At 68.0% G+C, this 53,541-nt stretch carries 63 protein-coding genes and 1 tRNA gene (1 of these 64 cut by a window edge); 29 read left to right on the forward strand and 35 right to left on the reverse strand.

Annotated features, from left to right (window positions below):
- Positions 1–167 precede the first annotated feature (167 nt).
- Positions 168–950, forward strand: a complete 783-nt coding sequence (locus ABY42_RS13485; RefSeq protein ID WP_050459749.1) for an alpha/beta fold hydrolase — start codon at positions 168–170, stop codon at positions 948–950.
- 27 nt (positions 951–977) lie between these two features.
- Here the strand turns inward: ABY42_RS13485 and panB are convergent, their stop codons facing one another.
- Positions 978–1,787, reverse strand: coding sequence for a 3-methyl-2-oxobutanoate hydroxymethyltransferase (panB, locus tag ABY42_RS13490; protein ID WP_004974657.1), 810 nt, complete (start codon positions 1,785–1,787; stop codon positions 978–980).
- Between the two features lie 142 nt (positions 1,788–1,929).
- Between panB and ABY42_RS13495 the strand changes: the two genes are divergently transcribed.
- The 3 genes from ABY42_RS13495 to ABY42_RS13505 all read left to right on the forward strand — a co-directional run bounded on the left by ABY42_RS13495 (position 1,930) and on the right by ABY42_RS13505 (position 3,746).
- On the forward strand, positions 1,930–2,436 hold the full coding sequence (locus ABY42_RS13495; protein WP_050459750.1) for a type IV pilin: 507 nt from the start codon (positions 1,930–1,932) through the stop codon (positions 2,434–2,436).
- Positions 2,437–2,569: 133 nt separating this feature from the next.
- Complete coding sequence (locus tag ABY42_RS13500; RefSeq protein WP_004974655.1) at positions 2,570–2,806, forward strand: DUF5822 domain-containing protein; 237 nt, start codon at positions 2,570–2,572, stop codon at positions 2,804–2,806.
- Positions 2,807–2,897: 91 nt separating this feature from the next.
- Entirely contained in the window at positions 2,898–3,746 is an 849-nt protein-coding gene (locus ABY42_RS13505; RefSeq protein WP_004974654.1) for a translation initiation factor eIF-2B, read from the forward strand.
- 243 nt (positions 3,747–3,989) lie between these two features.
- Here the strand turns inward: ABY42_RS13505 and ABY42_RS13510 are convergent, their stop codons facing one another.
- The 3 genes from ABY42_RS13510 to ABY42_RS13520 form a co-directional block, all read right to left on the reverse strand.
- The gene (locus tag ABY42_RS13510) at positions 3,990–5,108 is read right to left on the reverse strand and encodes a Gfo/Idh/MocA family protein (protein WP_050459751.1); all 1,119 of its coding nucleotides are present in this window, start codon (positions 5,106–5,108) and stop codon (positions 3,990–3,992) included.
- Between the two features lie 173 nt (positions 5,109–5,281).
- Positions 5,282–6,250 carry a sugar phosphate isomerase/epimerase family protein gene (locus ABY42_RS13515; protein ID WP_050459752.1) on the reverse strand — a complete coding sequence of 323 codons (969 nt, stop codon included), beginning with the start codon at positions 6,248–6,250 and terminating at the stop codon, positions 5,282–5,284.
- A 109-nt stretch (positions 6,251–6,359) separates the two neighbouring features.
- Positions 6,360–6,836, reverse strand: coding sequence for a GNAT family N-acetyltransferase (locus ABY42_RS13520; RefSeq protein ID WP_004974645.1), 477 nt, complete (start codon positions 6,834–6,836; stop codon positions 6,360–6,362).
- 176 nt (positions 6,837–7,012) lie between these two features.
- Between ABY42_RS13520 and ABY42_RS13525 the strand changes: the two genes are divergently transcribed.
- The 3 genes from ABY42_RS13525 (at position 7,013) to ABY42_RS13535 (ending at position 10,125) form a co-directional block, all read left to right on the forward strand.
- A complete protein-coding gene (locus tag ABY42_RS13525) occupies positions 7,013–7,423 on the forward strand; it encodes an archease (protein WP_050459753.1) in 411 nt (136 codons plus the stop codon).
- Between the two features lie 91 nt (positions 7,424–7,514).
- Complete coding sequence (locus tag ABY42_RS13530; RefSeq protein ID WP_050459754.1) at positions 7,515–8,627, forward strand: DoxX family protein; 1,113 nt, start codon at positions 7,515–7,517, stop codon at positions 8,625–8,627.
- Between the two features lie 37 nt (positions 8,628–8,664).
- Positions 8,665–10,125: an RtcB family protein gene (locus ABY42_RS13535; RefSeq protein WP_004974639.1), complete on the forward strand. Its 1,461-nt coding sequence runs from the start codon at positions 8,665–8,667 to the stop codon at positions 10,123–10,125.
- Between the two features lie 22 nt (positions 10,126–10,147).
- Here ABY42_RS13535 and ABY42_RS13540 read toward each other — a convergent pair whose 3' ends face one another.
- The 3 genes from ABY42_RS13540 to ABY42_RS13550 all read right to left on the reverse strand — a co-directional run bounded on the left by ABY42_RS13540 (position 10,148) and on the right by ABY42_RS13550 (position 11,750).
- Positions 10,148–10,495 (reverse strand): hypothetical protein, encoded by a 348-nt coding sequence (locus ABY42_RS13540; protein ID WP_004974636.1) that lies wholly within the window; start codon positions 10,493–10,495, stop codon positions 10,148–10,150.
- Positions 10,496–10,587: 92 nt separating this feature from the next.
- Positions 10,588–11,001 (reverse strand): hypothetical protein, encoded by a 414-nt coding sequence (locus ABY42_RS13545; protein ID WP_004974634.1) that lies wholly within the window; start codon positions 10,999–11,001, stop codon positions 10,588–10,590.
- A gap of 194 nt (positions 11,002–11,195) precedes the next feature.
- Entirely contained in the window at positions 11,196–11,750 is a 555-nt protein-coding gene (locus ABY42_RS13550; protein ID WP_004974632.1) for an HAD family hydrolase, read from the reverse strand.
- Positions 11,751–11,825: 75 nt separating this feature from the next.
- On the opposite strand from ABY42_RS13550, the gene ABY42_RS13555 reads away from it, so the two are divergent.
- Complete coding sequence (locus ABY42_RS13555; RefSeq protein WP_004974630.1) at positions 11,826–12,239, forward strand: hypothetical protein; 414 nt, start codon at positions 11,826–11,828, stop codon at positions 12,237–12,239.
- Between the two features lie 39 nt (positions 12,240–12,278).
- On the opposite strand, the gene ABY42_RS13560 is transcribed toward ABY42_RS13555, so the two are convergent.
- From ABY42_RS13560 to ABY42_RS13575, 4 genes are all read right to left on the reverse strand, one after another.
- Positions 12,279–13,424: an acyl-CoA dehydrogenase family protein gene (locus ABY42_RS13560; RefSeq protein ID WP_004974628.1), complete on the reverse strand. Its 1,146-nt coding sequence runs from the start codon at positions 13,422–13,424 to the stop codon at positions 12,279–12,281.
- Positions 13,425–13,518: 94 nt separating this feature from the next.
- Positions 13,519–14,709, reverse strand: a complete 1,191-nt coding sequence (locus tag ABY42_RS13565) for a serine-tRNA(Ala) deacylase AlaX (RefSeq protein WP_050459755.1) — start codon at positions 14,707–14,709, stop codon at positions 13,519–13,521.
- Between the two features lie 35 nt (positions 14,710–14,744).
- Positions 14,745–15,266 (reverse strand): helix-turn-helix domain-containing protein, encoded by a 522-nt coding sequence (locus tag ABY42_RS13570; RefSeq protein ID WP_050459756.1) that lies wholly within the window; start codon positions 15,264–15,266, stop codon positions 14,745–14,747.
- Positions 15,267–15,762: 496 nt separating this feature from the next.
- Positions 15,763–15,847 (reverse strand) — tRNA-Leu (locus ABY42_RS13575).
- A 143-nt stretch (positions 15,848–15,990) separates the two neighbouring features.
- On the opposite strand from ABY42_RS13575, the gene ABY42_RS13580 reads away from it, so the two are divergent.
- Positions 15,991–16,551 carry a DUF420 domain-containing protein gene (locus ABY42_RS13580; protein WP_050459757.1) on the forward strand — a complete coding sequence of 187 codons (561 nt, stop codon included), beginning with the start codon at positions 15,991–15,993 and terminating at the stop codon, positions 16,549–16,551.
- Positions 16,552–16,917: 366 nt separating this feature from the next.
- Here ABY42_RS13580 and purF read toward each other — a convergent pair whose 3' ends face one another.
- The 3 genes from purF to ABY42_RS13590 all read right to left on the reverse strand — a co-directional run bounded on the left by purF (position 16,918) and on the right by ABY42_RS13590 (position 19,207).
- Positions 16,918–18,399 carry an amidophosphoribosyltransferase gene (purF, locus tag ABY42_RS13585; RefSeq protein ID WP_050459758.1) on the reverse strand — a complete coding sequence of 494 codons (1,482 nt, stop codon included), beginning with the start codon at positions 18,397–18,399 and terminating at the stop codon, positions 16,918–16,920.
- A gap of 404 nt (positions 18,400–18,803) precedes the next feature.
- Positions 18,804–18,980, reverse strand: a complete 177-nt coding sequence (locus ABY42_RS19085) for a 50S ribosomal protein L37e (RefSeq protein ID WP_004042936.1) — start codon at positions 18,978–18,980, stop codon at positions 18,804–18,806.
- Positions 18,977–19,207, reverse strand: a complete 231-nt coding sequence (locus ABY42_RS13590) for an LSM domain-containing protein (protein WP_004042938.1) — start codon at positions 19,205–19,207, stop codon at positions 18,977–18,979. Before ABY42_RS13590 ends, ABY42_RS19085 begins: the two co-directional genes overlap by 4 nt.
- A 380-nt stretch (positions 19,208–19,587) precedes the next feature.
- Between ABY42_RS13590 and ABY42_RS13595 the strand changes: the two genes are divergently transcribed.
- From ABY42_RS13595 to ABY42_RS13610, 4 genes are all read left to right on the forward strand, one after another.
- Positions 19,588–20,940: a ribonuclease J gene (locus tag ABY42_RS13595; RefSeq protein WP_004974618.1), complete on the forward strand. Its 1,353-nt coding sequence runs from the start codon at positions 19,588–19,590 to the stop codon at positions 20,938–20,940.
- Entirely contained in the window at positions 20,940–21,986 is a 1,047-nt protein-coding gene (gene idsA3, locus ABY42_RS13600; protein WP_004974617.1) for a geranylfarnesyl diphosphate synthase, read from the forward strand. The genes ABY42_RS13595 and idsA3 overlap by 1 nt, the downstream gene beginning before the upstream one ends.
- A gap of 183 nt (positions 21,987–22,169) precedes the next feature.
- A complete protein-coding gene (locus tag ABY42_RS13605; RefSeq protein ID WP_050459759.1) occupies positions 22,170–23,882 on the forward strand; it encodes a glutamate--tRNA ligase in 1,713 nt (570 codons plus the stop codon).
- A gap of 66 nt (positions 23,883–23,948) precedes the next feature.
- Complete coding sequence (locus tag ABY42_RS13610; RefSeq protein ID WP_050459760.1) at positions 23,949–24,608, forward strand: cyclase family protein; 660 nt, start codon at positions 23,949–23,951, stop codon at positions 24,606–24,608.
- Positions 24,609–24,636: 28 nt separating this feature from the next.
- Here ABY42_RS13610 and ABY42_RS13615 read toward each other — a convergent pair whose 3' ends face one another.
- Entirely contained in the window at positions 24,637–25,116 is a 480-nt protein-coding gene (locus ABY42_RS13615; protein ID WP_004974612.1) for a DUF456 domain-containing protein, read from the reverse strand.
- A gap of 169 nt (positions 25,117–25,285) precedes the next feature.
- Here ABY42_RS13615 and ABY42_RS13620 point away from each other — a divergent pair, with 169 nt between their 5' ends.
- From ABY42_RS13620 to ABY42_RS13645, 6 genes are all read left to right on the forward strand, one after another.
- Complete coding sequence (locus ABY42_RS13620) at positions 25,286–25,615, forward strand: 4Fe-4S dicluster domain-containing protein (RefSeq protein ID WP_004974610.1); 330 nt, start codon at positions 25,286–25,288, stop codon at positions 25,613–25,615.
- A 130-nt stretch (positions 25,616–25,745) separates the two neighbouring features.
- Positions 25,746–26,627, forward strand: a complete 882-nt coding sequence (locus ABY42_RS13625; protein ID WP_049905054.1) for an electron transfer flavoprotein subunit beta/FixA family protein — start codon at positions 25,746–25,748, stop codon at positions 26,625–26,627.
- Positions 26,628–26,629: 2 nt separating this feature from the next.
- Positions 26,630–28,357: an electron transfer flavoprotein subunit alpha/FixB family protein gene (locus ABY42_RS13630; RefSeq protein ID WP_050459761.1), complete on the forward strand. Its 1,728-nt coding sequence runs from the start codon at positions 26,630–26,632 to the stop codon at positions 28,355–28,357.
- On the forward strand, positions 28,354–30,018 hold the full coding sequence (locus ABY42_RS13635; RefSeq protein WP_050459762.1) for an FAD-dependent monooxygenase: 1,665 nt from the start codon (positions 28,354–28,356) through the stop codon (positions 30,016–30,018). The genes ABY42_RS13630 and ABY42_RS13635 overlap by 4 nt, the downstream gene beginning before the upstream one ends.
- A gap of 13 nt (positions 30,019–30,031) precedes the next feature.
- A complete protein-coding gene (locus tag ABY42_RS13640; protein ID WP_050459763.1) occupies positions 30,032–30,472 on the forward strand; it encodes a hypothetical protein in 441 nt (146 codons plus the stop codon).
- 97 nt (positions 30,473–30,569) lie between these two features.
- Entirely contained in the window at positions 30,570–31,304 is a 735-nt protein-coding gene (locus ABY42_RS13645) for a GNAT family N-acetyltransferase (protein ID WP_004974597.1), read from the forward strand.
- A 100-nt stretch (positions 31,305–31,404) separates the two neighbouring features.
- On the opposite strand, the gene ABY42_RS19885 is transcribed toward ABY42_RS13645, so the two are convergent.
- Both ABY42_RS19885 and tmcA read right to left on the reverse strand, forming a co-directional pair.
- On the reverse strand, positions 31,405–31,569 hold the full coding sequence (locus ABY42_RS19885) for a hypothetical protein (RefSeq protein WP_004974596.1): 165 nt from the start codon (positions 31,567–31,569) through the stop codon (positions 31,405–31,407).
- A 98-nt stretch (positions 31,570–31,667) separates the two neighbouring features.
- Positions 31,668–33,956, reverse strand: coding sequence for a tRNA(Met) cytidine acetyltransferase TmcA (gene tmcA / locus ABY42_RS13650; protein WP_050459764.1), 2,289 nt, complete (start codon positions 33,954–33,956; stop codon positions 31,668–31,670).
- A 374-nt stretch (positions 33,957–34,330) separates the two neighbouring features.
- Between tmcA and rpl7ae the strand changes: the two genes are divergently transcribed.
- The 5 genes from rpl7ae to ABY42_RS13675 all read left to right on the forward strand — a co-directional run bounded on the left by rpl7ae (position 34,331) and on the right by ABY42_RS13675 (position 36,384).
- Positions 34,331–34,693 (forward strand): 50S ribosomal protein L7Ae, encoded by a 363-nt coding sequence (gene rpl7ae / locus ABY42_RS13655; protein ID WP_004042964.1) that lies wholly within the window; start codon positions 34,331–34,333, stop codon positions 34,691–34,693.
- 6 nt (positions 34,694–34,699) lie between these two features.
- On the forward strand, positions 34,700–34,924 hold the full coding sequence (locus ABY42_RS13660; RefSeq protein WP_004042966.1) for a 30S ribosomal protein S28e: 225 nt from the start codon (positions 34,700–34,702) through the stop codon (positions 34,922–34,924).
- A gap of 2 nt (positions 34,925–34,926) precedes the next feature.
- A complete protein-coding gene (locus ABY42_RS13665; protein ID WP_004974594.1) occupies positions 34,927–35,127 on the forward strand; it encodes a 50S ribosomal protein L24e in 201 nt (66 codons plus the stop codon).
- Entirely contained in the window at positions 35,127–35,591 is a 465-nt protein-coding gene (gene ndk, locus ABY42_RS13670; protein ID WP_004974592.1) for a nucleoside-diphosphate kinase, read from the forward strand. The genes ABY42_RS13665 and ndk overlap by 1 nt, the downstream gene beginning before the upstream one ends.
- A 220-nt stretch (positions 35,592–35,811) precedes the next feature.
- Positions 35,812–36,384, forward strand: coding sequence for a hypothetical protein (locus ABY42_RS13675; RefSeq protein WP_004974590.1), 573 nt, complete (start codon positions 35,812–35,814; stop codon positions 36,382–36,384).
- Between the two features lie 23 nt (positions 36,385–36,407).
- On the opposite strand, the gene ABY42_RS13680 is transcribed toward ABY42_RS13675, so the two are convergent.
- The 9 genes from ABY42_RS13680 to ABY42_RS13720 all read right to left on the reverse strand — a co-directional run bounded on the left by ABY42_RS13680 (position 36,408) and on the right by ABY42_RS13720 (position 43,244).
- Complete coding sequence (locus ABY42_RS13680) at positions 36,408–36,908, reverse strand: ester cyclase (RefSeq protein ID WP_050459765.1); 501 nt, start codon at positions 36,906–36,908, stop codon at positions 36,408–36,410.
- A 160-nt stretch (positions 36,909–37,068) separates the two neighbouring features.
- A complete protein-coding gene (locus tag ABY42_RS13685; protein ID WP_004974588.1) occupies positions 37,069–38,142 on the reverse strand; it encodes a methionine synthase in 1,074 nt (357 codons plus the stop codon).
- On the reverse strand, positions 38,139–39,146 hold the full coding sequence (locus ABY42_RS13690) for a vitamin-B12 independent methionine synthase (RefSeq protein ID WP_004974587.1): 1,008 nt from the start codon (positions 39,144–39,146) through the stop codon (positions 38,139–38,141). Before ABY42_RS13690 ends, ABY42_RS13685 begins: the two co-directional genes overlap by 4 nt.
- Before the next feature lie 59 nt (positions 39,147–39,205).
- Positions 39,206–39,802, reverse strand: coding sequence for a HemK2/MTQ2 family protein methyltransferase (locus tag ABY42_RS13695; protein WP_004974586.1), 597 nt, complete (start codon positions 39,800–39,802; stop codon positions 39,206–39,208).
- Positions 39,799–41,031: a mechanosensitive ion channel family protein gene (locus ABY42_RS13700; RefSeq protein WP_004974585.1), complete on the reverse strand. Its 1,233-nt coding sequence runs from the start codon at positions 41,029–41,031 to the stop codon at positions 39,799–39,801. Before ABY42_RS13700 ends, ABY42_RS13695 begins: the two co-directional genes overlap by 4 nt.
- Positions 41,032–41,040: 9 nt before the next feature.
- Positions 41,041–41,904, reverse strand: coding sequence for a 16S ribosomal RNA methyltransferase A (locus ABY42_RS13705; protein WP_050459766.1), 864 nt, complete (start codon positions 41,902–41,904; stop codon positions 41,041–41,043).
- A 42-nt stretch (positions 41,905–41,946) separates the two neighbouring features.
- Positions 41,947–42,540, reverse strand: a complete 594-nt coding sequence (locus ABY42_RS13710; RefSeq protein ID WP_004974581.1) for a DUF655 domain-containing protein — start codon at positions 42,538–42,540, stop codon at positions 41,947–41,949.
- Positions 42,541–42,593: 53 nt separating this feature from the next.
- Positions 42,594–42,950: an RNA polymerase Rpb4 family protein gene (locus ABY42_RS13715; protein ID WP_004042989.1), complete on the reverse strand. Its 357-nt coding sequence runs from the start codon at positions 42,948–42,950 to the stop codon at positions 42,594–42,596.
- Between the two features lie 3 nt (positions 42,951–42,953).
- Entirely contained in the window at positions 42,954–43,244 is a 291-nt protein-coding gene (locus ABY42_RS13720) for a 50S ribosomal protein L21e (RefSeq protein ID WP_004974579.1), read from the reverse strand.
- 123 nt (positions 43,245–43,367) lie between these two features.
- Between ABY42_RS13720 and ABY42_RS13725 the strand changes: the two genes are divergently transcribed.
- On the forward strand, positions 43,368–44,528 hold the full coding sequence (locus ABY42_RS13725; protein WP_050459767.1) for a cystathionine gamma-synthase: 1,161 nt from the start codon (positions 43,368–43,370) through the stop codon (positions 44,526–44,528).
- Positions 44,529–44,644: 116 nt separating this feature from the next.
- Positions 44,645–44,902, forward strand: coding sequence for a hypothetical protein (locus ABY42_RS13730; protein ID WP_004974577.1), 258 nt, complete (start codon positions 44,645–44,647; stop codon positions 44,900–44,902).
- A 57-nt stretch (positions 44,903–44,959) separates the two neighbouring features.
- Here the strand turns inward: ABY42_RS13730 and ABY42_RS13735 are convergent, their stop codons facing one another.
- From ABY42_RS13735 to ABY42_RS13770, 8 genes are all read right to left on the reverse strand, one after another.
- Positions 44,960–45,226 (reverse strand): elongation factor 1-beta, encoded by a 267-nt coding sequence (locus ABY42_RS13735; RefSeq protein WP_004969379.1) that lies wholly within the window; start codon positions 45,224–45,226, stop codon positions 44,960–44,962.
- Between the two features lie 2 nt (positions 45,227–45,228).
- A complete protein-coding gene (locus ABY42_RS13740; protein WP_004042997.1) occupies positions 45,229–45,408 on the reverse strand; it encodes an HVO_2753 family zinc finger protein in 180 nt (59 codons plus the stop codon).
- Between the two features lie 83 nt (positions 45,409–45,491).
- Positions 45,492–46,775 (reverse strand): tripartite tricarboxylate transporter permease, encoded by a 1,284-nt coding sequence (locus ABY42_RS13745; protein WP_050459768.1) that lies wholly within the window; start codon positions 46,773–46,775, stop codon positions 45,492–45,494.
- 181 nt (positions 46,776–46,956) lie between these two features.
- Positions 46,957–47,292: a 50S ribosomal protein P1 gene (rpl12p, locus tag ABY42_RS13750; RefSeq protein ID WP_050459769.1), complete on the reverse strand. Its 336-nt coding sequence runs from the start codon at positions 47,290–47,292 to the stop codon at positions 46,957–46,959.
- A gap of 21 nt (positions 47,293–47,313) precedes the next feature.
- Positions 47,314–48,363 carry a 50S ribosomal protein L10 gene (locus ABY42_RS13755; protein ID WP_004974571.1) on the reverse strand — a complete coding sequence of 350 codons (1,050 nt, stop codon included), beginning with the start codon at positions 48,361–48,363 and terminating at the stop codon, positions 47,314–47,316.
- Complete coding sequence (locus ABY42_RS13760; protein ID WP_004969375.1) at positions 48,360–48,998, reverse strand: 50S ribosomal protein L1; 639 nt, start codon at positions 48,996–48,998, stop codon at positions 48,360–48,362. Before ABY42_RS13760 ends, ABY42_RS13755 begins: the two co-directional genes overlap by 4 nt.
- 305 nt (positions 48,999–49,303) lie before the next feature.
- The gene (locus ABY42_RS13765; protein WP_050459770.1) at positions 49,304–49,783 is read right to left on the reverse strand and encodes a 50S ribosomal protein L11; all 480 of its coding nucleotides are present in this window, start codon (positions 49,781–49,783) and stop codon (positions 49,304–49,306) included.
- 94 nt (positions 49,784–49,877) lie between these two features.
- A complete protein-coding gene (locus tag ABY42_RS13770) occupies positions 49,878–50,942 on the reverse strand; it encodes a zinc-binding metallopeptidase family protein (protein ID WP_004974569.1) in 1,065 nt (354 codons plus the stop codon).
- A gap of 150 nt (positions 50,943–51,092) precedes the next feature.
- Between ABY42_RS13770 and ABY42_RS13775 the strand changes: the two genes are divergently transcribed.
- The 3 genes from ABY42_RS13775 to ABY42_RS13785 all read left to right on the forward strand — a co-directional run bounded on the left by ABY42_RS13775 (position 51,093) and on the right by ABY42_RS13785 (position 53,377).
- Complete coding sequence (locus ABY42_RS13775) at positions 51,093–51,437, forward strand: hypothetical protein (RefSeq protein ID WP_050459771.1); 345 nt, start codon at positions 51,093–51,095, stop codon at positions 51,435–51,437.
- Between the two features lie 108 nt (positions 51,438–51,545).
- The gene (mvk, locus tag ABY42_RS13780) at positions 51,546–52,634 is read left to right on the forward strand and encodes a mevalonate kinase (RefSeq protein WP_050459772.1); all 1,089 of its coding nucleotides are present in this window, start codon (positions 51,546–51,548) and stop codon (positions 52,632–52,634) included.
- The gene (locus ABY42_RS13785; RefSeq protein WP_050459773.1) at positions 52,631–53,377 is read left to right on the forward strand and encodes an isopentenyl phosphate kinase; all 747 of its coding nucleotides are present in this window, start codon (positions 52,631–52,633) and stop codon (positions 53,375–53,377) included. Before mvk ends, ABY42_RS13785 begins: the two co-directional genes overlap by 4 nt.
- A 12-nt stretch (positions 53,378–53,389) precedes the next feature.
- Here the strand turns inward: ABY42_RS13785 and ABY42_RS13790 are convergent, their stop codons facing one another.
- A protein-coding gene (locus ABY42_RS13790; protein ID WP_050459774.1) for an MBL fold metallo-hydrolase crosses the window boundary here: on the reverse strand, positions 53,390–53,541 show its 3' end. 595 nt of this gene lie beyond the right edge of the window; the window shows 152 of its 747 coding nt (coding positions 596–747); its start codon lies beyond the right edge, outside the window — the gene reads right to left on this strand; its stop codon occupies positions 53,390–53,392.

Raw genomic sequence — 53,541 nt, forward strand, 5'->3', positions numbered from 1 at the left:
GGTTGAATTGCGGTTCACAGTCGTCACGCCTCACCGTGCTATTCGCGGCGGAGTAACGTCAAACTAGTGGCCACGGCAGTCGCCCACACGGTCGAGAGGGGACGACCACCCCCGAAACTCGGTGCCGGCGTGGGGGTTTATTGGTTCGCGGCGACCAGTTTCGAGGTATGGAGACGGCCTCGGCGGACCACCACGGACGGGAGACAGCCTATCGATACCGCGACGCGGGCGGAGAGGGACCGACGGTCCTCTGTGTCCACGGGAGCGGCGGCGCACACGGCGTCTGGCGCGGTCAGTTCCGCCTCGCGAGCGACTACCCGGTCGCCGCGCTGGACCTGAGCGGCCACGGCGACAGCGACGACGTGAACGCCGACGTCGGCTACGAGACGCTCTCGGCCTACGTCGACGACGTGGTCGCCGTGGCCGAGGAGACCGACGCGAGCGTCCTCGTCGGCAACTCGCTCGGCGGCGCGGTCGTCCTGACGCTCGCGCTCGAACGCGACCTCGACCTCGACGCGCTGGTCCTGGCCGGCACGGGCGCGAAACTCGCCGTGCTCTCGGACCTGCTGAACTGGCTCGACGACGACTTCGACCGCGCCGTCTCCTTTCTCCACGGCGAGGACAAACTGTTCCACACCGACGACGAGCGACTCGTCGAGGGCTCCAAAGAAGCGATGTACGACGCGGGACAGGCCGTCACCCGCCGCGACTTCCGGTCGTGTCACACCTTCGACGTGCGCGACGAAATCGAGGGGATTTCGGTTCCGACGCTCGCGCTCGTCGGCGAGTACGACCGACTGACGCCGCCGTCGTACCACGAGTACCTCGCCGAGACGATGCCCGACTGCGAACTCGGGACAATCGAAGACGCCGCGCACCTGGCGATGCTCGAACGGCCGGCGGCGTTCAACGAGGCCGTGAAAGCGTTCCTCGACAGCCGCGTCGCGTGAGTTGAAGCCGCGCGGACGCGAACCTCCTCAGTACAGTTCGTCGAGGTCGTCTTCGACGTGGCTGTGTTCGTCGGCCGGGAACTCGCCGGCCTCGACGGCGTCCCTGTACGCGCCGACCGCCTTCTCCATCTCCGATTTCACGTCGCCGAACTGGGCCGCAAACGGCGGCGTGCGGTCGCTCATCCCGACCACGTCGTCGACGACGAGCACCTGCCCGTCGCAGTCGGGGCCCGCACCGATGCCGATAGTCGGGATGTCGATGGCCGCCGTGACCTGTTTCGCGAGGTTCGCCGGGACGTGTTCGAGGACGAGCGAGAACGCGCCCGCGTCGGCGTGGGCCTTCGCGAGGTCGAGAATCACCTGTGCGTCGTCGCGGTCCGTCCCCTGTCTGCCGTAGCCGACTTCCTTGACGCGCTGGGGGGTCAAACCGAGGTGGGCCATCACGGGGATACCGAGCCGGACGAGGTGTTCTGTCAGCTCGACGGTGTGGGGGCCGCACTCCAGTTTGACCGCGTCGGCGTCGGCCTCCTTGAGCATCCGACCGCAGTGTTCGACGCTCGACGCCTCGTCCACGCCGAACGAGAGGAATGGCATGTCGGCGACGACGAGGGCGTCGTCGGCCGCGCGCGCCACCGCGGCGGTCCGGCTCGCCACGTCCTCGACGGTCACCGGCAGCGTCGAGTCGTAACCGAGCGCCGTGTTGCCCATGCTGTCGCCGACGAGGATGATGTCGATTCCCGCCTCGTCGACGACGCTCGCGGTCGGCGCGTCGTACGCCGTGAGCATCGTGATGGGCTCGCTACCAGCCTTCGCTCGAATGGACCGTACCGTGACCATGCGTGCCGTTCGCGCGTCCGGGTTATCAGCCTTATCAGCCACCCCCAGCGCGCCGCGCGAGGTTCGCTCGTTGCGCCCGCTCACCCGAACCTGCGGCCGAGGGAACACTTTACTCGGCGGAACGCGCCTGTGCGAACGACGCATGCCCGCCTCGCCGCCCTCCAACGACCGCTCCGCCCGCGGCCTCTCGCCGGTCGTCGGCGTCTCGCTCCTCGTCGTCATCGTCGTCCTCCTCGCCGCCACGGTCGGCGTGATGGTGATGGGGTTCGAGGACGTGCTCTCCGAGCCACAACCGCAGGTGTCGTTCGACGTGGACTACCACCCCGACGGCCCGGATAACGGGGCGAACGGCGCGTACATCAACATCACCCACGAGTTCGGCAGTCTCGAAGACGGCAGTCGGGTATTCGTCGTCGACGACGCCAACAACCGCATCGCGTGGGAAGACGTGTGGACCGGCGGCGAGACGGTCGGCCCCGCGGGCGAGTACGCCCACATCGACGGTGCCGGCTCCGACGGCGCGCTGAACCCCGTCTGCGAGGCGGGCCAGCGCTACCGGGTCGTCATCGAACACGAGGACGGGTCGTCGAGCATCCTCGTCGACTACGAGGTTCCGACCGAGCCGACCTCCAAAAGCGCCGCCTGCTGAGGCCGGGGCACACCGGACCGTCGGGACGCGGGTCGCGAACGAGAACCGGCACGCATTAGCCGTCGCCGTGATACTGCTACCCGTGCAACCAGTCGAGCGCTCGAATCCGGACGGCGTCGATTACGGGTGGGTCATGCAGATGACCTTCGTCACGACGATTCTCGTCGGGTCGCCCATCGTCGCGGTCCTCTCCGTGAACGCGGGGCTCCAGACGTGGGGCGCGCGCGCCGAGTTCGCGATTCGCGTCGGCGCGGTCATCTGGTTCGTGACCGCCGTCGCCCTGTTCGTCTACGCCAAGCGGACCAACGCGGGCGACGGCGGGACGCCCCCCGAAGCGGAGTTGGACACCGACATCGACGCGGAGAACTGAGCCGAACCGAGCCCCGCCCGAGGTCCGCGTCCGCGCCCGCGGCGGCGCTCGCTCCCGGAAACTCTTTCACACGATACGGCGACGTTCTCGTATGATAGACGAGACCATCGAGGAGATTCGCGAGATGCAGACGCACAGCTCCTCGGTCGTCGCCGTCAAGGCCACGCGGGCGCTCGCGGAGCTGACGGAGCGCGACTACGCGACCGTCGAGGAGTTCGAACGCGACCTCGAGCGCAACGTCGGCGCGCTCAAGCGGGCGAACCCGTCGCACGCGTCTTTGTACAACGCCTTACAGGACGTGCTGCACAGCATCCAAGGCGAGGTCGACGACCTCGACGAGGCGCGGGAACTCACCTTGGCGACCATCGACCGCGTGGTCGAGACCGTCGAGACGGGCAAGCGCCGCGCGGCCCAACAGGCGGCCGCGACCATCGAGGACGGCCAGACGTTCCTCACTCACGACTACTCCTCGACGGTCATGGAGGCCGTCGAACTCGCCGTCGCCGACGGCGCGGAACTCACCGCCTACGTGACCGAGGCCCGCCCGCGCTTCCTCGGCCGGAAGTTCGCGCGCGAACTCGCCGCCATCGACGACGTCGAACCGCACCTGATGGTCGACGGCGCGTCGGGGATGTTCCTCCCCAAGTGCGACCGCGTCATCATCGGCATGGACTGCATCGTCGAGGAGACGCTCTACAACCGCATCGGGACGTTCCCGCTCGTCGCCGCCGCCAACGAGGTCGGCGTGCCGGTCACGGTCGTCGGCTCCAGCGCGAAGGTCGTCGACGGCGGCTTCCGCTTCGAAAACGAGATTCGCTCGCCCAGCGAGGTCATGCTCGAACCCGTCGAGGGCATCGAACTGGAGAACCCCGCCTACGACGCCACGCCGGTCGACCTCATCGACGAGGTCATCACCGACGAGGGCGTCATCGAGTTCTGAGCGGGCTCAAAATGCGTCATCGCTGAATATCTTCGCATAACTCCAGTACGAGACAACCAGTAGAACGGTAACAACGATGAGTCCAATCGGTGGGCTACTAAGCGACTGGACAACCCTCATCGCACATCTCGACGAACCCGCTTCTGCGAACGTGACTGCACAGGGAAAAAGCGTGATACCGGCGATACCGATTCCGACGAGAAGTGCGAGACTTATCCACTCAGATAAGTCTCGCATCAGGATTTAATCGAGGCTGACCCACTCGCCGGTCTCGTCGGAGCGCTCGATGGCGTCGAGCACTGTCTGGACCTCGTAGGCGTCCTCGAACGAGGGGGAGAACTCGCCGCCCTCGGCGACCGCCGACAGGAACTCGTAGTTCTCGTGGACGAAGGTGTGTTCCCAGCCGAGGACGTGGCCCGGCGGCCACCAGTGGTCGAGGTAGGGGTCGTCCTCGTCGGTGACGAGCACCGTCTCGTAGCCGCGGGCGTCGCCGGTCTTCACCTCCAGTTCGTTGAGGCGTTCGAGCGAGAACTGCAGGCTCCCCTCGGAGCCGTGAACCTCGATGGTGTGGTCGTTCTTGTGCCCGTCGGCGAACCGCGAGGCCTCGAAGTTCCCGACCGCGCCGTTTCCGAACTCCGCCTGCGCGGTGTAGGCGTCGTCGACGGTCACGGGCTTGTACTCGTCCGCGCCGGGCACGGGCCGCTCGTCGACGAACGTCTGGAGGTGCCCGGAGATGCGTTCGATGTCGCCCGCGGCGTCGCGGACGAGGAAGCGCGCGAGGTCGACCGTGTGCGCGCCGAGGTCGCCGAGCGCGCCGGAGCCGGCGAGTTCCTCGTCGTTTCGCCACGACCACGGCGCTTCGGGGTCGACGAGCCAGTCCTGGAGATAGCGCCCGCGGACGTGCCGAATCTCGCCGAGTTCGCCGTTCTCGATGAGTCCTTTCGCGTACTGGATGGCGGGGACGAAGCGGTAGTTGAACGCGCAGCCGGCGACGCCGTCGGCCGCGCGGGCGGCGTCGCGCATCGCCTCGGCCTCGTCGAGCGTCGGCGCGAGCGGCTTCTCGCAGAAGACGCTGGCACCGGCTTCGAGCGCGGCGACGGAGGGTTCGGCGTGGAGGTGGTTCGGGCCGAGGTTGTAGAACACGTCCACGTCGTCGACCACGTCGCGCCAGTCGGTCGCGGTCGATTCGAAGCCGAACCGGTCGGCGGCGTCGGCGAGCGCCTCCTCGTTGCGGCCGACGATGACGGAGCGCTCCACGTCGGGCGCGTCGGGGAAGAACATCGGCAGGCGGGCGAGCGCGTTGGAGTGGGCCTTCCCCATGAAGCGGTAGCCGAGGACGCCGACTGAGAGCGGTTCAGTCATTGCGCCACCTCCGTGCCCGGTGCGGTACCGCGGGCGAGGCCGGAGGCCGAGTCTCGCGGCACTTTTTGGTCCAGATTTTTGGGGTGAGCGGGTCGCGAAGCGGCCCCGAACCGCAAAAAGGTGGGCCTGAAGCGGTAGCCGAGGACGCCGACTGAGAGTGGTTCAGACATGGATTACTCCGCCCAGTAGGCTTCGCCGGGTTGCGTCTCGAAGACGGCCCGCGAGAGCACGTCGACGGCCCTTTCGAGCCCCTCCTTGGACGACGTGAGCGCGTCCTCGTGTTCGATGGAGAGCGCGCCCTCGTAGCCGACCATCCGGAGCGTCGAGACCACGTCCTTCCAGTGGCCCTCGTCGTGGCCGTAGCCGATAGAGCGGAAGAGCCACGAGCGGTCGGCGGTGTCCGCGTAGGAGGTCGTGTCGAGGACGCCCTTGATGCGCGACTCGGACTCGTAGACCTTCGTGTCCTTCGCGTGGAAGTGGTGGATGGCGTCCTCCTCGCCGAGGAACCGAATCGCGTCGGTGATGGAGATGTCCTGCCAGTAGAGGTGCGAGGGGTCGAAGTTCGCGCCGATGCGCTCGTTCGTCGCCTCGCGGAGCTTCAGCATGCCCGTGGGCTCGTAGACGAGCATGTTCGGGTGCATCTCGATGGCGATGTCGACGCCGTGGTCGTCGGCGAACGCGGCGAGGTCCGACCAGTAGTCGACGGCGACCTCCCACTGGTAGTCGTGGGCGTCGGCGTGCTCGGTCGGCCACGGCGCGGTAATCCAGTTCGGGACCTCGTCGTTCGGGCCGCCGGCGGGGAGCCCCGAGAAACAGGTGACGGTGTTCACGTCGAGGGCGTCCGCGAGTTCGATGGCCTCGCGGAGTTCGGTGTCGGCCTCGGCGGCCGTCTCCTCGACGGGGTGAAGCGGGTTGTTGTGCGTCGCGAGCGCGCTGATTTGCAGGTCTCGGCTCTCGACCGAATCGAGGAGGTCGGCCTGCGCGTCGTCGTCCGCGAGGACGGCGCTTCGGTCGACGTGGTCCTCGCCGGGCCAGCCGCCGACGGCGAGTTCGACGCCGTCGACGCCGATACCGGACAGGTAGTCGAGCGCGTCGTCGAGGGGTTCGTCTCCGAGCGGGACGGTGAGCACTCCGATGTACATATCAACCACATATACTAGGAAGTGAATAAAAATTAAGGATACACGCAACCGGGTCGACGGCGGCGCGGCGGCTCTCCGAATCTGCGTCGAATGCGGTTCAGTCAGTGGATTACCGGCGGAGGAACTCCGAGAGCTTCTCTCTGAGGCCGGCTTCCTCCCCGAGTCGGAGGTAGAAGGCGGCCCCGCCGTCCTCGTAGTAGTTGTCGATGCGGCGGCGGACCTCGAAGCCCATCCGCTCGTAGAAGTCGAGGGCGTTCGTGTTCGTCGTCCGGGCGTGACAGGTCACGACCGGATGCTCCCTCGCGACCTCGGCGACGAGTCGCTTGCCGTAGCCCTCGCCGCGGGCGTCGGGCGAGACCGCGAGAAAGAGGATGTAGCCGTCGCGCCGCGTGGAGGCGAACGCGACGAGCGCGTCGTTCTCGTAGAGGAGATACGTGTTCGACCGGCGGTAGGCGTCCATGAAGAAGCCCCGGCGCTGTTTCAGGAGCCCCTCATCGACCCGAATCCGCTCTTTCAGGTCCCACGCCTCCTCGGCGTACTCGCGCTGGCCGGGGGCGTCGACCCGCATCTCCACGTTGACGCTCACGTCCCGTCGTAGCCGGAGCGAGAATATAACTCCACCGTCCGTTTGCAGGTCCGACCGAAGCCGCCGTCGGCAAACAGGATAGCTCACCGACACGAGCGGCGCACCAACGCGGGAGTCGGGACGCGCACCTGTCGCCGACCGAAAGGACGAGGGTCGGCGGCGTCCCTCCCTCCGGTATGGGATTCACGCTCCGCGACCACACCGCCGACGTGGCCGTCGAGGCCGACGGCGAGAGCCTCGGTGCCGTCTTCGCTGCCGTCGCCGACGGGCTCACCGCCGCGATGTGCGACGACCCCGCCGAGACGGGCGACCGCTTTTCGGTCGCCGTCCGCGCTGAGGGCCGCGAGGCGCTGTTGTTCGACTACCTCGACCAACTCATCTACGAGCGCGACGTGCGCGGCGTCCTCCCGGCGGCCCACGAGGCGACCGTCCGGCGGGAGGGCGACGAGTGGGTCGTCGAGGCGTCCGCACGCGGCGTCCCCTTCGCCGACGTGGACGCCCGCGACGTGAAGGCCGTCACCTACTCCGAGATGCGACTGGCGGAAACCGACGCCGGCTGGGAGGCGTACGTCGTCTTCGACGTGTGACGTTCCGATTCAATCGTTTCATACCTTCTCTCGCCCGGTTTCGGCTGTATTCATCCCGCGCCGTTATGGTCGGTCGGTCGTAACCCGAGACATGACACAGCACGTCCGCGGGGCGACCCGACTCGCCGGCCTCGTCGCGCTCCTCGCGGCGGGGGTGGGGAACGCAAGCGCGCACGTCAAGTACGTGACGCCGGGGAGCGACCCCGTCGAAGTGGCGGCGTTTCTGTTGGCGGCGCTGACCGACCCGTTCAACCTCGCCGTCCTCGGCGCGGGCGGCGTCGGCGTCGCGGTCGCCGGTGCGGCCTACCTGCGGTTCCGACCGCTCCCGAACGACGTTCGGGCGTTCCGCCGAACGATGGCGTCCTACGAGTCGCTTCTCCCGTGGCTCCTCCGCCTCGCGGTTGGGCTCCCGCTCGTCGGGGCGGGCTTTTCGGGCTACTTCTTCTCGCCCGCCGTCCAGTCCTCGTCGCCCGTCTTCGTCAGACTGTTCGGCATCACGGTCGGGTTCCTCCTGCTGTTCGGGTTCGGGACGCGCCTCGTCGCCGCGGTCGGCCTCGCGGGCTACCTCGTCGGACTCGCGGTCGAACCGGCGCTCGTGCTGGCGTTCGAGTACCTTCCCGGCTTCCTCGCCATCGCGCTCGTCGGCGGCGGTCGCCCCAGCGCCGACCACGCCGTCGCCTCGATGGCGGCCGACGACCGGACGTTCTACTCCCGGGTCGACCCGTTCTACCGACGGGTCGCCCTCCCGTTCGTCGAGCGGACTCGCCACCTCGAAGCCTACGTGCCCGCGGTTCTCCGGGTCGGCCTCGGCCTCACGTTCGTCTACCTCGGCGTCGCCCAGAAGCTCATGGAACCCGGCGACGCGCTCGCGGTCGTCGCCAAGTACGACCTCACCGCGGTCGTCCCGGTCGCACCGGAACTGTGGGTCGTCGGCGCGGGGCTGACCGAGGCGCTCGTCGGCGTCCTGCTCGTCGCCGGCGCGTTCACCCGAGCGGCCTCCGCCGTCGCCTTCCTGCTGTTCACGACGACGCTGTTCGGCCTGCCGGACGACCCCGTGCTGGCGCACATCTCGCTTTTCGGTCTCGTGTCGGCGCTGCTCGTGACCGGCGGCGGGCCGTTGTCCGTCGACCGCGCGCTCTCCGACCGCGGCGCGGGCGACGCCGAGAGCGGCGGCGACGCGTCCGGGCGGTCCGCGGGCGCGTGACGGAATCCTATTGAGTCGCCGCGTCGATTGTCCCGGTATGGAAACGCGCGAGTTCGGCGACATCGAACTGCGACGGGTTCGCGAGCACGTCTGGGAGATTCCGCGGGAGGGCGAGATGAACGCCCCCGCGCGGGTGTTGGCCTCCGAGGCGCTGCTCGACCACATCGGCGACGACAAGACGCTCGAACAGCTACGGAACGCGACGCACCTGCCGGGAATCACCAAGCACGCAATCTGCATGCCCGACGGCCACCAGGGCTACGGGTTCCCGGTCGGCGGCGTCGGCGCGACCGACGCCACGGACGGCTGTCTCTCGCCCGGCGCGGTCGGCTACGACATCAACTGCGGCGTCCGCATGATGACGACGAACCTCACCTACGAGGACCTCCAGGGACACGAGGAGGAACTCGTCGACGCCCTGTTCGAGGCGGTTCCCTCGGGCCTCGGCGGCGGCGGCGTCGTCAAGGGCGACGCCGAGACCATCGAGGACATCCTCGCCCGCGGGATGCGCTGGGCGGTCGACGCCGGCTACGCCACGGACGACGACCTCGCCCACTGCGAGGACGAGGGCTTCCGCGACGACGCCCGACCGGAGTTCGTCTCGCAGAAGGCGAAAGACCGCGGCCGCAACCAAATCGGCAGTCTCGGCTCCGGGAACCACTTCCTCGAGGTCCAGCGCGTCACGGACGTCTACCGCGAGGACGTGGCCGAGTCGTTCGGCCTCGAAGCCGACCAAATCGTCGTGCTCATCCACTGCGGCTCCCGCGGCCTCGGCCACCAGACCTGCACCGACTACCTCCGACGCATCGAGAAGGAACACAAGGACCTGCTCGACGAGCTGCCGGACAAGGAGCTCGCGGCCGCGCCCGCCGGCTCCGCGCTCGCAGAAGAGTACTACGGCGCGATGTGCGCCGCCATCAACTTCGCGTGGGTGAACCGACAGCTCATCATGCACCGCACGCGCGAGGTGTTCGCCGACGTGTTCGACCGCGACTGGCGCGACATGGAGATGCGCCTGTTGTACGACGTCGCGCACAACATCGCCAAGAAAGAGGTTCACGAAGTTGACGGCGAGGAGCGCGAACTCTACGTCCACCGGAAGGGGGCGACGCGGGCGTTCCCCGCGGGGCGACCCGAACTCCCGCCCGCCTACGCCGACGTGGGCCAGCCGGTCATCATCCCCGGCAGCATGGGCGCGGGGAGCTACGTCCTCCGCGGCGGCGACCAGTCGCTCGACCTCACCTTCGGCTCGACGGCCCACGGCGCGGGCCGACTCATGAGCCGAACCAAGGCGAAACAGGAGTACTGGGGCGAGACGGTGCAGGACGAACTCCGCGAGCAGGAGAAGATATACGTGAAGGCCCAGTCGGGCGCGACGGTCGCCGAAGAAGCGCCCGGCGTCTACAAGGACGTGGACGAGGTCGTCCGCGTCTCGGACGAACTGGGCATCGGCGACAAGGTCGCGCGGACGTTCCCCGTCTGCAACATCAAGGGCTGAGTTCCCGACCGCTTTTCGCGGCTCAGGCGGCGGTCGTTCCGACCGCGCGGCGCTTGTAGAAGTAGTACGCGAGCGCCGCGAGACCGACGAACACCGCGGTCACGCCGTCGCCGACCGCGCCGCCGGAGAGGAGCGCCGAGACGACGCTTCCGAGGCCGAGCGCGAGGACGAGCAGGCCGCCGCCGAGAATCCACGCCCGCGAGTCGCGGCCGACCTCGTCGTAGTGGCCGCTCTCGATGAGCGCCATCTCCTTTCTGTGTTCGAGGTAGACCACCGCGCCGGCGAACGCGAAGATGACGACGGCGATGACGACGAACGGGACGAAGAACAGCGCGTCACCGAGACCGAACGTGGACTGAATGGGAACCATGATAGATAGTCGACGCGCGAGCTATTGAATACGGAGTGACGCGCGTTCGCACGACGCGGACGTCCGTCGCGGGCGCGGAGGCCCCCGAAGACTCAGAACCCGTCGGGACCGCGCGGCCCCGCGTCCGGACCTCGCGGGCCCGACGGACCGGACGGGCCTCCCCCGCCGATGACGACGTAGTCGCTCTCGGGGACGGCCTCGACCTCGCGGCCGTCCTCGTATCTGACGAACGAGAGGTAGAACTCGCGGCCGCACGGCGACGCCAGCGTGGGGTTCTCCACGTCGTCGGCGTCGACCACGTCACCGGTCCACGACAGGCCGGGGGCGTCGCTCTCGCCGCAGGCGAACCGGACGCCCTCGGCGTCTTCGAAGTCGTCGGTCGGGTCGGCGTACGACCAGCCTTCGAGCGGGTACGGCGTCACCGACTTGTCGGCCAGGTAGCCGTCGCGTTCGAGTTCGACGACCGCGCCGCAGTGCGGACAGTAGTACGAGACCGGAAATCCCATGCGTGACCGTAGGACTCGGCGGGCTTAACGGCCGCGCCGGAGCGGAGGTTTATCACCGATTCCGCGGCCAGCGCCCCCGTGCGTTGAGCATCGCCGCCGGGCGAGACGCGGGAGCGCGGCACGCCGTCCGGCGAAGCGGACGTGCCGCCTGTTCGCCCTGCGTCTCTCGATTTCTGCTTCCTCAGAGCCTCGTCTCAGACGCCCGACGGGCCGCCGTCGACGTATCTGAAGGCGACGCCCGCGCGGTCGGCGGTCACCTCGTCGCGGGCGGAATCGCCGACGAACACGGCCGAGTCGGGGTCGACCGCCATCCGTTCGAGCGTCGCGAGCAGCGGCTCCGGGTCCGGCTTGCGGGTCGCCACGGTGTCGCGGCCGACGACGGCGTCGACGTGGTCCGCGAGGTCGTGCACGTCGAGCGCGACCCGGCAGGCGTCCTCGGCGTTGAGCGAGCAGACGCCGGAGGGAACGCCGTCGGCGGCGAGGTGGTCCGCGAGCGGGAGGCGGTCGGAGACCCACGCGCCCTCTCGCTCGTGCGCCGCGAGCTCTCGCTCCAGTTCGTCGCGGACGCCGGCCGCGTCGGCCGCGTCGAGCATCTTCCAGAGGTCCAGCGAGTCGGCGTCGACGCCGGCGTCGCGCAGGACGGCCGCGGCGTCGCTGGCGGCGTCGTCCCAGTCGACGCGGAGGTTGACGAGCGTACCGTCGAGGTCGTAGACGACGGCGTCGAACGCCGAGAGGTCGGGGAGCGTCATTGCCCGCAGTAGGGAACCGCGGGGAAAAGGCGCTTCGGGAGAAGGCCTATACGGAAAACCGGCGTCGCCTCCGGTATGGCATCCCCGCTCCGCGAACGCCTCGCTCCGGTCCTCCCGTCGCTCGTCGTCGCGGTCGGCGTCTTCCTCCCGTGGATACAGGTCGACCCGGCCCACGAAGGTCCGGTTATCTCCGTTTACTACGGCGGCATGGGAAACGGTCTGGAGCTCGTCCACGGCATCGTCCTCTTCCCGACAGTCGTCCTGCTCTCTCTCGCCGCGCTCGCCGGACGGCGGTCCCGCCGCGCGGAACTGGTCGTCGGCGTCGTCGGGACCGTCGCAGTCCTGCGGTTCATCCAACTGTGGGACGAGACGTTCGTCTCGGCTGTCGGCGCGTGGGTGACGCTCGTCGGGTGTATGCTTCTCGCGGGACTCGCCGCCGCTGACGTGGTCCGCGAGCGAGGGCTGCCGACGCTCGCCCGTAGTCCGTGAGCGACGCGGCCGAGTGAAAAAGCGGGCTGACCCGACCGCTCAGTCGAGGAGCGACCGCGCGATAATCTCCTTTTGAATCTCGCTGGTCCCCTCGTAGATGGTCGTGATCTTCGAGTCGCGGTAGTAGCGTTCCACGTCGAAATCGGTGGTGTAGCCGTAGCCGCCGTGGACCTGCACGGCCTCGTTCGTCACGTCGACCGCGGCCTCGCTGGCGAAGTACTTCGCGATGGACGCCGCGGTCCGCGGGTCGTCGCCGGCGTCGGCGACGCGGGCGGCCTCGCGGACGAGCATCCGCGAGGCGTGGACCTGCGTGCCCATGTCGGCGATTTTGTGGCGAATCGCCTGAATCTTCGAGATGGGTTTGTCGAACTGCTCGCGCTCGTTGGCGTAGTCGATGGCGTCGTCGAGCGCGGCCTGCGCGAGTCCCACGGCCTGCGAGGCGATGCCGATTCGGCCGCCGGTCAGGATGCGGAAGGCGGCGGAGAGGCCCTTGCCCTCCTCGGTGAGTCGGTTTTCAGCGGGGATGCGAACGTCGTCGAAGAGGAGCGCCGTCGTGTCGGAGGCGCGGAGACCGAGTTTCTCCTCTTTCTTGCCGACCTCGTAGCCGGCCTCCTTCGGGACGAGGAACTGCGTGACCGACGAGGGGTCGTCGGGGTCGGTCTTGGCGAAGAGGATGCAGACGCCGCCGCGCTGGCCGTTCGTTATCCACTGCTTTTTGCCGTTGATGACGTACTCGTCGCCGTCTCGTCGGGCGACTGTCGACATCTCCGCGGGGTTCGACCCGGCGTCCGGTTCGGAGAGACCGAACATGCCGACCGGTCGGCCGCGAGCCATCTCGGGGAGCCACGTCTCTTTCTGTTCGTCGGTGGCGAACTCCGCGATACACTCGGTCGCGAGACAGTGCACGGAGAGCGCGGTCGCGACGGCGAGTTGGCCGTAGGCGACCTCCTCGTTGACGACGGCGTAGGTGGCGCGGTCGGCACCGAACCCGCCGTACTCCTCGGGGACGGTCAGGCCGGTCAGGTCAAGTTCGGCGAGGCCGTCCCACACGTCTTCCGGGAACGTCTCCGTCTCGTCGGCCTCGCGCGCGGTCGGGCGAATCTCCTCGACGGCGAACTCGTGGACCACGTCGCGAATGGCCCGCTGCTCGTCGGTCAGACCCGTGGCAGACCCTACGGTTTCCATGGTGATGAGTACGGACCATCATTGAAAAAGATGATTGAACCGCCGGTCGTCCGTCGGGCGTCAGCACGACACAGTATCGGTGGCCAGAGTCAACTCAATCGCGTAAGTACGCCAGCACCTCGTCGGCCGGCGCGCCGAGACCGCCGCCCTGCGCGAAGGTCGGTCCCCCGCCGCCGCCGCCGCCGAACTCGTCTGTCACCTCGGCGACGACGTCGCCGGCGGCCGCGTCGCCGGCGCTGGCGACGACGACGAACGGGGCGTCGGACTCGCCGACGGCGACGAGCACGTCCGCACCGTCGCGGGCCTCCTTGGCCGCGTCGCCGACCTCGTTCGCGTCGAAGCCGGAGACCGCACCGACCCGCCACGTCAGTCCGTCGCGTTCGACCGTCTCGAAGTCGTCGAGGCGAGCGCGCAGCACCTCAGACTTCAGGTCTGCGAGTTCGGATTCCAGTTCTTCGCGCGCGGCCGCGACGGTGGCGGCCGACTCCCCGAGACCGTCGAGGTTCGTTCCGAGCGCTCGGGCGGCCTCGTAGGCGGACGTTCGAACTGCGGCGCGGCGGTCGATGGCCGAGGCGCCGACCGCGAACTCGACGCGGGTGAGTCCCTCGCCGGGGTTCGACCGGCCGAGCACCTCGACCGGCCCGATTTCGACGGTGTTCGAGACGTGCGTCCCGCCGCAGGCCGCCCAGTCCCAGCCGTCGATGGAGACGACCCGAACGGTGTCGGACTCGGAGAAGACGCCCTCCTCGGTCTTGACGTTGAACGCGATTTCCCCGCGCTCGCGGGCCTCCGAGACGGGAATCTCCTCCCACGACACCTCGCGGCTGTCCCACACCGCCCGATTGACGAGACGCTCCAGTTCGACGAGCGCGCCGTCGTCGACCTCGGTCGAGGTCTCGAAGTCGACGCGCACCTTCTCCGCGGAGATGTCGAAGCCGCCGTAGCCGAGGTCGTCGAAGATGCGGCGACCCGCGCCGTAGAGCACGTGACTCGCGGTGTGCGCCCGCATGCAGTACGTCCGGAAGTCGTCGTCGACGACGCCGGTCACCTCGTCGCCGACGCCGAAGTCGGGGTCGGCCGCGAGGTCGTGGACGACCGTTCCGTCGGCTTCGCTTCGGACGTGTTCGACGTCGACGCCGCCGAGAACACCGCGGTCGGCGGGCTGACCGCCGCCTTCGGGGTAGAAGTACGTCTCGTCGAGGACGACCGACCGGCCATCGACGCGCGCCACCGTCGCGTCGAACGCCCGGACCGTCGGGGACTCGGGTGCGAGTGAGTCGGACATATGCGCGTCGAGACGCCCGACCGAGAAAAATCGTGCTACTCGTCGACGAGGGTCACGTCGAGGCGCTCTTCGAGCGCGCGGATGGCCGAGCCGCCGACGTTCGCCCGCGTGGCCCGGCCCTGCTCGATGGCGAGCAGTTGCTTCTCGTCGAGTTCGAGTTCGTCGGCGAGGTCGGCGAGCTGGAGGCCGGCGTCCTGCCGGGCGGACTCGACGACGCCGCCGTAGCCGGAGACGAGATAGGGGAGCCGGTCTTTCTCGTAGTTCGTCCCCTTTTCCTCCCAGTGTTTGGAATCGCCCTTCGCGCTGTCGTACATCTTGGCGGTGCGCTGGGCGGCGCGCTTCTTGCGGTTCCGCTCGGAGCCGTCGCGCGAGGCGTCGGTCGACTCGCTTTTTCGGTCCGCGTGGCGGTTCTCGCCGTGCGGCGCGCAGTCCGGACAGACCAACAGGTCCGCGCCGGCCACGTTCGCGCGCCGGAGCTTCGCGGTGCTGCGACCGCAGAGTTCGCAACTGTCGCCGTCGCCGCCGCCACCGCCCCGGTTCGTCGAGTACTTGGCCATGCCGCGTGTTACTCGTTCGACCCTTTTAAACTCGCGGCACGGGACGGCGGTCGGTAGTCGAAGTCGGGGGCGGCACGGGCGCTGGCCGGTGAATAACGAGACGTTCGGAGAGGTGTCCCTCAACGAGGAGCAGTGCAGAGAAACCCACAGAGGAGTACCTCTCCGGGGTGTAGTTTCGTGGAAGGATTGTGCGTGGGTGATGTCCGTGTAGGGACGTCACCTGCATCATTCGGCGGCTACGCCGCCTCATTGCGGACTGTGAGTCCGCACATGCGATGCGTGGGACCGGATTTGAACTTCCGAGACTCACTCCGCTCGTCTCGACGTTCGAATCCGGCGAGCCGGATTCTCACCGGCGGACCTCTACAGGACAGCGCCCTTGCTGTCGAAGAATAGTTCGGAGAACCCGAGAGAGGCGAACCTCTCCGGGGTGTAGTTTCGTGGAAGGATTGTGCGTGGGTGATGTCCGTGTAGGGACGTCACCTGCATCTTGCGATGCGTGGGACCGGATTTGAACCGGCGGACCTCTACAGGACAGCGCCCTCAACGCTGCGCCGTTGGCCTGGCTTGGCTACCCACGCTCGCTGTGTCTTGCTGCACTCTCGTTTACCCCGCGGTAATTTAAATGACTTTCCTTTCGCCTCGGCAATGTCGGGCGTTTGCAGGCGCCGTGCCGCGGGCGGGCGACAGAACGATTTTGGCCTCGCGGCACCGGGATACGCCTATGGAGTTCCGAGCACGCGACCACGTCCGCGGACTGACTGCGATTCTCTCGGTGCTGTCGCTCGCGCTCGTCTTCGGCGCGGCGCTCGGCGCGATCCCCCGCGCCGCGATTCCGACTGCCCCCGAGGCCGTGCTGAACGCGATTCCGCACGTGAACGCGGTCATCAGCACCGTCGCCATCGTCACCATCCTCGCCGGCGTCCGGTTCGTCCGCCGCGGCGAAATCGAGCGCCACCGGCGCATGATGCTCGCCTCGTTCCTCCTCTTTGCGACGTTTCTCGTCCTCTATCTCTACAAGGTCGTCGTCCAGGGAACCGCGGAGTTCCCCGGCCCCGACGCGGTCTACCAGTTCGTCTACCTCCCGACGCTGGCGGTTCACATCCTCTTGGCCGTCGTCTGTGTCCCCGTCGTCTACTACGCGCTGCTGTTGGCGCTGACGCGACCGATAACCGAGGTCTTCGGGACGGAACACGCCCGGTTCGGCCGCGTCGCGGCCTCGCTGTGGCTCGTCTCGTTCGTCCTCGGAAACGTCGTCTACGTCCTCCTCTACGTCGTCTACTGAGGCGCGTTCGGAGAGCGCCGTCGCTCGGGCGTTCAAAGGGAGTACCCGTCCGACGCCCGCGGCGGGGCGCGCGGCCCGAGGGCCGCCGATTCGGACGGGCGGTAGTACGTGGTGCGACCGGCAGGTCACAGAGACGGGATGTGCGGGCCCTCCCGCGGCGCTCCACCACCCCGTCGATTCGCACTCCGTACTCCGCTCGCAACCCGGTCCTCGGCGAGTCGGAGTACGGTTCGAACAACGGGTGCGAGAGACAAGAAAGACCGCGTTGATTATGCTATCGAGGCTCCCGGTGACTGTCAGACGGAGCGATAGGTTGGGCGTGGGGGGACGAACGGGAGCGGAACCGGCGGGGTCCGGAACCGGAACTCAGTCGCTCAGCGGCGCTTCGGCACCGACGACGGGCCGGCTCACGTCGCGGTCGGTCTCCTCGCCGTCGATGTCGTACGGGTACTCGCCGGTGACACAGCCGAGACAGAGGTCGGCGCGGGACTTTTCGAGCACTTCGGCGACGGCGTCGATAGAGAGGTAGCCGAGACTGTCGGCGTCGATGGTGTCGCGGACCTCCTCGACCGACTTGTCCGAGGCGATGAGTTCCTCGCGGGTGGCCATGTTGATGCCCATGTAACAGGGCGCGACGATGGGCGGCGCGCCGATGCGCATGTGGACCTCGGTCGCGCCGGCGTCGTACAGCAGTTGGACGAGCTGATTCGAGGTCGTCCCGCGGACGATGCTGTCGTCGATGAGCGTCACGGACTTGCCCTCGACGGTGCTCTTGATGGGGTTGAGCTTGAGGCGGACGGCGCGCTCGCGCTCGTCTTGGGTCGGCATGATGAACGTCCGGCCGACGTAGCGGTTCTTCATCAGTCCCTCGGCGAACTCGACGGTCGCGTCGTCCTCTTGGGCGGCCTCCGCGTAGCCGGAGGCGAACGCGCGGCCCGAGTCGGGAACGGGCATGACCACGTCGGTGTCGACGCCGTTTTCCTCCCAGAGCTTCCGGCCGAGCCCGCGGCGGACCTCGTAGACGAGCGTGTCGTTCATCACGGAGTCCGGGCGGGCGAAGTAGATGTGTTCGAAAAAGCAGTGGGCCGTGTTGTCGCGTTCGACCAGTTGATACGAGTCGAAGCCGCTTCCGTCGGGGTCGAGGACGACGAGTTCGCCCGGTTTCACGTCGCGGACGAGTTCGCCGTCGAGCGTGTCGATGGCGGCCGACTCGGAGGCGAGCACGTAGCCGTCGTCGAGTTTGCCGATACAGAGCGGACGGTTCCCTTCGGGGTCACGCACGCCGAGGACCGTCTCGTCGTGCATGATGGTGAGCGCGTACGAGCCGTGGATGCGCTCCATAGTCCGCTTGACGGCGCGGACGAGGTCCTCTTCGAGGAGATTGCGCGCGAGGTCGTGGGCGATGACCTCGGTGTCGCCCGTGGAGGTGAAGGCGTGACCGAAGTTCTCCAGTTCGTCGCGGAGTTCGTCGGCGTTGACGAGGTTGCCGTTGTGCGCGAGCCCGAGCGACCCCGACTTGAACGAGACGGCGAACGGCTGGGCGCACGACTTCGACACGTCGCCGGCGGTGGGGTAGCGGACGTGGCCGATGCCCGCCTCGCCCTTCAGGCCGTCGAGGTCGTCGGCGCCGAACGCGTCGCCGACGAGCCCCATCTGGACGTGACTGTGCTGTTGGAACCCGTCGTGGGTGACGATGCCTGCGGACTCTTGGCCCCGGTGCTGGAGGGCGTACAGCGAGTAGTACAGGGGTCGTGCGGCGTCTCGACCGCCGAGTGCGACGCCGACGACACCGCACTTCTCGGTCGGTCCGCCGATGTGGTGGTGGGAGTCGTCCCGCCCAGTTACCATGGAAGATGGTAGAGAGTCGAGGGGGTAAAAAACCCGTCCTTATGCAGTAACGACGGGTTCAGTAACCGGTAAATATGCATAGAAGTGCATACATCGTGCGCGGTGGTGACCGCTCGGTGGGGCGGGGATTCGACGAGGAGTCGGACGATGCGGCGCACGGACGGCGAGGGCTGAGAACGGAGGTAAACCGAACCAGTCGAGGGCGGTGACGAGATGAAGTGACAGTTCGGGGAACCGGAGCACACGAGGAAGGAACTCGGGCGTGACGGGCGGAGAGCGACGCCGTACTCGGTGCTAGCGAGTGTCACGGGCGCGGGGACAAACCGGGAGTCAGGAACGCGGGTTCGTTCTCGCCGCAGACGGCGAGAGAGAAGACAGAGACGGTCAGAGACCGTCGAGAGTCGTTAGTTGTCGCCGGACTTCGACTGCCAGGCGTAGCTCCGACGCTTCTTCGACTTACCGAAGCCGCAAGACGAGCAGACCTTCTTCTTCACGTGGTAGGACTTCTCGCCGCAGCGACGGCACTTGACGTGCGTCGTCTTGTTCTTCTTTCCTTGGCTAGGGGTTCCTGCACCCGTCATGCTTTGATGGTGACGACGTTATCGCCGCGTATAATGGTTGTGTCTTGGACTTGCTCGAGTTCGATATCCCCGGGCACGGTGTCTTCGTCCAGCGCTTCTTCGAGTACGACGTTCATGTGCTGGTCGTAACCAGCGAGGACGCCGAAGTACGCGTTTCCGTCCTTGAGGAGAACCGTCACCGGCTCGTCGAGTGACGCTTCGAGGACGTCGAGGGGTCGGCCGCTCATGCATCAAACCCGTCTCGTAGTTATCTTAAATGTGCCGGACCGACAGTGCGAGATGGCCGTCGAATCCGACCGTCCGGGTCGAAATCGTCGTCGAACGGAGGAAAAACCGGGTCACGTGAGACGTTCTCTCACGAGCCCGGGCGTGCGGGCGCGGTGAACCCACGTAGTTTTTAGTACCCCCGTGAGTAGAACTCAGTACCAGAAACCCGCGGGTAAGTGCGGGCGCGCCCAGTTCGACCGGTTCGGGCCGTCTCGTACGCGGGGTCATTCGACCGACGAGCTGCAAGACGCCGGGGCCGGTGGCCCCCAGACACCCGTCTTTCCGTGAGCACCTTCGCCACATCGTGGCTTTCGATGCTCGGAATATCGAGACACAAACCATGGAAATCGAAATCGCAACCATAGGCGGATACGAAGAAGTCGGCCGTCAGATGACGGCCGTCCGTGCCGGAGACGACGTCGTCGTCTTCGACATGGGTCTCAACCTGTCGCAGGTCCTCATCCACGACAACGTCGAGACCGAAAAGATGCACAGCCTCGACCTCATCGACATGGGCGCTATCCCGGACGACCGGGTCATGAGCGACCTCGAAGGAGACGTGCAGGCCATCGTCCCCACGCACGGTCACCTCGACCACATCGGTGCCATCTCCAAGCTCGCCCACCGCTACGACGCCCCCGTCGTCGCCACGCCCTTCACCATCGAACTGGTGAAACAGCAGATCGAAGGCGAGAACAAGTTCAACGTCAACAACGACCTCGTCAAGATGGAAGCCGGCGAGACGATGTCCATCGGCGATTCCGGCAACGTGGAACTCGAATTCGTCCACGTCACCCACTCCATCATCGACGCCATCAACCCGGTCGTCCACACGCCCGAGGGCGCCGTCGTCTACGGTCTCGACAAGCGCATGGACCACTCGCCGGTCCTCGAAGACCCCATCGACATGAAGCGCTTCCGCGAAATCGGTCGCGAGGGCAACGGCGTGCTCGCGTACATCGAAGACTGTACGAACGCCGGCCGGAAGGGCCGCACGCCCTCCGAGTCCGTCGCGCGCCGCCACCTCAAAGACGTGATGACCTCCGTCGAGGACTACGACGGCGGCATCGTGGCGACGACGTTCTCGTCGCACATCTCCCGGGTCTCCTCGCTCGTCGAGTTCGCCAAGGACATCGGCCGCCAGCCGGTCCTCCTCGGTCGCTCGATGGAGAAGTACTCCGGCACCGCCGAGCGCCTCGGCTTCGTCGACCTCCCCGACGACCTCGGGATGTACGGCCACCGCAAGTCCGTCGACCGCACCTTCAAGCGAATCATGAAGGAGGGCAAGGAGAACTACCTGCCCATCGTCACGGGCCACCAGGGCGAGCCGCGCGCGATGCTCACCCGCATGGGCCGCGGCGAGACGCCGTACGAGATCGACGACGGCGACAAGGTCATCTTCTCGGCGCGGGTCATCCCGGAGCCGACGAACGAGGGCCAGCGCTACCAGTCCGAGCGCCTCCTGCGCATGCAGGGCGCGCGCATCTACGACGAGATTCACGTCTCGGGCCACCTCCGCGAAGAGGGGCACTACGAGATGCTGCAGGCGCTCCAGCCCCAGCACGTCATCCCGGCTCACCAGAACCTGAAAGGCTTCGCTCCGTACGTGGACCTCGCCGAGAGTCAGGGCTACGCCCTCGGTCGCGACGTCCACGTCACGCGGAACGGAAACATGATTCAGCTGGTGGAGTGATGACTCCCGACGCGACGGAAAAGCGGGTGCTCGAGGCGATTCGCGAGCGGCGCGAACTCGTCAACGACGCGCTCGACGAGGACGTGCCGATGGCCGAGCCCGAACGGCTCTACGAGGCCTCCCGGTACCTCCTGAAAGCCGGCGGCAAGCGCCTCCGGCCGACCGTCTCACTCCTGACCGCGGAGTCCCTCGCGGACGTCGAACCGATGTCGGAGGACTACCGGGCGTTCCCGACGCTCGCGGGCGACCCCATCGACGTGATGGTCGCGGCCGTGAGCATCGAGGTCATCCAGTCGTTCACGCTCATCCACGACGACATCATGGACGACGACGACCTCCGTCGCGGCGTTCCGGCGGTCCACAAGGAGTACGACAACTCGACCGCCATCCTCGCCGGCGACACGCTGTACGCCAAGGCGTTCGAACTCCTGACGAAGACCGGCGCTGACCCCGCCGACGGCCTCGAAGCCGTCCGCCGACTCGCGACCACCTGCACGCAGATCTGCGAGGGGCAGGCGCTCGACATCGAGTTCGAGCGCCGCACCGAGGTGCTCCCCGACGAGTACCTCCAGATGGTCGAACTGAAGACGGCGGTCCTCTACGGGACCGCGGCCGCCGTTCCGGCGGTCGTCATGGGCGCGGACGACGACGTCGTCGAGGCGCTCTACCAGTACGGCATCGAGTCCGGCAGCGCGTTCCAGATTCAGGACGACGTGCTCGACCTGACGGTGCCGTCGGAGCAGCTCGGCAAACAGCGCGGCTCGGACCTCGTGGAGAACAAAGAGACCATCATCTCGCTCCACGCGCGCCAGCAGGGCATCGACGTGGACGACCTCGTCGACGCCGAGACGGCCGAAGAGCTCACCGAGGACGCCGTCGAGGCCGCCGTCGCCGAACTGAACGAGGCGGGCAGCATCGACTACGCCCGCGAGATGGCCGAAGACCTCACCGAACAGGCCAAGTCGCGGCTCGACGTCCTCCCGGACAACGAGGCCCGCGAGCTGCTCTGCGACATCGCGGACTACCTCATCACCCGCGGCTACTGAGAGCGCGACGCGCCCGCGAACCGCGGCCACGAGGATTTCTCTTCGGTCCGTCCGCCTCCCGAGCCCCGCCGCCGTAACGCATATTTGCTCTGAAGTGCTAACATCCCACGTACCCCTGCCCGCGCGAGGACCCTTCCCCGCAATCCGGGCCTGTTTTTAGGCGCGCCGCGGAAGCCAACGGTAATGGACGACGAGCTTCGAGAGCGCATCGAGCGAGAGGCCGAAAAGCACGCGCTTCTCAATGCGGTCAAACACGACAGCGACGCCGACGTGGGCGCGATTATGGGCCCGCTGATGGGCGAAAACCCCGACTTCAGACAGCACGGCGGCGAGATTCCGGGACTCATCGGTCCCGTCGTCGCCGAGGTCAACCGGCTGTCGGCGGGTGAAAAGCGCGACCGACTCGAAGACCTCGCGCCCGAGGAACTCGCCGAGATGGAAGCCGAGGAGGAAGCGGACGAGTCGCTTCTCCCCGACCTCCCCAACGTCGAGGAGTACGACGAGGTCCGCATGCGCGCCGCGCCGAACCCCAACGGCCCGTGGCACCTCGGCCACGCCCGCATGCCCGCGGTCATCGGGACGTACAAGGAGATGTACGACGGCTCCTTCATCGTCCGGTTCGACGACACCGACCCGGAGACGAAGCGGCCGGACCTGACGGCGTACGACGCCATCCTCGACGACATCGACTACCTCGGGTTCGAGCCCGACGACGTGATTCGCGCCTCCGACCGGGTGGAGACGTACTACGACTACGCCCGCGAACTCATCGAGATGGGCGGCGCGTACACCTGCTCGTGTTCGGGCGAGGCGTTCTCGAACCTGAAGAACGACGGGAAGCCGTGTCCCCACCGCGACAAGGACCCCGAGACGACCCGCGAGGAGTTCGAGGACATGGTCGAAGGCGAGTACAGTTCGGGCGAGATGGTCCTCCGCGTCAAGACCGACATCGAACACAAGAACCCCGCGCTGCGCGACTGGGTCGCCTTCCGCATGATAGACACGCCGCACCCCCGCGAGGAGGCGGCCGACTACCGCGCGTGGCCGATGCTCGACTTCCAGTCCGGCGTCGACGACCACCTCACGGGCGTCACCCACATCATCCGCGGCATCGACCTGCAGGACTCCGCGAAGCGCCAGCAGTTCGTCTACGACTACTTCGGCTGGGACTACCCCGAGGTCGTCCACTGGGGCCACGTGCAGGTCGACGCCTACGACGTGAAGATGTCCACGTCGAGCATCAAGGAGCTCATCGACGCGGGCGAGGTCGAAGGCTGGGACGACCCGCGCGTGCCGACCATCAAGAGCCTCCGCCGCCGCGGCATCCGCGGACAGGCCATCGTGGGCGCGATGGTCGGCCTCGGCACCTCCACGTCGAACGTCGACCTCTCGATGTCCACGGTCTACGCGAACAACCGCGACCTCGTCGACGACGAGACGGACCGCTACTTCCTCGTTCGGGACGGGGAGGGGTTCGCCGTCGAGGGCGGCCCCGACAGCGCCCACCCGCCGCTCCACCCGAGTTTCGAGGAGCGCGGCACCCGCGACATCCCGGTCGGCGACAGCGTCCTCCTCGAATCGGGCGACGTGCCCGCCGAGGGCGAGCGCGTCTGGCTGAAGGGCTTCGGCGCGGTCCGCCGCGAGGGCGACTCGCTCGTCGCCACCGGCGACGACCTCGACGTGGTCCGCGAGGGCGACGTGGCCGTGATTCACTGGGCACCGACCGACGGCGTCCCGGTCCGCATGCGCACCATGGACGGCGACGTGACGGGCGTCGCTGAACCCGACTTCGGCGACGTGCCCGAGGACGAACTCGTCCAGTTCGAGCGCGTCGGCTTCGTCCGCGTGGACGACCGCGGCGACGACGAGACCGTCGTCTACTTCGCGCACAAGTGAACTGAGCGACGGACAGTCGCTCTCGACACGAACACTCGTTTTACCCACCCCCGCCTAAGGGACGGTATGACCCTCCTCGACCTCACCCGACGCGTCGAGACCGGGATGCCGACGTACCCCGGCGACCCGCCCGTCGCCGTCGAGTCGCACGCCGACTTCGAGGCCGACGGCTACCGCGTCTCGCGGCTCGAACTCGGGACGCACGCCGGAACGCACGTCGATGCGCCCGCACACACCGAACTGGACGGCGCGACGCTCGACGACTTCCCGGTCGAGGAACTCCGGTTCACCGCTCGGGTCGCCGACTGCCGAGACGCGGGCCCCCGCGGTCGAATCGGGCCGGACGCGATTCCCGAACACCTCGAACCGCGCGTGGACTTCCTCGTGTTCCGAACCGGTTGGGAGGACGAGTGGGGGACGGAACGCATGCCCGACCACCCGGCGCTCGCGCCCGAGACGGCCAGAGCCTGCGCAGAACGGGGGCTCTCGGTCGGCATCGACGCGCTCAGCCCGGACCCGACCGGCGGCGACGGCGTCCCGGCGCACCACGCGATTCTCGGGGCGGGACTGCTCGTCGTCGAGAACCTCCGCGGGTTGGACGCGCTGCCGACCGACCGGACGTTCGATTTATACGTCATGCCGCTGCGCGTGGACGCCGACGGCGCGCCCGCTCGGGTCGTCGCCGACGCGGAGACGGGGCTGATTCGGCGTCGAGACGAGCGGTAACTCGGGAGCGAAGCGGAGTCGGCCGGCGTTAGAGCACCACGACGAGGACGAAGCCGACGAGCATCGAGAACGTCAACAGCGCCTGCACCGCCGCGGTGGCGAGGACGCCGACCGTGGCGACGAGGGCTCGCCGACCGCTCTCTTCCGCGTCTTGGTGTTCGAGGTATTCGAGGGCGAAGACCGTGCCCGCGACGCCGACGAAGATGCCGAGCGGGCCGATGAGGAACATGAGCAGGAAGCCGGCGACTCCGGCGACAATCGACGTTCGGGTCGACGCGCCGCCGAACCGCGCGGCGACCATCCCGCCGGCGTAGTCGGTGACGAGCGCGACGAGGCCGACGAGGGTGAGACCGACGAACGCGATGGGTCCGGGGTCCGAAAAGCCGGTCGATACCCAGTAGACGACCACGCCGAGCACGGAGAGGAGCGCGCCGGGGAGCAGCGGAAGTACGCTCCCGACGACGCCGAGGACCAGGAGGGCGAGCGCGACCCAGAGGAACACGTCCATACCGGGGTGGTTCGGGCCGGGGGCTATTCACCCCACCGAGTGGGCGCGTCGAGGCCGCGGCGGGAGGACGGCGGGTGTGACCGGGTTCTCACTCGCGCGCCGCGTCGCCCGGTTTCCCCCCGTTCGGGGGATAGTTTATTGCCTCTACCGAAATATGTCACTAAGAGTCATGGCTATCGACCCGCAGTTCGAGACAAACAGGGAGAAGGTCGGAGAGGAAAACGGCGTGGCCGTCTGGGGACCGGTCGACCCGCCGGAGAAACACGGCATCCACGGCACGCACGTCGCGGTGGACTTCGACATCTGTCTCGCCGACGGAGCGTGTCTGGAGGACTGCCCCGTGGACGTGTTCACCTGGGTCGACACGCCGGGGCACCCGGAGTCCGACATCAAGGCCGAACCGACCCACGAAGACCAGTGCATCGACTGCATGCTCTGTGTCGACGTCTGCCCGGTCGACGCCATCGACGTCGACCCCGGGCGAGCGGGACGCATCTGAGGGAAGAAACCCCGATTTTTTGCGGGCGTGACCGCCGAGGAAGACGCCGATGAGCGGCGCGGACATTCCGCCCACCTAGTACAAAAGATTATTATGAATATGAGCTAGCATTAACTGGAGAGTGTTCTCAATGCACATGGTGGTACTTACCAAAGGCGTGCCCGACTTCCGGGAGGGCCAGGTATCGTTCGACGAGGACGGGCACCTCGAACGGGGGAAGACGCCCACAGTGATGAATCCGAACGACCGCTTCGCGCTGGAGGCGGCGCTGCAGACGCGGGTTCGACACGGCGGGCGAGTGAGCGTGATGAGCATGGGGCCGCCGGGGTACAAGGAGGTGTTACGCGAGGCGATGGAGACGGTGTACGCCGACGACCTCCACCTCGTCTCGGACCGCGAGATGGCGGCCGCCGACACGTGGGCGACGGCCATCACGCTCAGCGCGGGCATCGAAACGCTCGGCGAGCCGGACGTGGTGTTCGCCGGGTTCAAGACCGCGGACGGGGAGACGGGCCACACCGGTCCGCAGACGAACTGGTGTCTCGACATGCCGCTCGTCACGCACGTCATCTCCCTCGACATCGACGAAGCGGAGGGGACGCTGCGCGCCAAGCGACTGGTCGAAGGCGACATCGAGGAGATAGAGACCGTCGAGACGGAGCTTCCGGCGTTCGTCGTCGCGGACCCCGAGTTCGAGCCGTCGTATCGGACGGCGGGCGAGCGGCTGACGCTGAAGGACCTGCGCGAGGAGACCCGAGCGCGCGCCGAGAACTACGAGGAGCACCTGACGGTGCGGGACCACGCCGACATCAACGTCGACCCGGACTACATCGGCCTCGACGGCTCGCCGACCATCGTCTCGTCGGTCGACCCGATCCCGAAGGCCCCGGCGGAGCGGGAGGCGACGATGGTCGACCCGGAGGATACGGGTGCCATGCAGGACGTGCTGGGGGCGATGCAGTCGGCGGTCGGCGACGACGCCGGCGACGCCGCGGCCGCGGGGGGTGACTGAGCGTGACCGACTTCGACCCCGGCGACTACGAGATTTCGGAGCTCGGCCCGGCCATCAAGGACATCGACGACCTCGGCGAGTTAGAGGAGATTCTACAGGCGGAACACCGCGGACAGAACCGCGCGCCGGCCATCGCCCTCATCGAGAGCCGCATCGAGAAGTTCTCCGAGGACGACGACGAGCCGGCCGACGCCGACGAGATGGACCTCGCGTCGATGAGCACCGCGGAGGTCGGAAACGCCCTCCAGAGCGTCGAGGAGGTCTCGGACCTCGAATCCCTCCTCGAACGCGAGGAGGCCGGCGAGGACCGCGACTCGGTGAAGCGGCTCATCAGAAGCCGCATCGACTCCGTGAAGGGAAGCGACGAGGAGGACACGGAAATCGAGGTGGACGACCGGCCGCCCGAGGAGCGCCACCCGGACCTCGACCACCCGACCCGGGACAAGCGGCACGTCCGGTCGCTCCACGGGGGGACCTACCGCGACATGTGGGTCTACTGCGAGACGCAGGCGGGCGAACTCGTGGACGTGTCCAAGGAGATGCTCGGCAAGGCCCGCGACCTGATGGACACCTACAACGACGACTACACGACCGACGAGCGGGTCGTCGCGGTCCTCATCGGCTCCGACGTGTCGAAGCACGTCGAGGACGTCATCGCCTACGGCGCGGACGTGGTCGTCGTCCGCGAGGACGCCCGGCTCGAACGCTTCCAGCACAAGCCGTACACCGAGATATTCTGCGACATGGCCCGCGCGGGGGCGACCCACGAGAACTTCGAGGTCCGAGGCGGCCGCGACGAGCCGTGGCGCGACTACGACAAGCCGCGGTACGTGCTGTTCCCGGCGACGAACAACGGCCGGGACCTCTCGGCGCTCGTGCAGGCCGAACTCGACTCCGGCCTCGCCAGCGACTGCTCGGGGCTCTACATCACGGAGGAGGTCATCTCGAACCCCGTCAAGACCGGCGTCGCCGGCGAGAAAAAGGAGTTCCAGCGCGTCCTGCACATGAAGCGCCCGGACTTCTCCGGCTTCGAGTACTCGACCATCCTCTGTATCGACAACCCGACGCGGGAGTTCCACCCGCAGGGCGCGTCGGTCATCCCGGGGAGCTTCGACCTGCCCGAACCCGACGCCGAGCGCGAGGGCCTCGTGGTCGAACACGACGCCCCGCTCGACGACGACTGGTTCCGCGTCACCGTCACCGACTTCGACCAGCTCGACGAGGGTATCGACCTGACCGGCCACGACGTCATCGTCGCGGTCGGCCGCGGCATCGGCGACGACCCGACGAAGGGCATCGAACTCGCCTTGGACCTCGCCGGTCAGTTCGAGGACGCCGAGGTGGGCGTCACCCGCGGCATCGTCACGGGGTCGTTCAACTTCGACGGCCACGTCGAGCAGTACACCCACGAGGACAGGCAGATAGGCGAGACCGGACAGGTCGTCGCGCCGAAGCTCTACGTCGCGGCGGGCATCTCCGGCGCGGTCCAACACAAGGTCGGCATGGACGAGTCCGACACCATCGTCGCCGTCAACACCGACCCCGACGCCCGCATCCGCGACTTCTCGGACTACTTCATCGAGGGCGACCTGTTCGAGGTGCTGCCGCGGCTGACGACGGCGCTCAAGGAGGGTCGGTTCGAGGCGGCGGTGGCGAGCGACGGGGGTACCGCGCCGACCGGAACGCCGGACGATGGCGCGGCCGAAGACGACCGAGGTGAGTCACGATGAGCGACTACGAACACTACGAAGCGCTCGTCGTCGGGGCCGGACCCGGCGGCGCGGCGGCGGCCGCGACGTTCGCCAACTACGGCATCGAGACGCTCGTCCTCGAACGCGGCGTCGAGGCCGGGTCGAAGAACGTCTCGGGCGGGCTCATCTACGCCGAGGAGTCCGCGCCGTACACCATCGACGACCTCTTTCCGGGGTTCCGGGAGGCGGCCGCCGAGCGGCCCATCACGAAGTATCGCATCCACAACATCGCCGGCGACAAGGTCGAGTCGTTCGACCTCACGGACCTCCACGAACACGACACCGAGTGGTCCGACTCCGTCCTCCGGCGAAAGATGGACTCGTGGCTCGAAGACCGCGTCCACGAGCGGACCCGCGAGACCGGCGGCGGCCTCCTGACGGGCGTCCACGTCAACGGCCTGCTCCGCGAGGAGGGCCGCATCGTCGGCGTCACGCTGGACGAACTCGACCCGATAACCGCCGACATCATCGTCGCGGCCGACGGGGTGAACTCCGAACTCGCTCGCGACGCAGGCCTGATGGACTGGGACGAGCCCGACGAGTGGTTCCAGGGCGTCAAGGCCGTTGTCGACATGCCGGAGGACGCCATCGCCGACCGGTTCGACGTGGCGGAAGACGAGGGCGCGGCGCACCTGTTCTCTGGCGACCTCTTCGAGGGCGTCCGGGGCGGCGGTTTCCTCTACACGAACCGCGACACGCTGTCGCTCGGGACGGTGTTCCACCTCGACAGCCTCGTCGCGGAGGAGGCCGAACCACACCAGCTCCTCGACGCTCTCCTGACCCACCCGCTGCTCGCGCAGTGGCTCGGCGACGACTACACCGAACTGGAATACAGCGCGAAGCTCGTGCCCGACTCGAAGAAGGTCGCCCTGCGCGAACCGCACTTCGGCCGCCTGCTCCTCGTCGGCGACGCGGCCGGTCAGATGCAGGCGCAGGGACCGATAATCAAGGGCATGAACCACGCCGTCACGGCGGGCGCACTCGCGGCGGAGGCGTACGCGCAGGCCAAATCGCGCAACGAGCCCGAGAAAGCGGGGACTCGCTACGCCCGCAAGCTCCGGAGCGAGGGAGTGATGAAGAAGCTCCGGCCCCGCGGCTACGAACTGCTCCGCGGCGTGGCCGAAGACGACGGCGTGACCGACGTGGTCGACACCGTGCTCACCTCGCCGGTCGGGCGCGCCGGCATCCGCGCGCTCTCGGGGCGGCTCGAACGGCTCTACAACGTCCCGACGCTGTCGGCGCTGATGCCGGACACGCGGACGCCCTACGTCACGCTCCCGACGGTCATCGCCGAGGAGTTGGGGACGCGGGTCCGCGACCAGAGCTCGGTGACGCCGCCGGACCTCGAAGCCCGCATCGGCGGGTTGACCTACGACACCGACATCGGCAACCCGCACATCACGCTCCGCGACGAGTCCTACGAGGCCAGCGGGGCCGCGGTTGCGGCCTGTCCCGTCTCGGCGGTCGACTTCGGCGGCGGCTGTTACCGCGAGGAAGTCGTCCGGACCAACGGCTCGGAAGAGCGCGTCGTCAGCCTCGACACCCAGCCCTGCGTCGAGTGCGGCACCTGCGCCGTCGTCGCCGACACCGAGTGGACCCACCCGCGCGGCGACAAGGGCGTCGAGTTCAAGTGGGGGTGACGGAGGTGAGACCATGAGTCGCGAGGCGACCCACTCGGAGTCCCGCGCCGTCGCCGACGGTCGCGGTGCCGAGGAGCGACATCCCGAAGACGTTCGGTTCGGGGAGCGCGCCAGAGCCCTTGCCGCCGAGGCGCGAGAGGCGCGGGAGTCGTTCGACCCGCCGCCGCCGTCCGCCGCGGACCAGCGCGCGCTCGAATGCGCCCGCGACGGCGTCGGCCCGGCGGTCTCGCTCTACGTCAGCGCGCGGACGGGCGACCGGCAGGTCTCCTTCACCGGCGAGGAGTTCGAACTCCTCCACCGGGCGATGAACGACTGGCTCGACATGTACGCCCGGTGCTACGGGGTCGACCTCGACGCGGACTTCACGGTCCGCGAGGCAGCCGAGGTCCTGCTGCGGACCCACGACGTGCTCGACACCGCCCAACTGCTGACCTGCGTCCCCGAGAGGAGCTGAGGGCGGCGCACAGACCCCGATTCACCCGTCGGCTCCACCGACTGTCGTCGGGTCCGGCACGAACAACAATTATAAATCATGAGTGTGATTGTGTACCATGGAAGTAACTGACAGTCTCAACTTCGGACACAAAGACCGCAAGGATATCTACGAGTACATCGAGCGCCACGGGACCGTCCGCGAGGACGAGGTGCGGCGGGCGCTCAACTTCGAGCCGGCGGCGCTGGGGGCGCACCTGACCGTTCTGCGACGGGACGGCTACATCCGAAAGGTCGGCAACTACGTAGAGGTGGCCTACGCGCCCGGCGAGGAGGAGACGGTCGAACTCGGCGACCTCGACGTGACGATTCGGATGGCCCAGAACGTCGACTTGGAGAGCCTCGTCGACGCCATCCACGAGGTCGCCGACGAGGGCCGGTACATCGAGGCCGAGACGGTCGCCGACCTGCTGGACCACGAGGAGGTCGTCCTCCGGCACAACGACGTCAACTCCCGGATGGTGTTCGTCGCCACCGTCGGCGACGAACTCGCCGGCTGGGTCCACCTCGACCTGCCCGAGGCGGAGAAGCTGAGCCACACCGCCGTCCTGACGGTCGGCACTCGACCGGAGTTCCGCGGCCACGGCATCGGGAGCAAGCTCCTCGACCGCGGCGTCGACTGGGCTCGGGAGCGCGGCTTCGAGAAGCTCTACAACAGCGTTCCGGCGACCAACGAGGAGGCAATCGCGTTCCTCGAAGGCCACGGCTGGGAGACCGAAGCCGTCCGCGACGCCCACTACAAGATAGACGGCGACTACGTCGACGAAGTGATGATGGCCGTCACGCTCCGGTGAGCGCTGACCGGCCCCGTCTCCGACCCTGAATTTCTGCGCGCTGTCTTCTCCGGCCAGCGACGCGTCGGGGTGCCGCCGCCCCCGCTCGCGACCGGCGGCGCTACGACCAGTCGTCTTCGGCCCCGTCGAGGGGTTCGGCGACGACGCCGTCCTGCTGGACGAGCGCCCTCGCGTGGGCCGTACAGACGTCTCTGTCGGCGTCCCACGGAACGTAGAGCCTGACCGCCGCGACGTTCTCGCAGTCGGGTTCGCTACACTCGGCCATACGATGAGCGTCGGTTCCGACGACTATCGGTGTGTCGGCGAGCGAGACGGTCGGCTCGCCGCCCCCTCGCCCGCGGCACGGCTCGCGCTCACCGCGCGCTACCGGAATCGCTCGCGTTCCTCGCGGGCCGCGTCGGTGCCGTACTCGTCCACGAGCGGTTCGTAGGCGTCGCCGAGCGCGCGCATGGCCCCCGCGGTCGAGTGGAAGTCGAGTTCGTCAGCGACGGCGTCCCACGGTCGCATCTGGAAGACCTTGCGGACCAGCAGTCGCTCCTCCCGAGGCGTCAACGAGGCCCGGTCCGGGTTCGTGAGATGCGCGAGGCCGATTCGCCGGAACGCGCCGGGCGCGGTCGTGTAGAGCCCCGGTCCGTAGGACGCGCCCACGACGACGCGCCACTCGTACTCGGAGAGGTCCGGCGAGAACGCGGCGTCGGCGCTTGGGTCGGCACCGGCGTCGACGGCGGCGAGCGCGGCCCGCGCCACGTCGGCGTCGAGGTCCGAGAGGGCGTCGCCGAGCACGTCGCCGACGCGGCCGAGGAACCACTCGGCGTGGCGGTCCCGGAGGTCGCGGCCGGCGGGCGACAGGGGGCGCATCATGAGCGCCGAGTACTCGCCGCTGGTGTCGTTTCTGGTGGTCGAGAGGTGGACCGTGCCGTAGCCGTTGTCGCGCCAGAACGAGAGGAGTTCGGGCGTCGCGCCGAAGCCGACGCCGAGGTAGTCCGCGTCGCCCGCGAACTCGTCGCGTACCTCCGAGAGGAGCCGCGAGCCGAGGCCGGACGACCGGACCGCGTGGTGGGTGGCGATGCGCATCACGCGGTAGCCGACGGGGACGCCCGCCGCTTCGTCCCGGAGTTGGCTCGTGAACACGTCGGGGAGCATGTTCCCGCGGATGCGGCCGCCGTCGTACATGTGCCGGCGGGTGTCGGCGTCGAGGCCGCCCTCGCGGGCGAGGAGCGCGACCGAGACGACTCGCCCCTCGTGGGTGAGCGCCCGGAGCGTCAGGTTCGGTGCGTCGAGAAGTCGCGCGAGGTCGTCCGGTTCGGTCCGGTAGTGCGCGAGGACGAGCAGGCCGAACGCCTCGCGGAGCAGGTGTTCGTCGGCCAGCAGGTCGTCGGGCGAAAACGCCCGATAGGAGACGGTATCGGGCGTCGCGTCAGCGACGAGTTGGTCGACCGGCGGCCGGGCGTCGAGGAGGAGCGCGCGGAACGTCCACGACTCGACGGGGTCGCCGGCGGCGTAGCGAATCGGGTCGTCGAGGCGCGCGTCGGTCACCTCGCGGTCCGCGTCGTCGAGGCGGTCGCGGAAGCGGACGGCGAAGCCGCGGCCCGCGCCCTCGTAGCCCCGGACGGTCGTACAGAAGGCGACCGCGGGCGCGGCGAGGAACGATTCGAGGAGCCTGACGGGCAGGGCGGCCGCCTCGTCCACGACGAGCGCGTCGGCGTCGGCCGCCGCCGCGCCGGCTTCCGTCGGTGAGACGTAGCGGACGCGACCGCCGCTCTCGGCCGCGAGGTCGAAATCGTCCGCGCCGCCGCCTCGGAGCGCGCCGAGTTCGGAGAGGAGTCGCTCCGCGCGGGCGAACACCTCGGCGGCGTTTCGCTTTCCGGGCGCGGTCACGACTACGTCCGCGCCCTCCGCGGCGAGACTCCCGGCGGCGAGGCCCGCCGCGCTCGACTTCCCGCGGCCGCGGTCGGCCTCCACGACGACGGCAGTGTCCGGTTCGGCCAGCGCTTCGAGCGCGGCGAGCGCGGCGGACTGGTCGGCGGTGAGGCAGTCCTCGTAGGCGCGCCGCGGGAACCTTCGGTTCTTCTCTCTCGGTATCCGCGGCGGGGCGGCGTCGAAACTGATTCCCTGTCGGTACGCGCCGTCGCGCTCGACGGTCCCCGAATCGAGGTCGACGAGGGCGACGCCGGGGTGGTCCCGGAGCGTCGAGACGAGTCGGCCGCGGAAGCGGCCGGTCACGTCCGCGACGGAGAACGGCGGGACGGCCAATCGCTCGTCGAAGGAGTCGCGGCGGACCGCCCACTCGTCGAGAGAGGGGGCGAGCAAAACGAGCAGGCCGCCGCCGTCGACCGCGCCGGCGACGCGGCCGAGCGCGTTCGCCGAGAAGTCCTCGTGGGCGTCGAGGACGACGAGCGTCCGGGTCGTCCCGAGGAGCGACGAGGCGCGCTTCGGTTCGACGCGGTGGAAGCGAAATCCTTCCCGGGCGGTGACGAACGTCACCTCGTCGTCGGGCACGTCGGCCCCGCGGACCGCGTCGAAGGCGGCGTCGATGCCGGCGTCCCGGTCGCCGGCGAGGACGAGGAGGCGTCGCTGGTTCGTCGCCAGCGCCTCCTCGCGACGGGCGGCGGCGAGCGCCTCGACGTCGGGGTCGTCGCCGAGTTCGGTCATGGGGGCGATACGCCGGCGCGACTATTCACATCCTTCGGTCGGGTGTGAGCGCGCTCGTCTCCCAGTCGGTTCAGCCGGCGGTTTCGGTGGCGTGTCACACCCCGCCACGAGTGTCTCGTGTGAGCAATCGACACGCGAATCCGTGGCGCTTCGGTCGGCGAGAAATCGGGTGTTTCGCGGGTCGTGCGGACGCGTCGCACGGCGGTACGATTTTGAAAGCGCTTTTATGGGGGCCGAAGCAAAGAGTGGTTACAGCCTGTCCGGGGTTGATGAACCTCCTCGCCGTAGGGAAATCGTTGACCGGTCGCGACCGACCGACCGGTGTGATACCGGCGAGGGAGTCGAGCCCGCGAGCAGGATATAGGTGAACAACAATGGCTGTCTACGTAGACTTCGACGTACCGGCCGACCTCGCTGACAGCGCCGTCGAGGCGCTCGAGGTCGCCCGAGATACTGGTATCGTGAAGAAAGGAACCAACGAAACGACCAAGTCCATCGAGCGGGGCAACGCCCAGCTCGTCCTCATCGCGGAAGACGTCTCCCCCGAGGAGATCGTCATGCACCTGCCCGAACTCGCCGACGAGAAGGGCATTCCGTTCATCTTCGTCGAGACGCAGGACGACATCGGCCACGCCGCCGGCCTCGAAGTCGGCAGTGCCGCGGCCGCCATCGTCGACGCCGGCGACGCGTCCGACGATGTCGAGGACATCGCGACTAAGGTCGAGGACCTTCGATAACCGACCATGAGCGCGGACGAACAAGCCAGCGACTCGACGCCTGCCGAAGTCATCGAAGTCGTTGGAAAGACTGGGATGCACGGCGAGGCCATGCAGGTCAAGTGCCGCATCCGCGAAGGCTCCAACCAGGGCCGTATCATCACGCGAAACGTGCTGGGTCCCGTCCGCGAGGGCGACATCCTCCAGCTCCGCGAGACTCAGCGTGACGCCGACTCCATCGGAGGGCAGTAACAATGGTCGAAAAGCGCACGTGCGACTACAGCGGTGAGGAAATCGAGCCCGGCACGGGCACGATGTACGTCAAGACCGACGGTACCATCCTCCACTTCAAGGACTCGAAGGCCGAGAAGAACTACTTCCTCGGCCGCGAGGCCCGCGACCTCGAGTGGACGGAGGCCGGTCGCCGCGCGAGCGGCAAGTCGGAGGACAACTGATGTCCGACGCAGAGCGCACCTTCGTGATGGTCAAGCCCGACGGCGTCCAGCGCGGCCTCATCGGAGACATCGTCTCCCGCTTCGAGGACCGCGGTCTGAAGATGGTCGGCGGCAAGTTCATGCAGATCGACGAGGAGCTCGCTCACGACCACTACGGTGAGCACGAGGGCAAGCCCTTCTTCGAGGGTCTCGTCGACTTCATCACGTCCGGTCCCGTCTTCGCGATGGTCTGGGAAGGACAGGACGCGACGCGACAGGTCCGCGGCATGATGGGCGAGACGGACCCCGCAGAGTCCGCTCCCGGCACCATCCGCGGCGACTACGGTCTCGACCTCGGCCGGAACGTCATCCACGGCTCCGACCACGAGGACGAGGGCGCGAACGAGCGCGAAATCGCGCTCTTCTTCGACGAGGACGAACTCGTCGACTACGAGCGCATCGACGAGACCTGGCTCTACGAGTAAGTCTCGTCTCGCGGTTCTCACGTTTTCTGCCGAGAGGAGCGGCGGCCACGTCTCCCCTCTCGTCCGCGCTCCAGCCGACGGGGACGCTCCCGTCGACAATGGAGTGTGCGAAAGACTATCATCAGTCACACCAGGACTGCCGGCGACGACCGTCACCGCGACCTGACCGTCCACCGCGCGGCGAACAACGGTTTTCTCGTCGCCCGGCGAAACGTGTCACATGGTCGAAGTTGAACTCGTACTCCTCGCGCTCGCGGCGCTGTTCGTCGTCGGCGCGGTGGCGATGCTCGGCGCGACCGCGGTGGCGGCGTGGACGACCGCGCGACTGGCGGCGACGCTCTCGACGCTCGTGCGTCCGGTCGTCCTCGGGCCGACCGACATCCGCGACGTCGAACTCCGCGTGGCCGGCCTGCGCGCGCTCGACCACGTCGATTCGGGCGTCGTCACGAACGTGGTCCCCGAGCGGCGGCGCGGAGCGAGCGGTTTCGCCCGCTTCTCTCGCCGGGACGGCGTGCGACTCGACCTCGCGCTCGCGACGCCCGACGACCGGACCGCGACGGTCTGGGTTCCGGTTCCCGAGGCGCTGACCGGCGGCTCGCGGTTCGAACGCATCGCCGCGGCGTGCGACGTGCCACCCGAAGAGATTTCAGACGCCGTCGGGACGGAGCTTCCGTTAGTCCGCGGTGCCGACGGCGGGTGGCGAATCGGGAGTGAGGGCAATCGCGGGCTCGGTGGTGCCGACGTCGGAGACGACGCGACCCGAGAACGCTCGTTCGAGCCCGAGCGCGTCTAACTCGGTCTGTCGGCTCGACCGCGTCACCGGCCGCCGCCGAGGCGCGACCGAATGCGCCGGGCCGCCAGTTTGGCGACGACCCGCGGCCCCGGCGGAAGCAACCCGAGTTGGCGCGCGATTCCCATCAGGTTCACCAGGTTCCACTGCTCGACGATGCGGCCGTCTTCGAGTCGGAAGACGAAGAACGCCGGTTGCTCGAACGACTTCCCGGTCGGGACGAGGTTCCCCCACGGCTCCTGCGGCGTCCCCCGCGCCGTGAGCCGCATCATCACCCGGTCGCCCTCGCCGACCGCGTCTTCGACAGCGAGGGTCCAGTCCGGAACCGCCCCCCGGAAACCGAGTATCTGGTCGACCAGCGCGTCTCTCCCCACTCTGTCGACGTCGACGCCCAACTGGTGAGTGACGACGTCCTCGCGGACCAACTCCTCGGCCGCCGCCGCGTCCCCCTCGTTGACGAACTCCTCGACGTATCGGCGGCACAGTTCGACGTTCGTCCGTTCCGGTGCGACTGATTCGGTGCCCATACCGAGCGATACGCTATGTGCTATGTTAACATTTATTTCACGTACAGGACGGGGAGACACTCACGGCGGCGAGAACGCGATGGGAGTCTGCGACTCTGGGGTTCGATAGGGACAAGAAAGACGAACGGGGAGTTGTTCGGGCGCTCGGACACTCAGCCGCTCAGTCGGCCTGCGGGACGGGCGCGTCGAGGTCGATTTCGCCGGCGTCGAGTTCGGCTTCGACCTCGCGGGCGGCTTTGACCATGTTCTCCGTCTTCTGGTAGGCGACTTCGCGGGGGAGGAGCTTCACGCCGCAGTCAGGCGAGACGGTGAGCTTCTCCGGCGGGACGACCTTCAGACCCTGCTTGATGTTCTCCTTTATCTCCTCGACGGTCTCGACTTCGGTGGTGTGCACGTCGAGGACGCCGAGCGCGAGGTCCGGCTCGAACTCGGGGTCGGTGAACACGTCAATCTGCTCGTAGCCGCCGTTGCAGAGTTCCACGTCGAACTCGTCGATTGGGTAGTCGTTGAGTTCGGGGTAGATGCGGGAGTAATCGCCGTAACAGACGTGGAGGCCGATGCGGACCTCGTCGGAGATGCCCGCAACGATGCGTTCGAGACACTCGCCGACGATGGCGTGGTCGTCCGGCGTCGTCGCCAGCGCGGGCTCGTCGATCTGGATGTAGGTCGCGCCCGCCTCGACGAGCTTCTCGATTTCCTCGTTGACGAGGTCGGCCAGCGCGTACGCGAGGTCGGCCTCGGAGTCGTAGTGCTCGTTGAACGACCAGCTAGCCAGCGTGTACGGGCCCGTGATGGGGACCTTGACGGGCTTGGAGGCCACGTCGCTCGTGAACTCGAACTCGTCGACCAGCCACGGCTCGTCGTACTCGACCTCGCCGACGACCGAGGGCTTGTCGAAGTAGTTGTGGCCCCACACCTTCACCGGGCCGTTGAACTCGTAGCCGGGGATGCGGTGGGCGAAGTACTCGACCATCTCCTCGCGGCGCATCTCGCCGTCGACGACGGTGTCGAGGCCGGAGCGCTCGTGCTCGCGGGTGATGACGCGACAGGCGTCGTCGTGGGCCTCGTGGAGGTGCTCCTGGGTGAACTTGGAGTCGGGGTCCTCCGCGAGGTCGTTGGCGCGGTTGAGCCACTTGGGCTTCGGGTAGGAGCCGACGACGGTGGTGAGCAGGAAGTGCTCGTTTTCGTGGCCTTCGGGGCGGAACTGCTCGCGGTTCTCGGCGTCGCGGCTCATGCTTCCACCTCCAGTTCGTCCTCGGTGGCGGCCGCGAGGGCGGCGAGTTTCTCCGTCGCGCGGTTCTCCGGCAGGTAGAACAGTTCGGTGTTGGAGGTCACGTAGGCGGTGTCGAACGTCTGGCTCTGGACGTTGTCGAGGGTCCACTCGACGCGCTCGCGGACCGTGTCGGGGTCTTCGACCAGCGTGTTCTGGCCGTCGACGAGGCCCAGGGCGATGTCGTCTTTCGTGCCGTACTCGTTGATGTTGTAGAGCGTCTGGTCGCGGTCACCGGCGACGAAGTCGAAGCCGATGGCCTCGACGTCGGCGTCCATGAGGTGCGCGTAGACCTTCTCGTCGAGCGCGCCCCAGTAGGTGTGGACGACCACGTCGGCGTCGGTCGCGTCGGAGACGGCGGAGATGGCCTCGGCGACGCGCTCGTCGACGTCCTCGCCCGGCGGCGAGAACACGAGCGAGGGTTCGAGGAGGAACAGCGTCTCGTGGTCGGGGAAGGCGTCGACCTCGCCGGCGAGGAACTCGCTGACTGCGCCGAGGAAGTCGGCCTCGTCGCCGTAGTGCTCGTCGGTCGCGAGGTCCGAAAGCGAGTACGGGCCGGGGAGGACCGCCTGCAGCGACTCGTCGCCGAGGAGGTCGGCGGTGGCGTCGAGTTCGGCCGCGACGTCGCCGGAGAAGGTGAGTTCGCCGCGGACCTGCGGGTCGCGGTAGAAGTTGTTGTTGTCGTAGTAGCGGACGATACCGCCGGTCTCGACGTTCTCGTGGACCGTCAGCGGGTGCGCGAGCATGTCGTCCCAGCGGAGTTGCGCCTCGACGACGCGGTCGAGACCGGCGTCAGTCTGTTCGGAGACGACTTCCTCGCGGGCGCGGTCGTACGCGCTCACGATGTCCGCGCCCTCGTTACCGGAGATGAGGTCGTGTTTCTGGTGACCCTTGAGGTCGGAAAGCTCCTGTTTCGCCCAATCCGGGAGGGGATACAGTCCCGGTGTCGTCGAGACGAGTTCAGTCATCACTCCTGGCTAAGAAATGACGGCCTATAATATTTCCTGTATCAACATATGCGCATTGGTTATTCCAACGCGAGCACCGTGAGGGTCTCGTAGGGGTACGACTCCTGGACGACGACCTCGTGGCCGAAGCCGTTCGCCTCGGCGCGGGCGAGCACCTCGTCGTAGCCCGTGAAGCTACTCACGAGGAGGAAGACGGTCCCGCCGGGCTTGAGGACGCGGCCGACCGTGTCGAGGAACGGGTCGATGATTTCGCGGCCGTCCTCGCCGCCGGTGAGCGCGACTTCCATCCAGTCGTCGCGCGCGGCTTCGAGGTCCTCGGGGAGGTACGGCGGATTGAACGCCACCGCGTCGAAGGCGTCGTCGCGGAACGGCTCGACGAGGCTCCCGCGAACGACCTCGAAGCCGCGGCCGCCCTCGGCGCGGATGGCTGCGGCCCGCTCGGCCGCCTGCCGGCAGGCGTGTGGGTTGAGGTCGCTCGCGACCACGTCGGCGTCGGTCTTCGTCGCGAGTTGCTCTGCGACCCAGCCCGAGCCGGTGCCGACTTCGAGGACGCGTCCCGAGACGCGCCCGACCGCGGCCTGCGCGAGCAGTCCGGAGTCCTCCGCGGGCTGGTAGACGGAGGTGTTCATCCCGCGGCGCTCGGCGAGGTCGGTCATTCGTCGGCCTCCGTGGAACCAGTCGAGGCGTCGCCATCGGCCTCACCGCCCTCGACGCCGCCGTCGGCTTCGGGGCTCGCCTCGGGCCGCGTATCGGTGAGCGGAATCGGTCCCGAGGGGTCGCGCTCGGACAGCGCGCGCTGCGGGAACGGGATGGTGATGTCCTCCTCGGCGAACGTCTCGCGGACGGCCGAGATGGTCGCCGTGCGGGCGCGCCACCACCGGCGGGCGCTCGGGCGGTCTATCCACGGGCGAACCCCGAGGACGACCGCGGAGTCGTCGAACCGCTTGGCGACGACCTGCGGCTTCGGCACCGAGAGCACCTCGTCGAGGTCTTCGACAGCCGCCTGCGCCACGTCCGCGGCGTGGTCGATGTCGGTCTCGTAGTCGACGCCGACCTCGACGTCGAGGCGGAGTCGGCCCTTTCGGCTCCGGTTGACGAGGCTCTCCGAGCTCACCACGTCGTTCGGAATCATCACGAACTCGCCGTCGAACGTCTGGATGCGCGTGTTCACGACCGTGATTTCGGTGACGATACCCTCGTGGTCGCCGACTTCGACCCAGTCGCCGATTTCGAACGGCCGGGAGAACATGATGACGAAGCCCGCGATGAGCGCGCCGAGGGTCTGTCTCGCCGCCATCCCGACCACGATGCCGAGGAAGCCAGCGCCGACGAGGAAGCCGCCGAGGTCGGCCCGCCAGATACCGAGGATGACCGCGAGCGTCGCGAGGTAGGTCGTCACCTGTGCGATGCGGTAGATGATTTCGCGCTGGTGGTCGGAAATCTCCGGTCGCGTGCTCGCAATCTCGCCGATGAACCGACCGAGGACGCTCGTCAGGACGTACGCGCCGACGACGAACGCCGCCGACAGCGCGATGCGGACGAACGTCTGCCTGTTGAGGTCGTACTGCGCCGAAATCGTGCCGATGTCGCCCGACAGCGACCAGACCGCGAAGACGAACGCCCCGCCGCCGGCGACGACGACGAGTCGGAGCACCGTCACCGAGAGATGCCACACCGGCATCGAGACGGCGTCGACCTCCTTGTCGTGGAGTCGCGCGCCGAGTCGCCAGACGGCGACGACGGCGACGGTCACGAGGAGGCTCGCGGCGACGCGGAGTTCGAACGTCGGGAACAGCGACGCGATGTCGAGAACCGTGTCGCTCTGGAGGGGCGTGCCGGCGGAGGCGAGACGAGAGAGGGTCACGGCGAGCGCGGGGCGTATCATGGAGTTAGGTTACCGGCCGACCGACGCGGCGAGTTCCGCGAGTTCGGCGAACTCCGCGGGAGCCATGTTGCCGGCGCGCTTTCGGAGTACGTCCTCGTCGGCCGCCTCGACGACCGCTTCGGGGTCCGACAGCCCGGAGATGTGCGCCGTGTTTCGGATGCCGTTTCTGATGGTCTTCCGTCGCTGGGTAAACAGCGCCTTCACGAAGTCGAGGAAGAACGCCTCGTCTTCGACCTCGTACTCCGGGTCGCGCGGCGTGATGCGGACGACGACGCTCTGGACCGCCGGCTTGGGGTCGAACGCCTCGCGGGGGACGTGCTCGCAGACCTCGACCTCGCCGTAGTGCTGGGTGCTCACCGAGAGGCGGCCGTACTCCGAGGTGCCCGCCTCGGCGGCCATCCGCTCGCCGAACTCCTTTTGGAACATCAACACCAGCGGCTTCCCGCGGGGGAGCAGCCGGAACGAAATCTCCGAGGAGATGCCGTACGGGAGGTTCGAGACGCATGCGGTGAACTCGGGCAGGTCGACCTCGAGCGCGTCGCCCTCGACGACGGTGAGCCGTCCCGCTTCGACCTCGTCGGCGAACTCGCGGCGCAGGTGCTCGGCGAACGTCCGGTCCTGTTCGACGACGGTGACGCGGTCGGCGACGCCGAGCAGTCGGTCCGTGAGGACGCCCGGCCCGCCGCCGATTTCGAGGACGTGCGAGCGGTCCGCGTCCTCGGGGAGGTACGTCGGGATGCGGTCGACGACGCGGTCGTCGACGAGGAAGTGCTGGTCGTGGTCCGGGTTCCCGCGAGCGCCCGCCCGCCGGATGAGGGCGTCCGGGTCGCGCGCGCCGGCCCCGCGGACCTGTTCGCTGCCGTCGCTCGTCATTGGGAGAGGTATCGTGCGGGAGCGGGTAAAAGTCCCGTTCCGCTACCGCCCGTCGCGTCCGACGAACGTCTTGTACTTCACGTCGTTGTCGCGGAGTTCGTCGAGGATGCGCTCGACGATGACCTCCTTCGGGCGGTGAAGCCCGGAGACCCGCTCTTCGAGGTCTTCGAACGACTCGAACGGTCCCTGCCGCTTGCGCGATTCGAGAATCTTGTCGCGGAGCTTCTTCCCGATGCCGGGAAGCAAGTTGAGCTGGTGGAGCCGCAGGGTGATGGGCTGTGCGTCGTTGTAGAAGTCGACGAACCGCCGTTCGTCGGCCTCGACGATGTCCTCGACGACGTAGTCGACTTCGGCCGTCGCCGTGTTCGAGAGGTCGCCGTACGAGAGTTCTTCGACGGACTGAATCAGCTCGCGGTCGGCGACCGGCGAGACGACGAGCCGGTCGCCGATGCTCACGTCGGCGTCTTCGACGAGGGTCAACTCGAGGAGACGGAAGTCGGACTCTCCGAGCGCGTACGCGATGGGTGCCGCGTCGAAGCGCCGTCGGTCGTCTCCCTGACGCCCGTGGCGGAGTACGTCGAGTACGACGACGTACTCGGTCGTGGCGTCGGCGTCACCGCTCTCCGTACGTGTCATGTCAGTAGTTACGGCGAGCCGATATTTAAATAGTTGGCCGCGCTGTCACGCGGTCAGACGTACTTCGCGACGACGTTGAGGATTTCGTCGAGTTCGTCGCCCGAGAGCGCGTAGCGCTGCTGGGCGAACACCGCGCGAAGTTCGTCGCGCGACTGCGGGAGGAGGTCCGCGATTTTGATGGCGGTCGGACCGTCGACCTTCTCGAGCTCGGCGAGCTCCTCGACGAGTTCGCGAGATTCCTCGGGGTCGAGGTGGGCGAACCGGTTGACGTGTTCTATCGCACGGGCCAGTTCGTAGCGCATCTCGCGCTCTTCGTCGGCGGCGCGTTCCGCCTCAACCTCGGCGAGCAGTTCCTTGACCTCGGAGGTCGTCAGATACTCCTCGTCGAGCTTTTCTTTGAAGATGGTCATCGCTTACTGCTGGGCGCGCAGGTGAGCGGGTCGGACGATGACCGTCTTCTCTTTGCCGCCGTCGTTGATCTGCACCTTGAACGCGCGGCCCTGCTTCCCGAGGACCTCGCCGGTGAGACCGTTGAAGCGCGGGTGGAAACGACCCTCGCGAACGCTGGGGTCGATGTTGAGGTGGACCTTCTGGCCCTCCTCGAATTCCGCGATAGCGCGCTGCGGCGGCGAAGTGCCGCGCTCGCGCGGCTTGTTCGAGAGCTTTCCTCGCGTCCCCTTCATCGGACCGTTGGAGCTCGGCATAGTCGTGAGAACGAATACTTGCGTCGCCATTATAAATTGCACGTTACGAACCGCGCGTGTGTGTCCCCCGCGTGGTCGCGCGGGAGGGACGGACTTAACCCGAGTCGGCGCGGCGCTTCTCGTATGTCCGAAGACGAGCGACGCGTCGAGACGCGCGCCATCCACGCGGGACAGGAGCCCGACGAGGAGACGGGGGCGCTCATGACGCCCATCTACGCGAACTCGACGTACGCCCAAGACGGGCCGGGTGACCACCGCGGCTACGAGTACTCCCGCACGGGGAACCCGACGCGAACCGACCTCGAATCGAACCTCGCGGCGCTCGAACACGGCTCGCACGGCCGCGCCTTCTCCTCGGGGATGGGCGCGATAAACACCGTGCTCAACCTCCTCGAAGCGGGCGACCACGTCGTCGCCGGCAACGACGTCTACGGCGGCACTCACCGCATCTTCACGCAGGTCTACGAGAAGTACGACCTCGAGTTCGACTTCGTCGACACCACCGACCACGACGCCGTCCGCGACGCCGTCCGCGACGAGACCGAGCTCGTGTGGGTCGAGACGCCGACGAACCCCCTCATGCGCGTCAACGACATCGAGGCGCTCGCCGACATCGCCCACGAGGTCGACGCGCTGTGCGCCGTCGACAACACCTTCGCCACGCCGTATCTCCAGCGCCCGCTCGACCACGGCGCGGACATCGTCTCGCACTCGCTGACGAAGTACCTCGGCGGCCACTCCGACGTCGTCGGCGGCGCGCTCGTCACCGACGACGCGGACCTCGACGAGGAGATAGCGTTCTACCAGAACTCCGTCGGCGCGACGCCCTCGCCGTTCGACTGCTTCCTCGTCCTCCGCGGGACCAAGACGCTCCCGGTCCGGATGGACCGCCACTGCGACAACGCCCGCGAACTCGCCGCGTGGCTCGACGACCACGAGGCGGTCTCCGAGGTGTTCTACCCCGGCCTCGACTCCCACCCGCAACACGACCTCGCGGCCGAGCAGATGGACGACTTCGGCGGGATGCTCTCGTTCGAACTCGACGGCTCGCTCGAACAGGCCTCGACCGTCGTCGAGGAGACCGAGGTGTTCACGCTCGCCGAGAGCCTCGGCGGCGTCGAGAGCCTCATCGAACAGCCCGCGGCGATGACTCACGCGGCCATCCCCCGCGAGGAGCGACTCGAAGCGGGCCTCACCGACGGCCTCATCCGCGTCTCGGTCGGTATCGAGCACATCGACGACATGAAAGCCGACCTTCAGCGGGCGTTCGACGCGGCGTTCTGAGCGTCGGAGTCCGCGTCGACTCGTCCTCACGCGCGCTCGCGCGCTCGCACACCGGTCGTTTCCGAAAGTTGAGAACGCGGGCAAGGGTTATTGAATAGCATGATGAATAATGAGGTATGTCCCAGGAGTCAGTCACCCTGAGCGCGGAGTCCGTACAGCGACAGAGCTACGCCGAACCGACCGACCGCGTGATGGTCGATTCCGACGACCACGAGGGGTCGAGCCACAGCGCCGAGCAGTTCGGTATCGGGCTGGCCATCGGCTTCCTTCTCGGCGGCGTCGCGGGCGTCATCGGCGACTCCCTGGCCATCGGCGTAATGCTCGGGCTCACGTTCGGCGTCGTCCTCGGCGTCTACTTCATGGAGCGCCGCTGACGGCGGTCGAACGCGGTCGCTCCGGGGACGAGACTTCGAAAAAGGTCGGTCGTCAGTTCAGATACGGCCGACGTTCTCGACGGAGACGCTCTCGACGCCTTCGACTTCGATGAACGCCTCTTCGACGGCCTCGGTGCCACCGGCGTCGTCGGGGACGATGACCGTCGGCAGGAGGGCGACGAGTCCGAACGCGACGTCGTCGCGTTCGAAGCCCTTGATCTTCGCACCCTCGGGCAGGGAGTCTTCGAGCGCGTCCTCGAGGTTGTCGAGGTCGAGCTCGGGGCTGTTCGGCATGACCTTGATTTTAGCAGCTACTTTTCCCATGATTATGGACCCATGAATCCGCAGTCGGGGCACTCGTAGAGGTTGCTCTGCTTGCGGCACTTGGAACAACGCGAAATCTCCTGGCCACAGTCGGGGCACTTGAACGTCGCCGCGCTCATGCCGGCGATGTTGATGCCACAGGACACACACTGGTGCGCGTGTCGCTGTTCGGACTCGCTCATACGCTCATAAACCGGCGCGCGACTTTTAACCGTTGTCTTTCCGGGTTCTGCTGGGGGAAATCCGTGTCCCGCGTGGACACGACTCACCCGAGTACCAGCGGCCCCATGAGGACGCACATCAGGTGGACGCGCCGACAGCCGAACCGAACGGGGAGATGGCCGACAGCCCCGGCGACGGCGAGGACGACGACGCCGCCGACGCCAGCGAACGCCCACGAGAGAACGACGAGGAGGGCGCAGACGGCGGTGACGAGTCGGCGCTGGTCGAGTCTCCCGACGAACGCGAGCGCCCGGTCGCCGACGACAGGCACCAACACCGCCCCGCAGAGACCCGAGACGACCGTCACCGGCACCGCGAGGCCGAGGCCGGTCGGGAGCTTCGCCTCGGTGAGCGCGACGAGCGCGCCCGTCCTGGGCGTCCCCAACCCGGCGAGGGCGAACAGCGCGAACACCGTCGTCGCCGTCGTGGCGGCGCTCGTCGCCGTGACGTAGGCCCGGGTCGACTCGTCTGGGTCGGTTCTGGGGAGCGCCGCGAGCGCGAGCGTGCCGGCGACTCCGGCGGAAACGCCCGGGAGGTAGCCGACGAACGCCCCGCCGCCGGCACCCGCCGCGACGCTCCGCGCGACCGAACGCGGCGAGGTCACGAGCGCGGCATCGCCCTGCGGTGGGACGCCGGCCCCGCGTCGCGCCGCCAAGAGGACCGGAACACCGAACAGCCCGGCCAAGAGCGGGGCCAACACGCCACCGACCGGAAGCGGTCCCCCGAACGGCCGGTCGAGAACCGCGAGACCCAGCCCCGTCGAGGCGACGATGGTCACGCAGGCCGCCAGTTTGGCCCGCCGACTCGGTTCGGTCCAGACGAGCGCGGCGGCGACGGCGGCGAGCACCACCCACAGGTGGTCCCGGACGACGGGATAGCCCTCGACCAGTACCTCGGTGAGCGGCACCGCGACCGGCACCGCCAGACAGAGCGCCGCGCCGCTACCGAGCGCCGACAGCCTGAGCGCTTCGCGTCCCCGCCCGCCGAGAACGAGTTTGTGCGCCGGCAACGCCCCCGGCGCGAGCGCGGCGTCGGGCACGCCGAGCGTCAGCGCCGGCACCACGTCGAGGAAGGTGTGGACGGTCGACGCGGCGAGGACGGCGGCCGCGACGGCGACCGGCGGGCCGGGGAACTCGGACGCGACGCCGGCGAGGAGCAGAGCGAACGCGTTCGCGTGGAGGCCGGGAATGAGGCCCGAACAGGTCCCGAGGAAGACGCCGACGACCACGCCGAGGAGGGCGGCGGTCGTCGGGTCGGCCGCGACGGGCGACGCGAGCGCCGCCGCTCGAGCGAACAGGGAGACGACTGCCCCGCCGGTGAGGAACATCGCGCCGGAGTGGCCGCGGCTTTCGATATGAAGCTACGCGCTCGGCACCGGCGCTGACGGTGGCGCGGCCCGCGTCCGAATCGGCGAACACGCGACCGGAACTGCCGCTGGTGAGTTGCGTCGAAAGAAATCGGAGTTTCGAAGCGAGCGTCGCCGCGGATGCGGCTGAGTCTCGCGGGAGTTAGCCGAAGAGCGCGCCGAGGCCCTCGCCGTCGGCTTCTTCGTCGTCGTCGTCGTCGCCGCCTTCGTCAGCGGCCTCTTCTTCGGCGTCTTCCTCGTCGTCGTCGTCAGCGGCCTCGACCTCGCCACCGGCGGAACCGCCCGCGGCGGGCGCGGGGGCAGCGGCGGCCGTCTCGATGGCCTCTTCGATGTCGACGTCCTCGAGCGCGGCGACGAGCGCCTTGACGCGGGACTCCTCGACATCGACACCGGCGGCCTCGAGGACCGCGGTGATGTTCTCTTCGTTGACCTCTTCGTCCGACTCGTTCAGGATGAGCGCAGCGTAGACGTATTCCATTGTTGTGTACCTTGTGTGTTGTTAGAACAGGGAGCCGAGGGCGTCGCCAGCGTCTTCGTCGTCGTCGCCGTCGTCTTCGGCGGCGTCTTCGTCGGCGTCGGCGTCTGCCTCGTCGGCGTCCGCTGCTTCTTCGTCAGTCGATTCTTCTTCCTCGGCGGCACCCGTGTCAGCCGCGGACACGCCGCGGAGTTCCTCGGGAAGCGCCTCTTCGTCGTCGATGTTCGCCGCGAGCGCCCGAAGCTGGGCGTCCGCCTTCGAGATGAGCTCGGGCATGAAGTCCGGGCTCTCGATGTTGGCGAACAGGCCGACGGCCTTGGCCTCGCTCGTCGCCTTGGCGATGAGCGTCGGCGCGGTCTGAGCGGTCGGGTAGACCGCGTTGACAGAGAGGTTCGTCGCGGCGGAGACGGCCGACTGGATGTCGGCGCGGTACTCGTCCACGTCGATGGCGAGTTCGTCGGGCTCGAACAGGACGCCTTCGGAGAAGACGCCGCGGAGGTCGAGACCGACCTCCTTGGGTTCGATGCCGAGTTCCGCCAGGACGTTCGCGAGTTCCTCGGAGACTTCCTCGCCCGCCGAAAGGACGTTGGAGTCTTCCGTCACCTTGATCGAGCCGTCCATGATGCGGGCGGACGCCCCGACCTGCTGGAGTTCGCCGACGAACGGACCCGGGTCGACACCGGTGTCACCCTCGGGGATGACGATGTCGTTCGGGGCGACTTCACCGGCGTTGATGGGCGCGGGCGTCTTCGACGCCTCGAGCTCCTTGTACAGGGCGAACGGGTTGTCGTTCGTGCCGATGAGGGCGACCTGCCCGGCGATGTACTCCTTGAGTTCCTCGAAGCCGTCGTCGACTTCGTCGAGCGCGCGGTTCGCGAGCGTGTTACGGCTCATGCGGACGGCGGCCGAGCCGTGAAGCTCGCGGCGCATGGCCTGGAGCTGGCGGCTCGGGATGCCCGCGACGCCGACGACGCCGACGGATTCGTAGGATTCGATGAAGTCGACGAGCTCGTCGACCTCTTCACGCTTCCACTGCGGGATAACCTCGGTCTGCCGAACCTCGGACTCGCTCATGCGGGCACCTCCACGGACGGCCCCATCGTCGTCTTCACGTAGACGGAGTCGATGTTGAGCGGGCCCTTTTCGAGCGTCGCCTCGAGACGACGGACGATGACGTCGATGTTCTCCGCGATTTCGTCGGGCGTCATGTCGTCTGCGCCGACGCGCGTGTGGAACGTGCGACGGTCGCGCGAGCGGAGCTGCACCGTGTTCTTCATCCGGTTCACCGTCTCGACGACGTCGTCGTCGGGCTGAAGCGGGGTCGGCATCTTACCACGGGGACCGAGCACGGTACCGAGGTAGCGACCGATGTCCTGCATCAGTCCAGCCTCGGCAACGAAGAAGTCGGTCTCGTCGGCAAGGTCTTTCGCCGCATCGGTGTCGTCGCCGAAGTCTTCGAGCTCGTCGGGCCCGAGAACTTCGTCGGCGACATCCTCTGCGCGGAGCGCGGTTTCACCGGTCGCGAACACCACAATCTGGGTGTCCTGGCCGGTGCCAGACGGGAGCACGATGCTCTCGTCGACACGCTTCGACGGGTCGTTAAGATCTAAGTCTCGCAAGTTCACGGCGAGGTCAACCGTTTCGCGGAAGTTCCGCCCGGGTGCCTCGTCGAGTGCGCGAGAGACTGCGTCAACTATTGTGTCTGCCATTATTCACCTCCGTAGTACGCAGGATTGCTCCTACGGGTCAGTGAAACAGGCTACTGCCTGCCTCGTCCGGCAGGACGAGTAGGCTCAACTTAAGTCCGTCGAACCACGGGAGCCGAAACCCCCGAATTCGGGGGTTTCGCGTGCCACAGCCACACATGCGAACTGGCGAGCACGCGAGCGATGTGCGGTCGTCGACGGTCGAGTCGCTCCGGGTCGAGTCGGGTCCGTGGAGAGAAGAAAGCGGGCCGAGTCGACTCGGCCCGACGGAAAGGGCGGTTCGAACCGCCGAGACGGTTCCGAGACGATTACTCGTCGTCGAAGTGGTCGTCGAAGTCGCCGCCGTCGATGCGCTGCTTGAACGTGCGGGCGTCTTCGCCCTCGATGGTGACGCCGAGGGACGCGCACGTCCCGGCGACTTCCTTCGAGGCGTTCTTGAGGTCGTACGAGAGCAGGTCAGAGGACTTCTGCTCTGCGACCTTCTTCAGCTGTGCGATGGACATGTCGGCGACGAAGTTCTTCTGGGGTTCGCCGCTGCCGGTGTCGAATCCGACCTCGTCCTTGATGAGGGCGGCCGTCGGCGGGACGCCGACCTCGATGCTGAACGAGCCGTCGTCGTCGTACTCGACGGTGACGGGGACTTCCATGCCGTCGAAGGCAGCCGTCTGTTCGTTGATGTCGTTGACGACGTCCTGCACGTCGACGGGGGTCGGGCCGAGTTCCGGGCCGAGCGGCGGACCGGGGTTCGCCTTCCCGCCGGGAACGAGTACTTCGATAGTTCCAGCCATACGTGGAAACACCGTGTGGCGACTTTTAACGGTTTTCTTTCGCCCGGAGGCGTGTGCGACAACTACGCACAGCGCGGGGGCGCCGTCCGCCCGCCTACAGTTCGACGCCGAACGAGTCCACGTCGCCCGCGAGCGCGGCCATCGACCCGAGCAGTTCGGCCACGTCGTCGAGGTCGCTCGTGGAGACCACTTCGACGGGCGTGTGCATGTAGCGGTTCGGGATGCCGATGTTGAGCGAGGGGATACCGGAGCGACTCGTGTAGAAGGCGTCCGCGTCGGTTCCCGTGCGGATGCCGGCGGCCTGCAGTTGGACGCCGATGTCGGCGTCCCCGGCCGCGTCGCGGGCGAGCGAGACGACGTTGGGGTGGTTCGCGCTCCCGCGGGAGACGACCGGCCCCTCGCCGAGTTCGACCGGGCCCTTGCGCTTGCCGGGCACGTCGGGGTTGTCCGTCGCGTGGGTCACGTCGACGGCGACCATCGCGTCGGGGTCGAGGTCGTAGCCGACCATCTTCGCGCCCTGCACGCCGACTTCCTCCTGAACCGTGCTGACGGCGTACACCGTCGCGTCCACGTCGGCCTCGACGGCGGCGCGGAGGCCCTCCGCGGCCGACCAGGTGCCGACGCGGTTGTCCATCCCGTTGGCCGCGACGCGGTCGCCCGCGAGGTCGCGGACCCGCGCTTCGACCGTCACTGGGTCGCCGACCTCGACGTGGTCCTTCGCGTCGCCCTTGCTCGTCGCGCCGATGTCGACGAACTGCTCTTCGAGGTCGTCGTACTCCTCGCTCCCCACGTCGCGGAGGTGGATGGCGGTCTGGCCGATGACGCCGGCCACGTCGCCGCCGTCGCCGTGGACCGTCACGTGCTGGCCCTTGGAGACGGTGCGGTCCGCGCCGCCGATGGGACCGATACGGACGAAGCCGTCGTCGTCGATGTCGCGGACGATGTAGCCGATTTGGTCCGCGTGGCCGGTGAAGGCGATTTCGGGGCCCTCGCCGGTGCCCTCGTGGACCGCGACGGCGTTGCCGTAGTCGTCGACCGTCACGTCGTCGGCGAACTGCGAGACGTAGTCCACCCACACGCGCTGGCCGGCGACCTCGTAGCCGGACGGACTGGGTGTGGTGAGCAGGTCTTCGAGGAAGGCGCGTCGGTCGTCGTCCATACGGGAGGTTCGCGGGCGGCGGAACAAGAACACAGCGAATCCAGCACACCCCACCGGGTGTCACCGCAGGGCGAGGTCGTCGCGTCTCACGGCGACCCGCGTCGTCCCGTCGCCACAAGGCATATCCATCTTGTGAGCGTACTGATGGGTATGGCCGACTTCACCCTCTTCGAGGTCCACCTGCACGACGGTTTCGAGTTCAGCCCGACCAACAGCGCGCCGCTCCTCTCCAAGCGCGGCGGCGACGAGGCGGCGGCACTCGAAACCGAGGACGAATCGTACGACGACTACGACGACTACGACGCGGAGCTCGACGCCGACGAGACCGACGAATCCGAGTCGAGCGGCGGCCCCGGTATGGCGCTGCTCGTCGGGTTCGTCCTCCTCGTCGGCATCGCCGCGGCGGTCCGCTACATCCGCGGCGGCGGCGACGACCTCGACGAACTGGCCGACCTCGACGACGAGGAGCGCGACGAAGTCGAAATCGACGCCTGAGCCGGCGGCTCCGAACGCCGTTTTTCCGCGACCGTTCCCACCGACGACCACCGCCGGGTTCGGCCGCGGTCGGATACCCTTAAGCGAATCCCGTAGCAACTCCGGGGTATGACCGTTTCGAGCGCTCCCGGCAAGGTGTACCTGTTCGGGGAGCACGCAGTCGTCTACGGCGAACCGGCGGTCCCCTGCGCGGTCGAGCGCCGGGCGACCGTCACCGTCGCCGCTCGCGACGACGACCACGTCCGCGTCCGCGCCGAGGACCTGAGTCTCAACGGCTTCACCGTCGAGTACCGCGGCTCGACCGGCGACCGGCCCGACGTGGACGTTCCGGCACCGCTCGTGGAGGCCGCGATGGGTTACATCGACGCCGCGGTCGACCAGGCCCGCGACGCCGCCGACGCGCCCGACGCCGGCTTCGACATCACCGTCGAAAGCGACATCCCGCTCGGGGCCGGCCTCGGCTCCTCCGCGGCGGTCGTCGTCGCCGGCATCGACGCCGCGACCCGCGAACTCGGCGTCGAACTCGCGCCCCGCGAAATCGCAGAACGCGCCTACCGCGCCGAACACGAGGTCCAGGACGGACAGGCCTCCCGCGCCGACACCTTCTGTTCCGCGATGGGCGGGGCCGTCCGCGTCGAGGGCGACGACTGCCGAACCATCGACGCGCCGCCCCTCCCGTTCGTCATCGGCTTCGACGGCGGTGCGGGCGACACCGGCGCGCTCGTCTCCGGCGTCCGCGCGCTCCGCGAGGAGTACGACTTCGCCGCCGACACGGTCTCGACCGTCGGCGACATCGTCCGCCGGGGCGAGGAACTGCTGGCCGAGTCGGACCCCGACGCCGACGAACCGCCCGAGGAGCTCCTCTCGGAACTCGGCCGCTTCATGAACTTCAACCACGGCCTGCTCGAAGCCCTCGGCGTCTCCTCGCGCTCGCTCGACTCGATGGTGTGGGCCGCCCGCGAGGCCGGCGCGTACGGCGCGAAACTGACCGGCGCGGGCGGCGGCGGCTGTATCGTCTCTCTCGACCCGACGCCCGAGACCCAGACCGCGCTCCGGTTCACCCCCGGTTGCGAGGACGCCTTCCGCGCCGAACTCGCCACCGAGGGCGTCAGAGTCGAGGTCCCGCCCGAAGCGGACGCGGAAGCAGAGGCAGAAACGGACCCCGAGCGCGACGGAGACGGGGAGGACTCGGCGTGAGTCTCGTCGTCCTCAAACTCGGCGGGAGCGTCGTCACCGACAAGGACGAACCGGAGACGGTGGACGAGGAGGGACTGGCGGCCGCGGCGGACGCGGTCGCGACCCTCGCCGAGTCGGGCCGCGTCGTCGTCGTCCACGGCGGCGGGAGCTTCGGCCACCACCACGCCGCCGAACACGGCGTCTCCTCGGAGTCCGGAAGCCACGACGCCCGCGGCGTGCGCGCCATCCACGACGCGATGAAGCGACTCAACGACGCCGTCCTCGACGCCCTCGCGGACCGCGGCGTCTCGGCCCTGCCGGTCCATCCGCTCTCGGCCGGCGCGCGCGAGGCCGACGGCTCGCTGTCGCTTCCCCTCGCGGCGACCGAGACGATGCTCGACGAGGGCTTCGTCCCGGTCCTCCACGGAGATGTCATCGCGCACGCGGGCAAGGGCGCGACCATCGTCAGCGGCGACGACCTCGTGGTGTCGCTCGCGTCCGGACTCGGCGCGGACCGCGTCGGGCTCTGTTCGACCGTCCCCGGCGTCCTCGACGCCGGCGGCGACGTGATTCCCGAGATTACGGCGTTCGCGGACGCGGCCGACGCGCTCGGCGGGTCGGAGTCGACCGACGTGACCGGCGGCATGGCCGCGAAGGTCAGAAAACTGCTCGCGCTCGGCGCGCCGGCGCACGTCTTCGGCCCCGAGGGGCTGTCGGCGTTCGTCGCCGGCGAGTCGCCCGGGACCGTCATCCGCGGAGAATAGTCGGACTCGAACTCAGAGTTCGACGACCAAGCCGTCTTTTGCGACCCGAACCTCGCCGTCGAACCGTTCGCTCACGCTCACTCGGAGGTCGTCGGTGACGCGGTCGGCGTGCGGGTAGAGGTGCGTCAGGTAGACCGAATCGATGTCCCAGCCGGCGAGCGCCT

Origin of the sequence: Haloferax gibbonsii (assembly GCF_001190965.1) — an archaeon.
GTDB lineage: Archaea > Halobacteriota > Halobacteria > Halobacteriales > Haloferacaceae > Haloferax > Haloferax gibbonsii.

Coding starts and splice junctions, on each gene's coding strand:
- ABY42_RS13640 (WP_050459763.1), top strand. CDS start 30,032: ATGAGTCGCGAGGCGACCCACTCGGAGTCCCGCGCCGTCGCCGACGGT.
- rpl7ae (WP_004042964.1), top strand. CDS start 34,331: ATGGCTGTCTACGTAGACTTCGACGTACCGGCCGACCTCGCTGACAGC.
- ABY42_RS13560 (WP_004974628.1), bottom strand. CDS start 13,424: ATGGAAACCGTAGGGTCTGCCACGGGTCTGACCGACGAGCAGCGGGCC.
- panB (WP_004974657.1), bottom strand. CDS start 1,787: ATGGTCACGGTACGGTCCATTCGAGCGAAGGCTGGTAGCGAGCCCATC.
- ABY42_RS13705 (WP_050459766.1), bottom strand. CDS start 41,904: ATGACGAGCGACGGCAGCGAACAGGTCCGCGGGGCCGGCGCGCGCGAC.
- ABY42_RS13570 (WP_050459756.1), bottom strand. CDS start 15,266: ATGGCCAAGTACTCGACGAACCGGGGCGGTGGCGGCGGCGACGGCGAC.
- ABY42_RS13735 (WP_004969379.1), bottom strand. CDS start 45,226: ATGGGAAAAGTAGCTGCTAAAATCAAGGTCATGCCGAACAGCCCCGAG.
- ABY42_RS13525 (WP_050459753.1), top strand. CDS start 7,013: ATGGGATTCACGCTCCGCGACCACACCGCCGACGTGGCCGTCGAGGCC.
- ndk (WP_004974592.1), top strand. CDS start 35,127: ATGTCCGACGCAGAGCGCACCTTCGTGATGGTCAAGCCCGACGGCGTC.
- ABY42_RS13625 (WP_049905054.1), top strand. CDS start 25,746: ATGCACATGGTGGTACTTACCAAAGGCGTGCCCGACTTCCGGGAGGGC.
- ABY42_RS13775 (WP_050459771.1), top strand. CDS start 51,093: ATGGCCGACTTCACCCTCTTCGAGGTCCACCTGCACGACGGTTTCGAG.
- ABY42_RS13695 (WP_004974586.1), bottom strand. CDS start 39,802: ATGACCGACCTCGCCGAGCGCCGCGGGATGAACACCTCCGTCTACCAG.
- tmcA (WP_050459764.1), bottom strand. CDS start 33,956: ATGACCGAACTCGGCGACGACCCCGACGTCGAGGCGCTCGCCGCCGCC.
- ABY42_RS13725 (WP_050459767.1), top strand. CDS start 43,368: ATGTCCGAAGACGAGCGACGCGTCGAGACGCGCGCCATCCACGCGGGA.
- ABY42_RS13700 (WP_004974585.1), bottom strand. CDS start 41,031: ATGATACGCCCCGCGCTCGCCGTGACCCTCTCTCGTCTCGCCTCCGCC.
- purF (WP_050459758.1), bottom strand. CDS start 18,399: ATGGTAACTGGGCGGGACGACTCCCACCACCACATCGGCGGACCGACC.
- ABY42_RS13660 (WP_004042966.1), top strand. CDS start 34,700: ATGAGCGCGGACGAACAAGCCAGCGACTCGACGCCTGCCGAAGTCATC.
- ABY42_RS13495 (WP_050459750.1), top strand. CDS start 1,930: ATGCCCGCCTCGCCGCCCTCCAACGACCGCTCCGCCCGCGGCCTCTCG.
- ABY42_RS13580 (WP_050459757.1), top strand. CDS start 15,991: ATGGAGTTCCGAGCACGCGACCACGTCCGCGGACTGACTGCGATTCTC.
- ABY42_RS13615 (WP_004974612.1), bottom strand. CDS start 25,116: ATGGACGTGTTCCTCTGGGTCGCGCTCGCCCTCCTGGTCCTCGGCGTC.
- ABY42_RS13635 (WP_050459762.1), top strand. CDS start 28,354: ATGAGCGACTACGAACACTACGAAGCGCTCGTCGTCGGGGCCGGACCC.
- ABY42_RS13590 (WP_004042938.1), bottom strand. CDS start 19,207: ATGAGCGGCCGACCCCTCGACGTCCTCGAAGCGTCACTCGACGAGCCG.
- ABY42_RS13715 (WP_004042989.1), bottom strand. CDS start 42,950: ATGACCATCTTCAAAGAAAAGCTCGACGAGGAGTATCTGACGACCTCC.
- ABY42_RS13680 (WP_050459765.1), bottom strand. CDS start 36,908: ATGGGCACCGAATCAGTCGCACCGGAACGGACGAACGTCGAACTGTGC.
- ABY42_RS13765 (WP_050459770.1), bottom strand. CDS start 49,783: ATGGCTGGAACTATCGAAGTACTCGTTCCCGGCGGGAAGGCGAACCCC.
- ABY42_RS13645 (WP_004974597.1), top strand. CDS start 30,570: ATGGAAGTAACTGACAGTCTCAACTTCGGACACAAAGACCGCAAGGAT.
- ABY42_RS13610 (WP_050459760.1), top strand. CDS start 23,949: ATGACCCTCCTCGACCTCACCCGACGCGTCGAGACCGGGATGCCGACG.
- ABY42_RS13540 (WP_004974636.1), bottom strand. CDS start 10,495: ATGGTTCCCATTCAGTCCACGTTCGGTCTCGGTGACGCGCTGTTCTTC.
- idsA3 (WP_004974617.1), top strand. CDS start 20,940: ATGACTCCCGACGCGACGGAAAAGCGGGTGCTCGAGGCGATTCGCGAG.
- ABY42_RS13675 (WP_004974590.1), top strand. CDS start 35,812: ATGGTCGAAGTTGAACTCGTACTCCTCGCGCTCGCGGCGCTGTTCGTC.
- ABY42_RS13685 (WP_004974588.1), bottom strand. CDS start 38,142: ATGAGCCGCGACGCCGAGAACCGCGAGCAGTTCCGCCCCGAAGGCCAC.
- mvk (WP_050459772.1), top strand. CDS start 51,546: ATGACCGTTTCGAGCGCTCCCGGCAAGGTGTACCTGTTCGGGGAGCAC.
- ABY42_RS13535 (WP_004974639.1), top strand. CDS start 8,665: ATGGAAACGCGCGAGTTCGGCGACATCGAACTGCGACGGGTTCGCGAG.
- ABY42_RS13510 (WP_050459751.1), bottom strand. CDS start 5,108: ATGACTGAACCGCTCTCAGTCGGCGTCCTCGGCTACCGCTTCATGGGG.
- ABY42_RS13505 (WP_004974654.1), top strand. CDS start 2,898: ATGATAGACGAGACCATCGAGGAGATTCGCGAGATGCAGACGCACAGC.
- ABY42_RS13745 (WP_050459768.1), bottom strand. CDS start 46,775: ATGTTCCTCACCGGCGGGGCAGTCGTCTCCCTGTTCGCTCGAGCGGCG.
- ABY42_RS13720 (WP_004974579.1), bottom strand. CDS start 43,244: ATGCCGAGCTCCAACGGTCCGATGAAGGGGACGCGAGGAAAGCTCTCG.
- ABY42_RS13500 (WP_004974655.1), top strand. CDS start 2,570: ATGCAGATGACCTTCGTCACGACGATTCTCGTCGGGTCGCCCATCGTC.
- ABY42_RS13690 (WP_004974587.1), bottom strand. CDS start 39,146: ATGACTGAACTCGTCTCGACGACACCGGGACTGTATCCCCTCCCGGAT.
- ABY42_RS13485 (WP_050459749.1), top strand. CDS start 168: ATGGAGACGGCCTCGGCGGACCACCACGGACGGGAGACAGCCTATCGA.
- ABY42_RS19885 (WP_004974596.1), bottom strand. CDS start 31,569: ATGGCCGAGTGTAGCGAACCCGACTGCGAGAACGTCGCGGCGGTCAGG.
- ABY42_RS13710 (WP_004974581.1), bottom strand. CDS start 42,540: ATGACACGTACGGAGAGCGGTGACGCCGACGCCACGACCGAGTACGTC.
- ABY42_RS13555 (WP_004974630.1), top strand. CDS start 11,826: ATGGCATCCCCGCTCCGCGAACGCCTCGCTCCGGTCCTCCCGTCGCTC.
- ABY42_RS13530 (WP_050459754.1), top strand. CDS start 7,515: ATGACACAGCACGTCCGCGGGGCGACCCGACTCGCCGGCCTCGTCGCG.
- ABY42_RS13665 (WP_004974594.1), top strand. CDS start 34,927: ATGGTCGAAAAGCGCACGTGCGACTACAGCGGTGAGGAAATCGAGCCC.
- ABY42_RS13770 (WP_004974569.1), bottom strand. CDS start 50,942: ATGGACGACGACCGACGCGCCTTCCTCGAAGACCTGCTCACCACACCC.
- rpl12p (WP_050459769.1), bottom strand. CDS start 47,292: ATGGAATACGTCTACGCTGCGCTCATCCTGAACGAGTCGGACGAAGAG.
- ABY42_RS13620 (WP_004974610.1), top strand. CDS start 25,286: ATGGCTATCGACCCGCAGTTCGAGACAAACAGGGAGAAGGTCGGAGAG.
- ABY42_RS13755 (WP_004974571.1), bottom strand. CDS start 48,363: ATGAGCGAGTCCGAGGTTCGGCAGACCGAGGTTATCCCGCAGTGGAAG.
- ABY42_RS13605 (WP_050459759.1), top strand. CDS start 22,170: ATGGACGACGAGCTTCGAGAGCGCATCGAGCGAGAGGCCGAAAAGCAC.
- ABY42_RS19085 (WP_004042936.1), bottom strand. CDS start 18,980: ATGACGGGTGCAGGAACCCCTAGCCAAGGAAAGAAGAACAAGACGACG.
- ABY42_RS13545 (WP_004974634.1), bottom strand. CDS start 11,001: ATGGGATTTCCGGTCTCGTACTACTGTCCGCACTGCGGCGCGGTCGTC.
- ABY42_RS13565 (WP_050459755.1), bottom strand. CDS start 14,709: ATGTCCGACTCACTCGCACCCGAGTCCCCGACGGTCCGGGCGTTCGAC.
- ABY42_RS13550 (WP_004974632.1), bottom strand. CDS start 11,750: ATGACGCTCCCCGACCTCTCGGCGTTCGACGCCGTCGTCTACGACCTC.
- ABY42_RS13730 (WP_004974577.1), top strand. CDS start 44,645: ATGTCCCAGGAGTCAGTCACCCTGAGCGCGGAGTCCGTACAGCGACAG.
- ABY42_RS13595 (WP_004974618.1), top strand. CDS start 19,588: ATGGAAATCGAAATCGCAACCATAGGCGGATACGAAGAAGTCGGCCGT.
- ABY42_RS13760 (WP_004969375.1), bottom strand. CDS start 48,998: ATGGCAGACACAATAGTTGACGCAGTCTCTCGCGCACTCGACGAGGCA.
- ABY42_RS13740 (WP_004042997.1), bottom strand. CDS start 45,408: ATGAGCGAGTCCGAACAGCGACACGCGCACCAGTGTGTGTCCTGTGGC.
- ABY42_RS13515 (WP_050459752.1), bottom strand. CDS start 6,250: ATGTACATCGGAGTGCTCACCGTCCCGCTCGGAGACGAACCCCTCGAC.